General features: G+C 34.8%; 43 protein-coding genes, 2 pseudogenes and 1 riboswitch. Of the genes and pseudogenes, 24 read left to right on the top strand and 21 right to left on the bottom strand.

All coding sequences use genetic code 11. The features are described from left to right. Positions 1-13: 13 nt before the first annotated feature. Together BN1242_RS04480 and BN1242_RS04475 are read right to left on the bottom strand one after the other, a co-directional pair. Positions 14-9,115, bottom strand: a complete 9,102-nt coding sequence (locus tag BN1242_RS04480) for a carboxypeptidase regulatory-like domain-containing protein (RefSeq protein ID WP_062351932.1) — start codon at positions 9,113-9,115, stop codon at positions 14-16. A gap of 714 nt (positions 9,116-9,829) precedes the next feature. Beyond that, on the bottom strand, positions 9,830-10,765 hold the full coding sequence (locus BN1242_RS04475; RefSeq protein WP_062351929.1) for a manganese-dependent inorganic pyrophosphatase: 936 nt from the start codon (positions 10,763-10,765) through the stop codon (positions 9,830-9,832). A 309-nt stretch (positions 10,766-11,074) separates the two neighbouring features. Between BN1242_RS04475 and brnQ the strand changes: the two genes are divergently transcribed. Then, positions 11,075-12,418, top strand: a complete 1,344-nt coding sequence (gene brnQ, locus BN1242_RS04470) for a branched-chain amino acid transport system II carrier protein (RefSeq protein WP_062351926.1) — start codon at positions 11,075-11,077, stop codon at positions 12,416-12,418. Between the two features lie 21 nt (positions 12,419-12,439). Here brnQ and BN1242_RS04465 read toward each other — a convergent pair whose 3' ends face one another. From BN1242_RS04465 to BN1242_RS04450, 5 genes are all read right to left on the bottom strand, one after another. Then, positions 12,440-12,664, bottom strand: a complete 225-nt coding sequence (locus BN1242_RS04465; RefSeq protein WP_238985081.1) for a DUF3006 domain-containing protein — start codon at positions 12,662-12,664, stop codon at positions 12,440-12,442. Positions 12,665-12,743: 79 nt separating this feature from the next. Further along, complete coding sequence (locus BN1242_RS04460; RefSeq protein WP_062351920.1) at positions 12,744-14,309, bottom strand: MBL fold metallo-hydrolase; 1,566 nt, start codon at positions 14,307-14,309, stop codon at positions 12,744-12,746. A 270-nt stretch (positions 14,310-14,579) separates the two neighbouring features. Continuing rightward, entirely contained in the window at positions 14,580-15,146 is a 567-nt protein-coding gene (locus BN1242_RS04455) for a hypothetical protein (protein WP_062351918.1), read from the bottom strand. Between the two features lie 273 nt (positions 15,147-15,419). Beyond that, positions 15,420-15,596: a hypothetical protein gene (locus tag BN1242_RS13625; protein WP_158661046.1), complete on the bottom strand. Its 177-nt coding sequence runs from the start codon at positions 15,594-15,596 to the stop codon at positions 15,420-15,422. 187 nt (positions 15,597-15,783) lie between these two features. Next, a complete protein-coding gene (locus tag BN1242_RS04450) occupies positions 15,784-16,212 on the bottom strand; it encodes a hypothetical protein (protein WP_062351915.1) in 429 nt (142 codons plus the stop codon). A gap of 300 nt (positions 16,213-16,512) precedes the next feature. On the opposite strand from BN1242_RS04450, the gene BN1242_RS04445 reads away from it, so the two are divergent. The 3 genes from BN1242_RS04445 to BN1242_RS04435 all read left to right on the top strand — a co-directional run bounded on the left by BN1242_RS04445 (position 16,513) and on the right by BN1242_RS04435 (position 19,310). Then, entirely contained in the window at positions 16,513-17,550 is a 1,038-nt protein-coding gene (locus BN1242_RS04445) for a DUF4097 family beta strand repeat-containing protein (protein WP_062351912.1), read from the top strand. 191 nt (positions 17,551-17,741) lie between these two features. Then, entirely contained in the window at positions 17,742-18,599 is an 858-nt protein-coding gene (locus BN1242_RS04440) for an aldo/keto reductase (protein WP_420806004.1), read from the top strand. A gap of 243 nt (positions 18,600-18,842) precedes the next feature. After that, a complete protein-coding gene (locus tag BN1242_RS04435; RefSeq protein WP_062351906.1) occupies positions 18,843-19,310 on the top strand; it encodes an SRPBCC family protein in 468 nt (155 codons plus the stop codon). 120 nt (positions 19,311-19,430) lie between these two features. On the opposite strand, the gene BN1242_RS04430 is transcribed toward BN1242_RS04435, so the two are convergent. The 3 genes from BN1242_RS04430 to BN1242_RS04420 form a co-directional block, all read right to left on the bottom strand. Further along, a complete protein-coding gene (locus BN1242_RS04430; RefSeq protein WP_062351903.1) occupies positions 19,431-19,931 on the bottom strand; it encodes a nucleoside 2-deoxyribosyltransferase in 501 nt (166 codons plus the stop codon). Positions 19,932-20,148: 217 nt separating this feature from the next. After that, positions 20,149-21,354 carry an MFS transporter gene (locus BN1242_RS04425; RefSeq protein WP_062351901.1) on the bottom strand — a complete coding sequence of 402 codons (1,206 nt, stop codon included), beginning with the start codon at positions 21,352-21,354 and terminating at the stop codon, positions 20,149-20,151. Between the two features lie 202 nt (positions 21,355-21,556). Next, on the bottom strand, positions 21,557-22,105 hold the full coding sequence (locus BN1242_RS04420) for a hypothetical protein (RefSeq protein ID WP_062351897.1): 549 nt from the start codon (positions 22,103-22,105) through the stop codon (positions 21,557-21,559). Positions 22,106-22,318: 213 nt separating this feature from the next. Between BN1242_RS04420 and BN1242_RS04415 the strand changes: the two genes are divergently transcribed. Beyond that, positions 22,319-22,615: a DUF6509 family protein gene (locus BN1242_RS04415; RefSeq protein ID WP_062351894.1), complete on the top strand. Its 297-nt coding sequence runs from the start codon at positions 22,319-22,321 to the stop codon at positions 22,613-22,615. 103 nt (positions 22,616-22,718) lie between these two features. On the opposite strand, the gene BN1242_RS04410 is transcribed toward BN1242_RS04415, so the two are convergent. Beyond that, entirely contained in the window at positions 22,719-23,996 is a 1,278-nt protein-coding gene (locus tag BN1242_RS04410) for a DUF4085 family protein (RefSeq protein ID WP_062351890.1), read from the bottom strand. Positions 23,997-24,036: 40 nt separating this feature from the next. After that, positions 24,037-25,023, bottom strand: coding sequence for a D-alanyl-D-alanine carboxypeptidase family protein (locus BN1242_RS04405; protein ID WP_203226039.1), 987 nt, complete (start codon positions 25,021-25,023; stop codon positions 24,037-24,039). A 241-nt stretch (positions 25,024-25,264) separates the two neighbouring features. Here BN1242_RS04405 and BN1242_RS04400 point away from each other — a divergent pair, with 241 nt between their 5' ends. From BN1242_RS04400 to BN1242_RS04390, 4 genes and pseudogenes are all read left to right on the top strand, one after another. Continuing rightward, positions 25,265-26,284, top strand: a complete 1,020-nt coding sequence (locus BN1242_RS04400; protein ID WP_062351885.1) for an STAS domain-containing protein — start codon at positions 25,265-25,267, stop codon at positions 26,282-26,284. Between the two features lie 276 nt (positions 26,285-26,560). Beyond that, positions 26,561-26,645: riboswitch (cyclic di-GMP riboswitch) on the top strand. Between the two features lie 215 nt (positions 26,646-26,860). Beyond that, positions 26,861-27,889: pseudogene (locus BN1242_RS13895) on the top strand (HAMP domain-containing protein); the annotation flags it as partial. Next, on the top strand, positions 27,884-28,831 hold the full coding sequence (locus BN1242_RS13890; protein WP_420806003.1) for a methyl-accepting chemotaxis protein: 948 nt from the start codon (positions 27,884-27,886) through the stop codon (positions 28,829-28,831). The pseudogene BN1242_RS13895 and the gene BN1242_RS13890, both read left to right, overlap by 6 nt. A 132-nt stretch (positions 28,832-28,963) precedes the next feature. Continuing rightward, positions 28,964-29,713 carry an EAL domain-containing protein gene (locus tag BN1242_RS04390; RefSeq protein WP_062351879.1) on the top strand — a complete coding sequence of 250 codons (750 nt, stop codon included), beginning with the start codon at positions 28,964-28,966 and terminating at the stop codon, positions 29,711-29,713. A 106-nt stretch (positions 29,714-29,819) separates the two neighbouring features. On the opposite strand, the gene BN1242_RS04385 is transcribed toward BN1242_RS04390, so the two are convergent. Together BN1242_RS04385 and BN1242_RS04380 are read right to left on the bottom strand one after the other, a co-directional pair. After that, positions 29,820-31,244, bottom strand: a complete 1,425-nt coding sequence (locus tag BN1242_RS04385) for an amino acid permease (RefSeq protein WP_062351876.1) — start codon at positions 31,242-31,244, stop codon at positions 29,820-29,822. A 371-nt stretch (positions 31,245-31,615) separates the two neighbouring features. After that, on the bottom strand, positions 31,616-32,323 hold the full coding sequence (locus tag BN1242_RS04380) for an NAD-dependent protein deacylase (protein WP_062351866.1): 708 nt from the start codon (positions 32,321-32,323) through the stop codon (positions 31,616-31,618). Between the two features lie 395 nt (positions 32,324-32,718). Here BN1242_RS04380 and BN1242_RS04375 point away from each other — a divergent pair, with 395 nt between their 5' ends. The 3 genes from BN1242_RS04375 to BN1242_RS04365 all read left to right on the top strand — a co-directional run bounded on the left by BN1242_RS04375 (position 32,719) and on the right by BN1242_RS04365 (position 36,350). After that, complete coding sequence (locus tag BN1242_RS04375) at positions 32,719-34,047, top strand: hemolysin family protein (RefSeq protein ID WP_062351863.1); 1,329 nt, start codon at positions 32,719-32,721, stop codon at positions 34,045-34,047. A gap of 403 nt (positions 34,048-34,450) precedes the next feature. Beyond that, positions 34,451-35,038 carry a sigma-70 family RNA polymerase sigma factor gene (locus tag BN1242_RS04370; RefSeq protein WP_238985080.1) on the top strand — a complete coding sequence of 196 codons (588 nt, stop codon included), beginning with the start codon at positions 34,451-34,453 and terminating at the stop codon, positions 35,036-35,038. Positions 35,039-35,201: 163 nt separating this feature from the next. After that, positions 35,202-36,350 (top strand): hypothetical protein, encoded by a 1,149-nt coding sequence (locus tag BN1242_RS04365; protein ID WP_062351857.1) that lies wholly within the window; start codon positions 35,202-35,204, stop codon positions 36,348-36,350. Between the two features lie 243 nt (positions 36,351-36,593). Here BN1242_RS04365 and BN1242_RS04360 read toward each other — a convergent pair whose 3' ends face one another. Then, positions 36,594-38,132, bottom strand: coding sequence for a ClC family H(+)/Cl(-) exchange transporter (locus BN1242_RS04360; protein WP_062351854.1), 1,539 nt, complete (start codon positions 38,130-38,132; stop codon positions 36,594-36,596). Positions 38,133-38,478: 346 nt separating this feature from the next. Here BN1242_RS04360 and BN1242_RS04355 point away from each other — a divergent pair, with 346 nt between their 5' ends. The 8 genes and pseudogenes from BN1242_RS04355 to BN1242_RS04320 all read left to right on the top strand — a co-directional run bounded on the left by BN1242_RS04355 (position 38,479) and on the right by BN1242_RS04320 (position 47,732). Next, positions 38,479-39,045 carry a TetR/AcrR family transcriptional regulator gene (locus BN1242_RS04355; protein ID WP_062351851.1) on the top strand — a complete coding sequence of 189 codons (567 nt, stop codon included), beginning with the start codon at positions 38,479-38,481 and terminating at the stop codon, positions 39,043-39,045. Between the two features lie 253 nt (positions 39,046-39,298). Then, a complete protein-coding gene (locus tag BN1242_RS04350; protein WP_062351848.1) occupies positions 39,299-41,692 on the top strand; it encodes a YhgE/Pip domain-containing protein in 2,394 nt (797 codons plus the stop codon). Between the two features lie 416 nt (positions 41,693-42,108). Further along, on the top strand, positions 42,109-42,390 hold the full coding sequence (locus BN1242_RS04345) for a hypothetical protein (protein WP_062351845.1): 282 nt from the start codon (positions 42,109-42,111) through the stop codon (positions 42,388-42,390). Positions 42,391-42,998: 608 nt separating this feature from the next. Next, the gene (locus tag BN1242_RS04340) at positions 42,999-43,178 is read left to right on the top strand and encodes a hypothetical protein (RefSeq protein ID WP_062351842.1); all 180 of its coding nucleotides are present in this window, start codon (positions 42,999-43,001) and stop codon (positions 43,176-43,178) included. Between the two features lie 410 nt (positions 43,179-43,588). Then, positions 43,589-43,783: pseudogene (locus tag BN1242_RS04335) on the top strand (zinc ribbon domain-containing protein); the annotation flags it as partial. Between the two features lie 187 nt (positions 43,784-43,970). Continuing rightward, a complete protein-coding gene (locus tag BN1242_RS04330) occupies positions 43,971-44,312 on the top strand; it encodes a hypothetical protein (protein ID WP_062351836.1) in 342 nt (113 codons plus the stop codon). 94 nt (positions 44,313-44,406) lie between these two features. Continuing rightward, complete coding sequence (locus BN1242_RS04325) at positions 44,407-45,099, top strand: ABC transporter ATP-binding protein (RefSeq protein WP_062351833.1); 693 nt, start codon at positions 44,407-44,409, stop codon at positions 45,097-45,099. Beyond that, on the top strand, positions 45,096-47,732 hold the full coding sequence (locus tag BN1242_RS04320; protein ID WP_062351830.1) for an ABC transporter permease: 2,637 nt from the start codon (positions 45,096-45,098) through the stop codon (positions 47,730-47,732). Before BN1242_RS04325 ends, BN1242_RS04320 begins: the two co-directional genes overlap by 4 nt. A gap of 122 nt (positions 47,733-47,854) precedes the next feature. Here BN1242_RS04320 and BN1242_RS04315 read toward each other — a convergent pair whose 3' ends face one another. Both BN1242_RS04315 and BN1242_RS04310 read right to left on the bottom strand, forming a co-directional pair. Further along, complete coding sequence (locus tag BN1242_RS04315; protein ID WP_062351826.1) at positions 47,855-48,391, bottom strand: endolytic transglycosylase MltG; 537 nt, start codon at positions 48,389-48,391, stop codon at positions 47,855-47,857. Next, complete coding sequence (locus BN1242_RS04310) at positions 48,384-48,752, bottom strand: hypothetical protein (RefSeq protein WP_238985079.1); 369 nt, start codon at positions 48,750-48,752, stop codon at positions 48,384-48,386. Before BN1242_RS04310 ends, BN1242_RS04315 begins: the two co-directional genes overlap by 8 nt. A gap of 630 nt (positions 48,753-49,382) precedes the next feature. Between BN1242_RS04310 and BN1242_RS04305 the strand changes: the two genes are divergently transcribed. After that, on the top strand, positions 49,383-50,087 hold the full coding sequence (locus tag BN1242_RS04305) for a CPBP family intramembrane glutamic endopeptidase (RefSeq protein ID WP_062351822.1): 705 nt from the start codon (positions 49,383-49,385) through the stop codon (positions 50,085-50,087). A 179-nt stretch (positions 50,088-50,266) separates the two neighbouring features. Here BN1242_RS04305 and BN1242_RS04300 read toward each other — a convergent pair whose 3' ends face one another. The 4 genes from BN1242_RS04300 to BN1242_RS04285 form a co-directional block, all read right to left on the bottom strand. Beyond that, on the bottom strand, positions 50,267-51,055 hold the full coding sequence (locus BN1242_RS04300) for a PepSY domain-containing protein (RefSeq protein WP_062351819.1): 789 nt from the start codon (positions 51,053-51,055) through the stop codon (positions 50,267-50,269). 147 nt (positions 51,056-51,202) lie between these two features. Continuing rightward, entirely contained in the window at positions 51,203-51,949 is a 747-nt protein-coding gene (locus BN1242_RS04295) for a PepSY domain-containing protein (RefSeq protein ID WP_062351816.1), read from the bottom strand. A gap of 146 nt (positions 51,950-52,095) precedes the next feature. Further along, on the bottom strand, positions 52,096-53,451 hold the full coding sequence (locus BN1242_RS04290; RefSeq protein ID WP_062351813.1) for a sensor histidine kinase: 1,356 nt from the start codon (positions 53,449-53,451) through the stop codon (positions 52,096-52,098). Next, the gene (locus BN1242_RS04285) at positions 53,448-54,152 is read right to left on the bottom strand and encodes a response regulator transcription factor (protein WP_062351810.1); all 705 of its coding nucleotides are present in this window, start codon (positions 54,150-54,152) and stop codon (positions 53,448-53,450) included. The genes BN1242_RS04290 and BN1242_RS04285 overlap by 4 nt, the downstream gene beginning before the upstream one ends. Before the next feature lie 534 nt (positions 54,153-54,686). On the opposite strand from BN1242_RS04285, the gene BN1242_RS04280 reads away from it, so the two are divergent. The 3 genes from BN1242_RS04280 to BN1242_RS04270 all read left to right on the top strand — a co-directional run bounded on the left by BN1242_RS04280 (position 54,687) and on the right by BN1242_RS04270 (position 57,497). Continuing rightward, positions 54,687-55,499, top strand: a complete 813-nt coding sequence (locus BN1242_RS04280; protein WP_062351807.1) for a ZIP family metal transporter — start codon at positions 54,687-54,689, stop codon at positions 55,497-55,499. 293 nt (positions 55,500-55,792) lie between these two features. Next, a complete protein-coding gene (locus BN1242_RS04275; protein ID WP_062351804.1) occupies positions 55,793-56,668 on the top strand; it encodes a radical SAM/SPASM domain-containing protein in 876 nt (291 codons plus the stop codon). A 124-nt stretch (positions 56,669-56,792) separates the two neighbouring features. After that, the gene (locus tag BN1242_RS04270) at positions 56,793-57,497 is read left to right on the top strand and encodes a copper homeostasis protein CutC (protein ID WP_062351801.1); all 705 of its coding nucleotides are present in this window, start codon (positions 56,793-56,795) and stop codon (positions 57,495-57,497) included. The last annotated feature ends 174 nt before the right edge of the window (positions 57,498-57,671 follow it).

Raw genomic sequence — 57,671 nt, 5'->3', positions numbered from 1 at the left:
ATAAAAGTATTGTTTATTTTTTATTCGTCGGTTTTCCTTTTACGATAAGTTGCATAGGGCGACTTGGCTTTGACTTACCACGGTAATTTTTCGCCTCCGCGATTAAGCTATGATTCCCATTGGAGAATTCTAAATCAATAGAGAATTTCCCTTCCCCATTCGCCACAGCAGTACCAAGTTCTATCAGTTTATTTCCTTTAAGTTCATAAATACGAACTAGGTCACCAGCATTTGCCGTTCCGCTGATAGTGACAAAATTATCTTCTGTCATCATTCGCGCATTGTCCCAAACTGGTACTGATGGTGCTTCTTGTTCCACATTCATTGCAAACTGTAGAGCTTGAATAAAAAATGCTTTTCCTTCCTCCGTCCAGCCATAATCGGGTCCTATAATATTTGTGACTGCAAAGGAAGAAAGTAAAAGATGTATTGATTTATCAGATCTAAATTCATAAGCAACGCTAGCACCTTTATTCACCCCGTTCATTTCTACTTCCCCGATGACAACTCCTGGATAGTTTTTGAACGTGGAGTAAGGAGAGCCCTCACTATGAACTATGACATCTTCTGAAAAATTAGCGAACAGCGGATGGTCTTGATTACCTTTTAAGATAACAGGTCCTTCATTGTAGCCTTGATTATCAAGTTCAGGATAACCTATTGTTTCTTCCAATAACTGGATAGATCCTTCGCCGACACCCCAAGTGCCAAGAAATACGAGACTTACTTTTTGTCGATCTGTTTCGTGAATAAGACGACTGATTTGTTCTTTTGTTCCTTTATTCGTATTGACCACTATCAATTTATATTTATGGACATTGCCTAGTATTGACCAGTCAACGGTTTGTGCATTTAACCCATTTTGATTTAAGAATGTTACAAGATGGTCGTTATAATCTCCGAGAACAGCAATGTCAATAGGGCTTAACGTAATCTCTAGGTGAACAGGTTCTAATCCAACTGTTGTTGTTACTTCCATTGCGGCAAACCCTTCTGCATTAACAATGACTTTGTAATTACCTGGCAATAATTTAGTGAAAGTAAAGTTGCCATTATCATCTGACTGAACCGTATCGAGTACTGTCTCCTCTTCTTGAGAATATAAACTTACGGAAGCACCATTTACATGTGCATCATTAAGTTTGTTTTTAATGACTCCAGTAATGACCGTTCCTTCAATTTCTTCAAGAACAAAATTAACTTCCACTGTTTGCCCTTGTTCCGTTATTTCTATCGTTTGAACTTGTTCGTGATAGCCTTTCGCTGTTGCCTTTATTTCATACTGACCGGTGCCTGCCCCGAAACGGTATTCTCCATTGACGTTAGTGACGGTAGACATTCCTAAGGCTGGGATAAGGACATTTGCATTTTCAATCGGTTCGCCTTTTTCATTCGTAACCGTACCACGAATTTCCCCGAGACTTGCATTCATTGCCCAATCAATCGCATTACGGTAAAGTGCTTTCGCTTCTGGTGTCCAATTTTCATTTGGAATGGAATAGTTACCAATCTCAAATCCAGAAAGCAATAAATGAACACTATTAGCACTTCTGAAGGAAAATCCTATTCCATCTCCAATTACTCCACGAGTATCATGGGATATGGCACCAATTGTTGTGCCGCTATATCCTTCGTAAATTGCATATTGTTGACTATCCGTTTCACGTGGCTTTTGTAATACTTTAAACTCTTCACCTTGAATGCCGGCATAGATTGGATGTTCACCAAGTTTTTTAATATTAATATGGTTTGGAACGAAATTATATCTTACTGCTTCTGGATCACCAAAGATTTTTACAAGTTCTCCAATCGTACCACCACTATATTGGGAACTAAATATCATACTTACTTGTTGTTCATCCGCTTTTTGAACAAGTTCCCGAAATTGCTCTGCGGTTTGCGAAACGCGATTATTGTAAATGATAAGTGAGTATTGGCTCATATTATTAATTAAGTTTGATAAGTCTGAAGATGTGTAATAGTCAGCAATATATCCTTCACTATCTATGAAACTCCTAACTCTTGATTCGTTGTAGGAAGAAGTAATAACCGCAATTTTTTCCGCCTCTGCAAGTAAAAAGTCAGCGGTAATCGTTGCATCTTTCTCCATGCGAATGTTTTCTCTAATAGTTGCGGTAAATCCAGGTGCACTCGCTCGCACGTCATACTCACCGATTGGAACGCCAATTTCATAATAACCATTTTCATCTGCCGTTATTTTAATTGGTGTTCCTAATACTTCAATGGTTGCCCCGCTAATTGGTGTTTCTGAAGTAGCATTTTTTACTGTACCTGTAAGCTTGCCTAAATCATCGGCTTGTAATTCAAATAATTCTTCCATTACATCACCGTTATTTATATTAATCGTAAAATCTTTCGTTTCATGGCCAAACGCTTCGACTTGTAAAGTATAACTTCCTTCTTGTAAACCAATGTAGAAAGTACCATTTTCATCGGAAATGATTGTTTTTCCAGTTTCTAAAACGTTAATCGTACCTTGAACTGCCATTCCTTGATTGTTTTTAATTTGACCGTGGATTTCTCCAGTTAATTTTTCCTTTTGGTTAAGAGCCCATAGAATAGCATTATTTAAAATCTTTTCTCGCACAGGATCAAAATTTCCACTAGAACCTGGGTTAAAATGGTAGTTAACAGTCATCGTAGCTAATAATATTTCTACAGAATCTGTTGTTCGCCCTTTGTATGCGATCATACTGCCAATTTTACCCTCATCTGGATGTTCTAATTGTCCAATAGTAATGCCATCATAGCCGTCAAAGGCATAATAGTTGCCGAAGCCTGCTGGAACTGGGAATGGGACATTTAGCTCAACACCGTCAAAAATCGGATGATCTGTTAATGCTCTACCCATAACACCTTGCTTTGAACCAGTAATTTCAACAGCAGGATTTTTCTCGTATTGATGTAAAAATCTTATGGAGCCATTTCCACCTGTAAAACCAGTCCAAATAATGGATTTCCTTTCTTTGTCGAGTTCTTTTACAAATGCTTCAAATGTAGCTTTGTTCGGTATTTTACTGTTATCATAAGCGGAGTTTGCAATGATTAAATCAACGTGAGCAATTTTGTCTAAGTCGGTATAGAACATATCTAGCACGTAATAACCGCGCCCCTGTAAATATTCAGTTAAGGAATTGCCTGTCGAATTGTAATCTACAATTAATCCAATTGTAGGAGACGGCTTAAGCTTTACCGTAATATCGGTATTCGTATTAGCGCTAACAGTAACGTTAACTTCCTTTACTACATAGTTGTCTACGGAAAACTCTAGTGTGTATGTTCCAGGCATTAATTTGTCAATAGTAAAACGACCTTGGTTATTTGATTCAGTTGAACGTGGATAGTCTCTTACAGTTATTGCAACATTATTAATAGCGTTGCCGTCTTGTTCATTTTCAACAACTCCACTTATAGTACCAACAGTTGAGTCTACATCCATTTCGATCATGATCGGTTCACTCGTCATATTCGCCCGAACAGGAATTGTCTTCGTTTCATATCCGAAGGCAGAAACTTCTAACTCATAATCACCTTCTTTTATAGCAATGCTAAATTCTCCTGTATCATTCGCAACTGTGGCAAAATTTTCTCCTTTAACTTTTATATTCGCTTCAAGTGGATTTCCATTTTCATCAAGCACGGTACCGTTAATTTCAGGGAATTGAACAAATGCTGACCAAAGCACTGCATTGACCATTATTTCTTTCCCAGCAACTGTATAGTGATCCCCGTGATGACCTAAAGTAAATCCGTGACCACTCATTAATAATTCAATGCTGCCACCTGTCCGTGGCTTATAAGCAACACCATGACCATAAGGATCACTTCCGCGGTGAGCCAGACTAGCTATAGAGTAGCCACTATAGTCGTTAAAATAACTAACCCGACTTACAGAAGGGAGCATTAATTCGATAAAGTCATTTACTTCATAGTCATTAAAAATCGGATGTTCCTCTTCAACAATGTAGCCGGCTGGTGTTCCACTTCTTGTAACCACTATGCGCTCTTTCGGGTCTTGTCTATTTAATGCTAATTGATGGATCGGTGAATCGGTATAAGTGGAGTCACCAAATATTAAACTAGTACCCGCTTTATCCGCAGCTGCTAACATTTCATTGAATTTCGTTTTATTAAGAGTAGTGGAACCAATTTCATTGAAAAACACCACATCGAATTGACCAATTTGTTCAATAACATTGGCGGCTGTCAAATCTATAACAGGGATTCCATAATCTGCAAATAACTTTTTAAAGCTACGATTATAGGAATAATAATCTCCATATACCGCGACTTTTGGCATAGGATACAATTCGATATCCTTCGTGTTAACTCCGAATTCGATTGTTACAGCAGATTTATTAGTGACAAACCCATCCTTTGACACTACTAATTGATAGTTTCCTTCATCCACATTTAACAATTCATAGTGGCCGGTAGTCGATGCCGTAACTTCAGAAACAGTTTCTCCTTCCTTCTGTAAGCTAATATTAGCACCATCGACTGGTTGGCTTGTAACGATATTTGTGATAGTTCCTTGGAGATTACTACCTTCTGAATTATCTAATGTCACCGATATTTCAACAGGAATATTTTTATCCACTGTAATAGGTATTGTTTTTGTTTTATACCCTGATGCTCTAACGTTCAACGTATAGTCCCCAGAGTCATGGTAAAATTCAAAGTTGGCACCGTTTGGAATAGTGACACCTGTTTCAACAACTTCAATTACAGCCTCTATAGAATCGCCATCACTATTCATTACTGTTCCTTTTATCGTTCCGAAATTAGGATTTAATAAATAGTCGATACTATTGATAAAAATCGATTGCATATCTGGTAACCAATCATATAATGGTGAAACCCATGGTGATGCTGCATGACTAGCTAATAAGACATGGGCACTATTGTTAGAAACAGCTTTATATGCTACTCCTGTCCCGACATATCCAGTTGCATCAGAACTAATGGTTGCAATATTTCTCCCAGAGTAGTTGTTAAACCAAGCAAAATCACCTTGATATAAATTAAGATGCTGTCCTTTTTCAAATCCTGTAAAAATAGGGTGTTCCACATCTACACGCAGTTGTACTTTTTGATTACCGAATCGCTGTGAGTATTCTTTCGGGTCATTGTAATAGTTCACTAAATGTTCGATTGAACCGTAACTATTTCCCCAGGCGTCAGCGAAAATAATGCTCACATCCGCTTCTTTCGCTTTGTTAATTAAATTCTTTACATCACTTTCCGTCGGTTTCCATCCATCGCTTGTATATGCACCATTTAAATAAAGAATTTGATAACGGTGAAGATCATTCACAACATCCCAGCCGCGTTCCTCCGCAAAATACCCATTTAAATTTAACAGGGAAGTTATTTCACTTTCGAAGTCGTTTAACACTGCAATATCATATGGTTGCAAGGTAATAACCGTCTCATTATGCTGGTTATGTTCAATTGTAATAGATTCAATTGTTTCCGCATAGCCATTCAGTTTTAATTGAAGATTGTAAGTGCCTTCAAAAACATTGGCATAGGTAAAAGTACCATTGGCATCTGTTGATCCAGAAACCGGTGTATCTTCCAATGCAACTGCGACATTTTCTAGCGGTATATTTGTTCGTTTATCTTTCACGAGTATCGTCAGTTCACCAGTTTGACCATTCGTTAAAATAAAATCTTGATTATGTTTATAACCGGAAACGAGATTAATAGTCTCCATATGCTGCTTTTTTCCATAGCTAGATACTTTTAATGTAAACGTACCTGGTAAATGCTTCATGGAAAATTTTCCATTTTCATCTGCCACAGTCGTTTTACCTGTTTCGATAATAGTAATTTTCCCTTCCAGTGGATTGCCATTTTCATCTTTGATTGTTCCAATTATTTCTCCCATTGATCCATAACTTTGAATCCCACTTAAGTGTGGTACATAAAGGGATCCCGATACGACTGGGATACTCGAAGTGCTATAGCTAGGCAAAGTAAATTCCGTTAAAATTTCACCAGTATATACATCTATTGCATATAAGTGGCCGCGCAATCCAGTTAAAAAGAGAATGCCATTTGCTGTAATAGACCCAGTATTATAGATTTGACCTACTACTTTGTTACTCCATAGTTCGACACCACTATTTTTATCGAAAGCGCGAACAAGTGGTTTTGCAAATGAACTGGCAATGATAATGTCTTCAAAAATGATTGGTGATGCCATTTGTGGGTCGCCAATATCGTTAATGTGCAGTTTAATGGATCCATTTCTACCATCAAAAACATATAAGGACCCACTGCCATTATCAAAGTTTGACGTAAATGTATAAACGTCACCTTCATAGTAAACAATCCGCGATGCGAAACCTTCTCTAGGTATTTGCTGCTTCCAAATTTCTTCTCCCGTTTCTAAATTTAAAGCACGTAATGTGCGGTTATCGTAGGAACCAACGTATAGGTAATTGTCACCAATGGCACTACTGGAAAAGGATGACGCACCTAATGGTTTTGACCAAATAGTTGTACCATTTTTCGCATCTAGAGCAAAAACTTTCGCATTATCATTCAGTCCAGAGCTAACATAAAGGATATCGTTATGATAAAGGGCAGACTCATATATTGCAGGCTGACCGATATTTTTCACCCATTTAGTTCTTCCAGTTTCTAAATCTAGTGCGTAAATATTGCCATCCATCCCACCTGATACATAAATTGTTCCATTTTCAATTGTCGGAGTCGAACGGTTAGATTGTCCAAATCGAACACTCCATTGTTCTTTCCCTGTTTGTGCATCGAGGGATACGACCCATCCCCGGTCAGTAGTTAGGATTACTTGATTATTAGCTACAGCTGGTGTTGAAAATAAAATTTCTCCTCTACCCGGTGAGTGATATTCCCATTGTAATTCTAATTGTTCGACATCAATAGCATGATAGGAGACTGCATTTCTTTGATAATTATTGTTGGCCGTCTTCCAATCTCTGTTACTATTAATATTTGAAGGGGAGACATCTATCGTAGTTGTCATATTTTCTGTCACATTTAACTGAATTGATTTTCCTTGAATTCCCTCCCCAGTTACTAACATTTCATATGTTCCTACTGGAATTTGTTTCAGTTCAAAATTACCGTGTTCATCTGTTCTTACCGCTTTTAACGGTGTGTTTTTTAAACGGATAAATGCATAAGGGACTGGCTTATTATCTCCTTGTAACTTAACATTTCCGTTAATGGTATAAACTTCAGCGTCTGTTAATTTCCAATCAACTTCTGTAATAGCATCTTTTTTTATGGTGATTTTCGTTTCTAATGTCTTATACCCAAAACTGGAAATTTTTACATTATGAATACCTTCGCGGATTTTCCATTCAAATTCTCCGTTGTCCTTTATTGAAAAAGTTAAACTTTGTCTAGGAATTTCCAATGTTGCTGGAATTGGTTGTCCACTTGTGTTAGTCACTTTCCCTTTTAAAGTACCAGCAAAAGCTGCCTCTGTAACCGCTTGATAAATGTTAATGATTCCGGAACCATATAGGTCATTTGGAACAGTACCCATAAATGGTTCTACACGGGCAGTGTTTTTTAACAAGTTTTTAATGTCATTAATTGATAAGTTAGGATTAGCACTTAGTAGTAGAGCAATTGCACCAGCTACATGTGGTGTTGCCATCGAAGTACCGCTAATTGTATTATATTTTCCTTTGCTTAATTGTGTCGGCCATGCGGAATAAATATAATGCCCTGGTGCACTAATATCTGGTTTTATATGACGAATTAATTCACCATTTTCATTTTCCCAGAAAACAGGTCCACGACTAGAAAAATAAGCAATTTGATCATATTCATCAGTTGCACCTACTGCAAATGAATCAATGAAGCTTCCAGGAGCTCCTATAGTTTGGGATCCAGGACCATCGTTTCCTGCTGCAAATAGTGGAAAGATACCAGCGGCAATCCAAGCTTGGACAGGCTCATAAAACTCTGTGTTATATGTGTTGGAATTCCCCCAAGAATTATTAACGACATGTGGTGCTTTTGTCGGGTCGCCACCTGGAGCCATAAACCATTCAAAGGCTGCATGAATGGCAGAAGTTGTCGTTGAGCCACCATCTGAGAATATTTTCGCCGCAATCCATTCTGCTTCTGGTGCGACACCAATTGGTTCACCTTTACCGCCACCAACCGCAGTACCAGCTACATGAGTTCCATGACCATTTCCATCTTGTGGCGATTGGTAACCATGTCCAGACAAATCAATCCAAGAATACTGATGGTTCCCATCACGGCCGCGGTAGTTATGTTTTAACGCTTCGTGGTTGCCATCAACACCAGTATCCATAATTCCAACGACAATACCTTCACCTCTAATTCCGTACTCACCCCAAACTTTTGTCGCTTGAATTTTTTCAAGGCCCCATTCAGGTAAGCGCGGTGGACTATTTTCCACTTTCACTTCTGGAAGAGTGAGTACTTTATCTAAAGTTACTGTTTCAACATCGTCTCGTTTTTTTAGTTCTTCTATCGTATCGATATCAACAGTTGCGAGAATCATGTTTGAGATCCAGTATGATTTTTTCACTTTTGCCTTTCCATTTTTCTCATGAGCTGATAGCACTTGTTTGATTGCTTTTTGCGATGCATTAGCTTTCGATTTTAAACGATCTTGCACTAATTTTATTCGATCTTCGCGCTTTTTCGCTTGTTTTGCCATTGAATAAAGAGAAGCGATGTTTTCATTATTTTTTAGCTTAATCAGGACATCTACTTGTTTTGATTTTTCCAGTTTTTTATAAATGTTTTTATCAATTTTTTCTGTGTTGTTTGCTTTTTGTTGTGGCTGTTCGCCATCTAAAATTTTTGGTGAGTAACCTAAACCTGTTAAAATGTTATAAAATTCTGCTTCGGGATCAGTTTTGTCAGCGACTGAGGAGTTATCTTTGTTTTTAAATTGTTGCTCGCGTTCTTTTTCACTTATTTCTTGTTGTTGGGGATCTGGAAGGTTGTTCTTTGCTGACTGGGCATGTCCGATTTCAGGAAGGAAGCTAGAGAAAAGAATGAGCAAAGTAAAAAAGTAGGCAAGTAGTTTTTTAGTTTTCTTTTTATGCAATGAATTGCACCTCCAAAATATTAATTATAGGATAAGGCATTATTTGTTGTTAGTTAAAAATCACCCCCAGTGGATAATTGCTTCCTTAGAAAACAGTTTCAATAAAGCAGTTATGCAAAGTTTGCGCTATGATAGATTCGGTTGTAAAAACCTATGTCTGAATTTGACTAAGGAATTTTCGGAGTTCACCTCCAATTGGAATTTCTTATGGTAAAGTTTCCCTCAATACCCATAATTTTGTAGTTCTAATTATCTATCAAAGCTATAATAATATTATTCTATCTTGTTGAAATTTATCCTCTTTTCAGATAAATTTCAGGAGGAAAGTCTGATAAAATAATGAATACTGGAATTATTAGGAGGAAAATTAGGAATTTAATCTTATGTAATTAATGACAATTTACACGGACAATTTATGAAGTTATAGATGATCATATTTTCATAGTACATAGTGGTATTTAACTGAAGTTTTATCGTGTAGTTATATTTATTCTCGAGAAAAAATCATGCTAATTATATATTTGCTATGAAAGAGACTAATCATCTAGTAGGTGCTAATAAAGGGATGAAGCATTTATTTTACTACAGCAATTCTACCTAGCAAAAATCAAAATTAAAAAACTGCCCTAAAGCAACCCATCCACTAATTGGTGGTCAGATGATAGTTCTTTTTTTAGGGCAGTTTATTATAATAAACAAAAATAACTGAAAAATTTAAACCAATTTCTCAAACGCTTCTGTCAAGACAGGAATAATTTGTTTTTTCCGGGAAACGACACCTTCTAGAAGTGCTCGGGAATCGGTAAGTTGCACTTTATAAGCCTTTTCAACGATAGTAGCTTCACGTCCATAAGATAATCCAATGGAATTACTGTTTAAAATATCAGTAATTACGAATAGGAATAAATCAAGGTTTTTTACTTTAATTGTTGTTTCGATTGCTTGTTGTAGTTCTTCTTGTCTAGCTAAAAGTTCATTCGGGTCAACCGTATTAACTTGAGCTACGACTACTTGATATTTCCCAATACCGAATTGTTTTGCATCTAAGTTAATTAGTTGTTCTGCCGTTTTATCTGTAGTATTGGCACCAGCTTTTAACATTGCCATACCGTATGATTGTAAGTCTACTTCTGCAATGGCAGCTAGTTCTTCCGCTGCTTTTTTATCTTCCGCAGTGCAAGTAGGGGATTTAAATAAAAGTGAATCAGAAATAATTGCTGATAATAAAAGTCCAGCTATTTCTTTACGAATGTTGACCCCATTTTCTTTATATAGTTTGTTAATAATTGTTGCAGTGCAGCCAACTGGTTCAGCACGGTAATAAAGTGGATCCGCTGTTTCAAAATTTGCAATGCGATGATGATCGATTACTTCTAAAATATGAGCTTGGTCAATATCATCTGCACTTTGTTGGCGTTCGTTATGATCCACTAAAATAACATTTTTTGCTTCCTTCGTTACTTTTTCAACGAAACGAGGAGCCTCTATATTGAAATAATTTAAGGCATACTCTGTTTCACCATTAATTTCACCTAAACGAACTGCCTCTGTATTTAAGCCTAATTCTTTTTTCAAGTCTGCATATGCGACACTTGAACAAATGGAATCAGTATCTGGATTTTTATGACCAAAAACTAAAATTTTCTCCATTTTTCAACAACTCCTATATTCACGATAATTTTTACATAACAATATGTTACTCTAAATGAGAAATTTTAACAATAATTTGAGTGACAAATAATCATTAATCTTTAGGGTCAGGCACCTATAAATCCGAATTATTCATAATATTTGTAATCGTTGGGGACAGGCACCATCTAGAATTTTTTTGTGCAAAGGTGTATTATATTTAATGGTGTGTGTAGAAGATTACAAATGGTACCATGAGTGCATATGGATAATAGTAATTGGGATCAATGAAAGTTGATATTTTTGTTACGTAAGTATTTGGAGGGACTAATGCAAAAATCAAAAACTAGCTTTTCATTATATTTTTTTGTAGGAATTATGTTATTTGCTTTATTTTTCGGGGCAGGGAACTTAATTTTTCCAGCCACTTTAGGACAATTAGCTGGAGAAAGCCTGCCAAAAGCACTCGGGGGCTTTTTAATAACAGGGGTCGGGTTACCATTTTTAGGTATTATGGCAATAGGTTTATCAGGTAGCAGTAATTTACAAGAGTTGGCGAGTAAAGTACACCCAATTTATGGGATACTATTTACCGCACTACTATACTTAACGATAGGACCATTTTTTGCATTGCCTAGAACTAGTGCGGTAGCATATGAAATTGGCATAGCCCCTTTTATTTCTGGGAGTTCTGCATTATTCATTTTTTCATTACTCTTTTTTAGTGCTACATTGTTGATTTCCTTAAATCCAGTAAAATTAGTTGATACTGTCGGGAAAAAACTTTCACCAATCATCATTATCTTAATTTTCGCTCTAATTATCATGGCAATTATTAATCCGATGGGGAAATTTCAAGAACCTGTTCAATCATATATGAATGGGGCATTTCTTTCTGGATTTTTGGAAGGTTATAATACGATGGATGCTTTAGCATCTCTCGTCTTTGGAATTATTGTTATCAATGCAATTCGTTCCAAAGAAATTACTTCTAAAAAAAATATTTTAACATTAACGGCCAAGGCTAGTGTCATTGCAGCCATTTTACTAGGGCTTATTTATGTTGGAATTTCTTATTTAGGAGCGATTAGTACGGAAAAGCTTGGAATACTTGATACTGGAGGACAAGTGTTAAGTGAAGTTTCAATTTTTTATTTTGGAAAATTAGGAACGTTGTTGTTATCTGTTACAATTATTTTAGCCTGTTTAACGACTAGTATCGGTCTTGTAAATGCATGTAGTGAATATTTTCATATGTTAATTCCGAAAATCAGCTATAAAAAATTCGCTATCCTTTTTTCGCTTATATCGTTTATTATCGCAAACTTTGGGTTAGCAAACATTGTGAAGTATTCAGTGCCAATTTTAATGTTCTTATATCCATTAGCAATTGTTCTCATTTTAATTACCTTTATCGCTCCGTTTATCAAAACTAAGAAACTGCTTTACATTTTAACAGCAACTGTAACATTTTTTATAAGTATTGTTGACGGTCTGAAGGAGCTATATCGTTCTTTAAGCATTGACTATTTTCGTCTATTAGAAAGAATCATCGATTTATATAGTAGGTATTTACCACTTTACGATAAAGGGTTAGGTTGGTTAATGCCAGTAAGTATTGTTGTCGTTGTTATCTTAATATACAATGTAATTGGAAAAAATGGGCGGGCATAATAAATATACCCGCTCCACTTGTTAATCATCCCAAACACTATCCATTAGTTGTTTTATTTGCTTACTTCTTGCCCGTGTTTCTGCTTCATCTGTTCTCCATTGTTCATCCATTAAAATTACCACGTCATCCACTTTTACATGGGGATGGACTTTACTTTTTTCAATATTGTACGTTTTTCCATCGATTTCGATGATAACCCAATCACCTTCAAAACGATCAACAATTCCTTTTTTCAAACCTACCACCATCTTTTGTTTTTATTCAAGTTACTATCTATGTTACGTAAAAAGGTTATTGAAGCGAGACTAAACTATAGTTCCTATTTCATTGTGGTGTAAATTGCGTAGTTGTGTGAACTTTTTTGCCCTTATAAGAAACGGTTATATCCCCTTTGACAGTGAAACCCTTTGCCGCACGTCCAATTTTAAATGGTAAAATAGCTTTTCCATTTGCGTCAGTTATACCAGTATAAGTGGTTTCTTTTGATTTATAGTGCAATAAAAGTGTGACATCCGCTCCAGATACAGGTTTTCCATTTGCATCTTTAGCAACAACGGTCACCGTAACTTGTTGGTTGGAAGTTGGGTTTGGAATATCAATACTAGCAGTAGCCTTCACTGTTCCAATAATATTTGTACTCGACTTCGGTTGTTCTTGTTTTGGTTTTTCTGATTCTTTTTGACTAGTATCCTTTTTCTCCGTTGTCGCTTTATACACCCAAGCATTTTTATTCACTTTCATTTCTTTACCGTTCGTTGTAAAAACTATCGTACCATCTGTATCATTACGATAAATTTTCGAGCCAGATTGGTGAAGTCTTTGTAAAACTTCCTCTGTAGGATGGCCGTAACTATTTTTACCAACTTGGATTACACTATATTTCGGGCTTACTTTTTGAAGAAATGCTTTACTTGTCGAGTTAGAACTACCATGATGCCCGACAAGTAGTACTGTTGATGCGAGAGTTGTTCCAGAGTTAATCATTTTTTGTTCTGCAGGAATACCAGCGTCACCAGTAAATAAAAATGAATGATTACCATATTGCATTCTAATGACTGCGCTCATTTCGTTCGCATCAGAATCTGTTCCGATTGGAGCAATCATCTTCAATTGTACATTTTTGTCCAAATCTAAATCCAATCCTGCTCTAGCTGTAGTCACCTTTAAACCTTTTTTCTGAATCGACAGTAATACCGATTCGAACGTTTGCGTATTGCGCTGAACTTTCGGCATGTAAATTTTGCCAATAGCAAAACTATCAATCACTGCGTCAATTCCGCCAATATGATCAGCATCAGGGTGAGTACCAACTAATATGTCTACTTTTTTTATTCCTAAGTGTTTTAAGTATGCGACGATATCATCTTCATCATCGTTGTTTCCGCCATCGATTACCATCACTTTTTTATTTGGAGTAACGACTACTTGTGCCGCTCCTTGTCCAACATTAACGAAATGAACGGATAAATTCCCACTTACCTTAGTTGTTTCTGCTTGTTTTTGCTGCTCAGATGTTGCTAATTGTTTATCAGGTTCTTCTTTCGTTTCCTTTTTCGGTTTGTCTTCTTGTTCCGTATTCGATTTCTTTTCTGAATCCGCTTTGTCATCTTTTATAACATTATTCTCATTTTCCTTCACTTTTTCGGAAGAAGTTTTCTCTTCTGATTTTATTTTCTCATCTTTAATAGCTGGTTCTGCAGTATGCTCATTTGTCTCTGGTAGTAAGCTTCCAGCAATTGCAAATAAAACAATCATTGCTACGACAAAAATGCTACTCGCTTTTCTTGATTTTAATTTAAGAAATTTAACATTCCCTTTAATAATTCCTATTCCACCAAATAATATTCCAAAAAATGCAACAAGGGCTAAAAGAGTTGCAAAATTTTCCATATGTCCACTCCTAAATATTTTAAAGTTGTCCATAACAGTTATCGTATTCGCTCTGTTCCAATTCTATTCTAACAAAAATAACTCGGAAAGCGGATAGGAATTATATTGAAATACTATACTGCTATTATATTAAGATTTAGAACTCGATATCCAATATTTGTTAAAATTTCTGCGTTGTAATTAGACAAAAAAAGGCAACAGCTAATCGTATCCATTTACTGTCACCTTAAAATAATGAACTGTTAACATATAAATCCAATTGCAAACAGCCTATTCTTCTTCATTTATTCTAATTTCAATGATCTCCTTATCCATTGAATACATTCTGTTTGAAACTTTATTTCTAATTAGACGAAAATATTCGTTCTCAGGAATTTCCAGCTTTATTCCATCATGAAAAATAAATTCATATTTGGATTCATCCCCGCTCATATCACGATAGTGTGTTATGGTTTCAACTTCATTCCATTTATAAGAATTTTGTTCATATGGAAATAATGTTCGGTAGGTGATACCTTCATCAGAAAATATTTTATACGCTTGAGCAGCAAAATAAAAAGAAGTGAAAGCAAAAACTAATCCGATAATACCGGTAATGATAGATGATTTTTTTATATCAGCAATGGCGATTATAAAAAGTGCAATAATAATTAATAAGCAACCTATTCCATATACGAGATAACTATCACCAGGCAAAAATATATGCCAAACATGTTCATTCGTATAAATAATGTTGGCAACTGTTGAAGGAATTATTATTAATAGAATAGGTGTACTTAGTAGTACACAAATCGCAAGAGCCAAAAATACATGTTTAGGCTCATAATTTCGATTCACAAATTTCCCTCCTTTTTAATACAGAAATTTCTTAATTTCTGATTTTAAGTAAAATTATTGTAACAAAAAAGAAATATACAAGCAACAATAATAGTACCATTATATTAATAAAGTATATTCGAATAATTTCTTGATTAATAGAAACCATCGTACTCTCAAACATTACACGAACAGCACTAGCACTCTAGTAGAGATGAAGTCATTAGGCAAAGAAAAAACACCCGAACGAAAAGGAGATTCGGATGTTTAGTCTAGGAAATCTGCACGTGAAAATTATTTAATTACTTTTAAATGTGTTTTCTTTTCTTTACCAAGTTCAGTATAAATAGCTGCTAACATCGTTACAAATGTAATAGTAAATAACAGAAAAGCGAATCCATACGAATCTGTTAAACTGACAACATAAAATGCAAATAAAAAGACGAGAGAAGTAATAGAATAAAAGTTCATCACAAATCCTCCTTTATTATAGAAAAACGTTCACAAATTTGATATTAATTTGTCCGAAATGTGAATACTATTTGACTATATTATGGAACTGTTCGGAGTAATTGTAAAGTTTTATGCACTTTGAAATAATAGGTAAAACGATAATACTGCAATAAAATAAGGCTGGATGAAAGTTTACTAACAGCCTTTATTCTTCCAACTTATTCTCGTTATCCGGTGGTGGCAATAAGTGGTAATACTTTAAAAATTCTTCTAAACTTTTGTCCTCAGCACCAATTTGTTCCATCTTTTTCAATGTTCTTTTTAAGATGTGAAGTGTTTTTTTCGTTATTATTGGACAGTCGGGATTCGTTTTCATCCACGAATATTGCTTTCCTGTATATAAACTGCTGCTCCCATGGCAAAAGGGACATTGATCTTCTTTCGATGATGTGGCACTATATTTAGAAACAATCTCTTTCTGGTATTGTCTATGGAACTTCCCACATTTTTCACATTTATATAACGTATTGAAATGATCGATTTCAATTTGATTTTTTTGGTACTTATTCATTAACATGGTGGTAATGGAAAAGGCTGTAATTATGGAAGATAAACCGATAAACCATAATATCATATTCCTTCACTCCTATACTTTGTAAATCCTTTATTTTCATTTTATCATAAGCAATAAACGAGCTACTCAATTAAAGTAAGATGGGACCAAATCATATTTGCTTCAACTTTACGAATAATCTCAACACACCGCTTCTCCATAACGGTGTCAAGTTCTCCGATAGTATGTCCAAGCACGAAATCAACAAATAGTAAGAACAACTATCAGTCTTTAGACCGAGGGTAAATCATACAATAGCTTATTTCAAAAGTTAGACTAACTAGCTATACTAAAAGTATCAATAATAGGGGAGAGAGCGGTATGGGGAATTTTACAAAACTATTGGGAGGTTTGCTCCCAGGATTGCAATCGAAAAAGCAACTATTTCAACAGGAAACAGTGGATATTGGTGGTAGTCTTAGTAGTTTGTCAATTGACACAACTAGTACAGATGTAGAGATTGTCATTGACAAATCAGAACAACAGGTGAATATTTTGTTAGAAACATATGAAGATGGTCCGGAGTTTTCCGTAAATTATGAGAATGAATGCTTACAAATAAGGGTAGATGAACCGATGTATCCCGTCTCAAGATATGCAACTTTATTAAAAATTACCGTTCCTATTAGTATAATAGAGTTGAAAATTAAAACGGTCTCAGGAGATGTGAGCTTTGGAAAAACTGTACTCAATACAATTTCCGTCAATACTGCTTCAGGTGATTTAGCCATGAATGAAATAAAGGGAGAAAATATTAAGATTACCTCCCAATCTGGTGATGTGAAAATAAAGGACCTTTATTGCACCGTTTGTTCTATTAGTACATCCTCGGGTGATATAGAATTAGAAGGTATTTTCGGAAACGGACAATTACAAACAGCTTCTGGTGATATATCCATTATGGAATATTATGGAGAACATTTGAAAATTAACGCAGTTTCTGGTGATATAGACCTCGAACTTATGAAAGTAACAAATGTAATGATTAATACTGCCTCAGGAGATGTTACTTTAGGAGAACTAGAAGGGGAGAGTATGAAAGTTTCTACTAAGTCGGCAGATATAAAAATATCCTCCATAGATTTTAACCTTAATTGTCAAACAGTTTCTGGTGATATATTTATTTCAGACCTAATGGAAAATCATTTATCCGTTCAATCTGTTAGTGGAGATATTGCAGTTTTCACAAATGATATGAAGAATTCAACTGTTCAACTAAATACGGTTTCTGGTGATTTACAAATACATATTCCAATGCAAATAGAACAGCAATCAGCTCGCCAGTTGGGTGGGATAATAGGAGAGGGTAAAAATATAATGGAAATGAAAACTGTTTCAGGGGATATTCAACTTAGTTAGAGAGAACATCAATAATAATTTTAGGATTTTTCACTAATAATACAAAATGAAGTTAGTTAATTTAAAACGATTGCTTTTTAAAATAAAAAAAATGGTAAAATATAACTGTAGCTGAGAAAGGAGTGTATGGATTGAAACAATTAAAATTAGGTACAAGCGATTTGCAAGTCTCTAATATATCGCTCGGATGTATGCGAATGGAGGCACTTTCTGTAAATGAAGCAGAAAAGGTAGTGAACTATGCTTTAGAACTAGGAATTAATTTCTTTGATCATGCAGACATATATGGTGCTGGAAAATCAGAGGAGATATTTGCAAAAACATTGGATGGGAAACCGTCTATTAGAGAAAAACTGTACATACAAACGAAAACCGGAATTCGAAAAGGATTTTATGATTTTTCCAAAGAACATATTTTACAATCTGTAGATGGCAGCTTACAACGGTTAAAGACAGATTATGTGGATGTGTTATTATTACACCGACCAGATACGTTAATGGAGCCTGAAGAAGTAGCAGAAGCTTTTGCAATTTTAAAAGAAAGTGGTAAAGTTCGCCATTTCGGTGTTAGTAACCATAATCCATATCAAATAGAATTGTTGAAAAAATATGTAAAAGAAGACTTGATTGTTAACCAATTGCAATTCAGTGTTATGCATACGGGAATGATTGATGCGGGGATTAATGTGAATACGAAGTTTGAAGGTGCAATCGATCGGGATGGTGGAATTCTCGATTATAGTCGCTTAAATAATATGACAATCCAAGCTTGGTCTCCGTTTCAACACGGATTTTTTGAAGGAGTGTTTGTAGACAACGACAAATTCCCAGAACTTAACGAGAAATTAGCAGAAATTGGGTCAAACTATGGTTTAACAAATACTGGCGTAGCTATTGCATGGATTTTACGCCATCCGGCAAATATTCAGCCGATAGTTGGTACGATGAATACTAGTCGCCTATCAGAAATTGCTAAAGCTTCCGAGGTGCGATTAACGAGAGAAGAATGGTATGAAATTTATCGGGCTGCTGGAAACCAATTGCCTTAAAGCTAAACATAAGACGAATAAAATATAAAGGGAAAGTTTTACTACCTTGGCATGTACAAGGTAGTTTTTTTATGGAGTTTAAGATTTCTAAATATTGGAGTCGGTACAGGTGCCTGATTCGGCGAAAAACTGTCAAATCGGTTATATAGAGATTGACACAAGTTAAAAATCGACAAAATTCTCTTTTCTATGTATGATTATTTAGGAATTGATCATTACTGAGTGCCAAGGAGGACTGTGGCAATGGAAGAAATATTAGCTTATCGTTTTGAAGAATACATAGATGCTCCAATTGATGTTGTTTTTCAATATGTGGATGAAGATGAGAAAATTAAACTTTGGAATACGATGTTTGTTGAGAATATTTATGAAACGGAGACTGGAAAGCAAGAGTCTTACATCGGTGTTAAATTTAAGAGTATCCAAAAAATTGAAAAAAAGACGATTACTATTGATTGTGAAATAATGGAGTATGAGCCTCCATATAAAGTAGTAATTCATTCTCATACAAAAGAAGGAATGAATATTACTAGATACACATTATTACGAGAGCATCATGGTACTAAAATAGTTGTTGAGGCGAGTATCGTTCCAAGTAATCTTTTTTATAAAATAATGACTAAAATGTTTCGTTGGGCAGGGAAAATTATGTTCGAAGAGCAATTTAAAAACATGAAAACTTATATTGAAACTGAAGTCACCGATTATTAAAAGATTACGATAAAATTCCATCAGCTATACCCCAAATGAAATGGCCAATAATGAACATATGTTGGGGTATAGCAAATACAGGAATCCATTTTTTAGTTCTATTACTCAAGTTAACTTCGACTACATTTTAGCCTTTGCAAAAGATAAAATTGCTTCGTTTAAATCTTCTATACTGGAGTAAATGCCTCCAGATTTTTTTATTTTACCGACAACATAAAGGTTTCGATAGACGAACTGATTTTCCGTGGCATCTTCTATTAATGCATTTATTTTCTGCTGATTCTCTCTCCCTTGCTGTCTCGTATCTGTAAAAAGACCGAAAACTTTTTTCTGTAAAGTAGTGGCAACACCTACTTCACAGGCAACACCTGAATCAATTTCTACTCCATCGATGACAGCGATAACGAAGTCGGAATCTTCCAAGTACGCATCATCCCCAGCCGCAATCATTTCACTGTTAGCATAGCCATTTTTATCATTAATAGCTAAATTTTCTTGGGGTACGTACAAATCTAACGGGATATTATTTTCATGAAAAACAGAACGTAACTTTTCGGCAATCAGTGCATTTAACATTCGATCTCCTAATCCAAATAAACCATTTGCTAAATAACCTTTCAATGGAAAACCTCCAATCGCAAAACTTCTTGAATAATTATGTTAATCGCTTCCTTAGCCCTAACAAAACATGCAAAAAGGGAGTCAATAACCTTAATTTGCCGTTAAAATTGTCAGCTAGAATGGCGCGGTAACAATATCGGTCTCTATTATAGTATATATTTTTACATTCGGAAATAAGAGAGTTATTGATTAATAATTATTTAATAGCTAGAATTCATTAACTGCTATTTTTGGATGCTAAGTTTTTTTCATTAGGCAAGAACAAAGAAATACCCGCCCCGATTAGTGGGAAGAATGACAGTATCGTAAAAACTGTAGCAACCCCAAAAATATCGGAAATGCCGCCCATTAATACAGAACCGACACCGCCAGCCCCAACACCTAAGCCAATTGTAAGACCAGAAGCGAGAGCAATATTTTTCGGCATCAGACGTTGCATATAGACAACACTCACTGAAAAGGAAGAAAGCACACTAAAACCGAATAGTAGCAAAATGACTGCTGCCCAAATTCCGTGAAAATGTGGTAATAGTAAGGCAAGTGGTGTTGCAATCAACATTGATGCAGCAAGCAAAGGTTTCATGCCTATTTTATCCGACAATACCCCGCCAAAAAAAGTTCCAATTGCCCCAGCACCAACAAAAATAAAGTTTAAAATTTCTGTTTGAGAGAGTGTTAAGTGTTCAAAGTAAAATGGTAAATAAATGACCACTCCTACTTGGCACCAAGAACGCAAAATAATAAAGAATACTAACAATACAACCCCGACAGTATGATTTTTTTCAGACACTTGAATCGTTTGTCTAGATAGTTGATAATCTTGCACTTTTGCATGAAGCCAAGATAAGAGGGGAGCGGTTAGAAATAGAGATAAAAATGCGATAGGTAACAGCCAAATTAGCCCACCAATACCTGTATGAATAAGCAAAAGAGGAATCATTAAAGGCCCGAAAGCTTGCCCGGCATTTCCGCCAACTTGAAAAATGGCTTGTCCTAATGCCTTCTTATTTCCTGCCGCAAAATGAGTTCCTTTCGATGCTTCTGGGTGAAACATGCCAGAGCCTAATCCAGAAATAGCAATAAAAAACAATAGCCAGTACAAATTAGGGGCGATACCTGTTAAGGCGAGCCCAGCAATTGATAAAAAAATCCCAAGTGAAAACATCCAAACACGTGGTTTGCGATCACTGAATATACCAAATATTGGCTGCATCACGGATGATGTTAAATAAGAAACAAGTACGATAAGTGATGCTTCTGTGTAGGATAAATCAAAAGCTTGCTTATACATAATGACAAGTGCTGGTACCATTCCAGTTGTAACTAAATCGTTTAAAAAGTGGGCACTGCTGAACGTGTATAAACCCCTTTTGAAAAATAAATTTTGACTAGAGGTAGGAGCAGACAAAGCGTGTTGTTTCATTTACAAAACCTGCTTTCTCAAAAAGGCTGTATGAAAAATTGGATACAACAATTATTTTACTTAAACGGTGAGTAAATGGAAAGGATAAATGATCCCTGTACTGTATAAAGAAAAAAAGCCGTCCTAATTGGACAACCTTTATATATGAAATCCGCCTATTTTAACGAAAAAATGCATAGGAAAAATATGGAAATAAAAGAGACTACCGCACAAAGCTATATTTTTTCTGAGCATCATTTGTAATGAATATTTCAAGCCGATAATGATCACCGTGGTCCATTTTTTTCTTTAACTTCGCGAAAACATTAGCACTTAACTCTATTTTAGGTAATAATTCCTTAGTAAGTTTTTCTGGGATGACAGTGATAATTTCATATTGTTCATTAAATACGACGAGATTTTCTTTATTTTCATTCGTACTCCAAATAAATAGGGAATCATTTGCTTGTAAATTTTCAATGAAGTCCTTCGTGTCTGGCGATTTTTCCACTTCCAAAGAAAAGGTGGATAAGATATATGGTTGCGACAAGTTCCAACCACAACTACTACAAATATAAGATAATCGTTTTTTATCGATGTAATTTTTCTTTTTGCACCGTTCACATAATTTGTACGTTTTTTTCATTTCTTCAGTAGCAGAAACTTCCGTGTAGCCGTTAGTGGATTGCTTCTTTTTTTTGACGCGTATAAAAAGGAAGAAAATTATGGCAACCACCATAATGGTAACGCTTACAATAATAAAATCATGCATTGTCATCACCACTTTCCGATAATTTTTTAATCTATATTTATCTTAAATTAAGAAAGTCAGTTAAAAATAAATAGGTAATCGCTTTCATAATTATTTTAGCATATTTTCATATTGATTTTGCAAGAGAATTTGTAGTATTATCAACAAAATGTTTATGCTATAATAAATAATCCTTAATATGAAATCATGAAAAATAGAAGGGATCACGCTAAGATGAATATTACTAGTTATTCAATTGAAAAGCTCGAAGACCCAACTGGAATTTTAGAAGGAAATCGTTATGAAATAATAACATACATGCAGGTGGATGAAGAAGATGAATTGTATTCTGAAAATGGCTTGTATGTAAAAATAATATTTGCCGCCATAGAAAATAACTCTCGAATTGCACAATACAATATTTATGAAGATGTTACCCATAAATATTTAGACTTTGAATTAGAAGAAGACGAATTATTGTATTTAGAACAATTTTGTAAAAAAGCAGTGATCGATTTAGGGGCGGAATGAACTAAAATAATAAAAGGGACTGGCTTTTCCATAACAGAATGACTGTGTGAAAAGTCCAGCCCTATGAATGTGTTGCCTGTAGGAATTGAAATGATCTTGTCTGTTATCGCTTTAGAATGTCCTCCGAAATAATCCCAAGTTCATGAAACTGTTCGCCAAAAATTTCTCCCATTTGTTGAAATTGCTCATCTTCATGATGCAAAAAATAAGGTAGAGCCTTATTAATTAATGTAACATAATTTTCTGGGTTGTTATAAATAGTATTCCATGCCCTGACAACTAATGTTAAGTCATTACTAAATAAAGCTGTTTCTATCTCTTCATCAGCGATAGGAATAGAATAAATGGCGGTTTCATCAAGAAACTCGGTTGAATAAAGATTTTCTATCCACTCGTCGTAGTCTGTGGCGAGTATTTGTATTTCATTTTTATCCGACATAAAAACGATCGAATGGTTGTCTTCGTGTAATCCAATATTTCCATTTACACAACTAGCAAAAATAATTAAATTATCTTTAATCTTTAGCTCCTCTAATGGTAAAAATCGAACAATCTCAATCGTGTTACTATTTGTCAGAAAATAAGGGTGATTGATTTTGCCTCCGTTTTGTTGGTGCATTAAGCTAATATAGCTTTTTGGAAAATGATTTAGCAAAGAAGGATTATCCGCAATTGGCGATATTCCACTATCTACAACATTATCCTCTTGCCACCCAAAATCATTTTGATAAAATTGCGTCATGTGGAAATGACGGGCAATAATAGTCCATTCTGTCAACGGTTGGTCAAACAGAACACTTAAGCTATAATCGTCATCCACAATGTCAGCTTCTTCATAAAGCCACCACATATTGCGTTCAAGTGGCAAATCGGAAGTAATTTCTTTTATATGGGAGAACTCTAGGACGATAACATTTCCGCTCGCAAAACTTCCATCCCCATTTAAAGTAAGCCGGAAATAGTCTTTTTCTTGGTGAATTGCTTTTATGCTCGCATCATGCAATCCGGCTTCTGTAATCTCTATTAACGCTTCTGGTAACGAGTCTTTTATGTTTAAATAGTAGGTTCTAGCTTTATCTGATATATTTTCAACTTCCTTTTGTTTTTCATGAAGCCAGTTCAATAAATCTTCACTTACTTTTTTAGGTAAGGTATGTTTGTTAATCGTACCATTTAAAATATATGGGTGGAATTTTTCAGGTAATAATTGCAACAGTTGATCTTTCATATTTGCTAGATCATTTTCTAAATAAGTATCGATATTTTCCCCTTCCTCTGCAAAGCTATCAATAAAATCTTGCCACTCTTCTTCTGACTCCGGAATGACTAATAAATGGGCATTTTGCATCTGTTCGTACCACTGTTTTGTAAAAAATTTCATAAAAATACTCCTCCCCTAATGGAAAAACAAGAACTTTTGCTTAAAATAATTGTTTTTCCAGTTCTTTATATACGGTTAAAGCGTCTAAAATATGGAACGGTTCAGTCTGACTATCGCCTTTAGCACCTGTTGTAATTAAAATGTATTGTTCGTCATGAATGACTGCCAAGCTCGCTAAACATAAGCCTGCACTGTACGTAAAACCAGTTTTTCCACCAAGCAACTCCCCGTTGTTGAATGAAGGATTATCCATTTTGCTAAACATTGTACTGTAAAAGGTAATACCATCCGCGTGCATGTTTGTCGGTTTTGTAGAATGACGGCTGCTTGTAAAAATATGGAAAAATATATCATTTTTTAATGCGTACTGTAAAAGAGTTGCGATATCTTGTGTAGTAGAATAATGATTATCATGATGTAATCCAGTAACATTAGTAAAATGTGTATGCTTCAATCCGAGTTGTTTCGCCTTTTCATTCATTAATGTAACAAATTGTGCTTCAGATCCTGCAATGTACTCCGCAATTCCTACCGAGGCTTCCGCACCAGAAGGTAACAAAATCCCGTATAATAAATCTAATGCCCTCACTTTTTCATTTGGTAAAAATCCAGCTAATGCTGCATCGGCCTCATATAAATAATGGAACATTTTTTCCGAAAGCGGGACGAATGTTTCCAAATCGGAAAGCTGTTCAATAGCAACAATGGCAGTCATTATTTTCGTAAGTGAAGCTGGATACATTAGCTCGCTGCTATTTTGATCGAGTAAAACTTGTCCATCACTTAATCGGATGAGATAGGCATTTTTACTATACAATTTGGAAAATTGAAGCTGATTTTGCCCCATTATGTTTTGCTGGGCCTTTTCACTATGTAAAAAGGGAGTTTTCGCGTCTGATTGATTTTGTTTTTGTGGATTTGTCATAACAAACTTGTCCATTCCTTTTTGGTAATCTTGGAAAAAAATGAAGATTATACCGAAAATAATAAACGTAATAACCATTAGTAATGTCTTTTTATGTTTCACCAAATTTCTCCTCCTCACAATCCTATTTAACCATAATACCTATATTTTGAAAAATTAATACGTGATATATATAGTAAAAGTACATATAATAATTAATTAGCTCCTGATAAATGAAATTTAGTGTTTTGCAAGGTTATTACTTGCAGAGAGGAATTGATTATCCGTATTATATTATTAAGCAAGACTAATAACTTGAATAATTTCAGGTAACTTTTTCGTTAATAAGGGGAGGAATTGATAATTGGTTGTAAAAAATAATATAAATGTAGAGGGCATTGATTTTGGTTGGGATATTGAAAAAGGAGCACTATATTTTGAATCAGATGATGTAGTTCTTTTTTGGATATCCAACGTAATGAAAGTCTTTTTCGATACAATTGAAGAAATTTCTGGAGAAGATGCCTCCAATATCGTTTTTGAGACAACTGGTTTTCGTCAAGGACTAATCGTTGGTGAATTCTTTGAAAAAATAAAAGGGTTGGAAATAGCGGAAGCAACAAAGTATATTACAAAAATTTACGCTGTAGCAGGATGGGGTAAGATTACTGTCAAAGATTTAAATTTTGACACGAAAAAAGTGACCATTATTTTAAAAGACACGTGGGAATATAAAATTAATGTTGCCCAAGGGAAAAAACAACGGACCAACTTTTTACCAGCCCATTTTGCGGGATTATTTACAAAATTATTTGGAACAAATATATGGTACAAAACGATACAGCAACAATTAGCTGGAAATGAATATAGTATTATTGAGTATTTTCCATCAGATGTGACAGTTAGTCATAATATCCATGAATTAGCACGGAAAAAAGAATCGGAAATTATTAGCAGACTCGAAACATTAGTAGCAGAAAAAACGTTTGAACTAAAAGAGTTAGTAAAAAAACTATCATCCCCAGTTATTCCAGTGTTAGATGGAATTGTCGTTGTTCCTTTAATTGGTAAGTATGATAAAGAACGCTCGGAAGAACTATTATATAAAACATTAAACGAAATACCAACTTATCAAGCAGATTATTTGATTTTAGATTTAACCGGTATAGATAAAGATATTGATGAACATACCGCGATTTTTATTGATCGGATAGTATCAGCATCAGCACTTATCGGAACAAAAACGGTATTAGTTGGTATTTCTGCAGAGTTAAGCATGAAAATTTCCCGTTCGAAAATTGACTTATCCCATTTTGATTGTTTTCAAACACTGCAGCATGGCATTTATTATGCTTTAGCACAGCAAGGAAGAGAAATAGTTTAATATGATTGTAGGCAAGCACTTCTATAGAGTATGAGCTATAGTGGTGCTTTTTTTTTGTTGTTACTGTTGGTGGTAGCTTGTTCTTAGGTGGTAGCACATCATATGGTGACTCAGTTGGTTCGGGTGGTAATGGTAAATATAGCAAACATAGTGATGGAGGCTATTAAGCAATTCGGTTTCCTAATCTGTCATGCAAATTGGCTGTCATTGGAAAAAATTACCTTTCCTTTTTTGTAAAAATATAGTATTATGGCCTTTATGTGATAAAACAAACTTAATAATTTTCGGCAAACTGTTTGAAAAAATAGGACGCAAAGCTATAGGGGCTAAATCTGTTCGGATATGCCAGCCAGTTGCACTCTAATTAGTAAAATGGATGAGTTATTATCAACGGCGAGTGGGTTTATTTCGTCGTTTTTTTTTTTTTTTTTGAAATTTGCCTTCTTATTTGATTCACATTTTTTACCATTAAACTAAGAATGGATGGAAACGATAAATATAGTAGAATCCTTTAGCGAAAGTCCTTGTAAGGTTTCTTTCACATCTAAGAATAAACATCATTAGGAGGTATAAGCCATGAATTGGTTGAAAAGTTTGAGAAAAGCAAGTTTAAGGAGAAAACTAACCATTGCTTTTTTAGCGGTATTAATCATTCCAAGTATCCTTATAGGATATTTGTCATTTCAAACCGCAAAAAAAGAGATAAGAAGTATGTTAATGGGAACAGCGGAAGAAAATATCATATTAGTTGAATATTTTCTAGATAGAACCATTCAACCACGTATGGCTGATGCTGATTATTTTGCAAAGCATTTTACAAAGAGCAGTTTGGCTGCCGAAAATAAAGCAGACATTTTGAAACAACTTAATCAATATACAGCGTTACATGGAGATGTAGTAGAAATATTTGTCGGAACTAGTGAAGGAAAAATGATTGCTGATACAGATTATGATTCTTCATATGATCCACGTAATCGCCCATGGTATTTAGAAGCAAGTCAAAATAAGGAAACTATTATAACAGAACCATATATTTCTGCATCGACAAACGAAGTCTTAGTTACAGTCGCAAAACAATTAGAAGATGGCTCTGGTGTTATTGGAATTGATATTCAATTAAGTGGAATTCAAAATTTAATAAACCAAGGGAAAATTGGCAAAAAAGGGTATGCATTTTTGGTGGATCGGAACAAAAAGTTTATTGCCCATCCTACTTTTGACGCAGGTTCAGATGCGCAAGATAACTTCTATAATAAATTATATGAAAGTGACAATGGCGACTTTTCCTATGTTTTAGATGGCATTGATAAAGAAATGCTCTTTACTACGAATTTATTAACAGGTTGGAAAATAGCAGGAACGATGGATTTATCAGAAGTAGACAGTGCGGCTAGACAAATGCTAATTAATACTGCAGTTATATTAGCAATTTCGATTATTACTGGCTTAATTATTGTTATCTTCATTATCCGTTCCATTATTAAGCCTATTAATCTTCTAAAACAGCGTGCAAAAGCAATTAGTGAGGGAGACTTAACCGCGACGATAAATATAAAAACAAAAGATGAAATAGGTGAACTAGCGATTTCCTTCAATGAAATGACCGAATCATTAAAACGTGTGGTCACCCAAACAACGACAAATGCCGATCACGTTGCTGCATCAGCAGAACAACTAATGGCAAGCTCAGAACAGACGACGAAGGCAACAGAACAAGTTGCGGCAGCTATTGAACAAATCGCTGAAGGGGCGGAAACACAAACAAATGGTGTGCAAAATACTGCGAAATCGTTAGAAGAAATTGCCAAAGGTATGGAAACTATTGCTCAACATTCGATTACAGTGAGTGACTTAACGAGAGATACGAATAAATCTGCTGATGCCGGATTGTTAAAGGTGGAAAGAACTGTAAAACAAATGAATTCCATATTTGACTCAGTAGGAAAATCCAATGAGACCATTTTAACACTTAATGAGCGTTCCAAAGAAATTGGTGTTATTTTAGAAGTTATTTCAGGCATATCAGACCAAACTAATCTATTAGCACTAAACGCAGCGATAGAAGCAGCGAGGGCTGGTGAACATGGAAAAGGATTTGCGGTAGTAGCTGATGAAGTTCGGAAACTGGCAGAACAATCTCAACAAGCAGCGAAACAAGTCGCAGAATTAATAAAGGAAACGCAAAATGATGCAACAGCATCAGTGGAAATGATGAAAAATGTGACAAGTGATGTGGAACAAGGGTTAACAATTACGAATGAAACGATGATTACTTTCAGCGAAATTGTAGAGAAAATGCAAAATATAGCACCACAAATTGAAGATATATCTGCCATTGCGCAACAAGTTTCTGCAGGTGTACAAGAAATCACGTCTGCAACTAATGAACTGGCTAATGTGGCAGAAGAAAATGCTGCAACAAGTGAAGAAGTTGCCGCATCTAGTGAAGAACAACTTGCATCGATGGAAGAAATTCGTGCTTCCTCGAAAAACTTAGCTGAAATGGCGGAAGAATTAAAAGAGCTAGTCAAAATCTTTACTGTATAATTTTAAATGTTCATTAATGAACAAGAAAAAATGGAACCAGCTGCAATAGGAGCGGCTGGTTTATCGCCAAATAATAAGAGGATGAGTCACTATCATTACTCAGAGAAGACTGATATAAGGGAATGATAAGATATGGGAGATATCATCATTGAGATGATCAAACAACAAAAATTCACCAATGTTTTTCAACCAGTTTTTCAAGTAAATGTTCATTTAAAGAAAATAATGGGTTATGAGAGTTTAATTCGCACCCCATATTTTAAAAACTTGGATACTTTATTTAATTTGGCACATATTTCTAATCATGTATTTGAACTTGATACTGCATCGATTAAAAATTCTCTACGTATTTTCAATCAATTTTTTACAAATAATGACCAGCCATATATATTAATTAACATTTTTCCTTCGACAATCGTTAATCCATGCTTTTTATCCTTTTTGGAAAAAATGGAGAAGGTTTATCCAGAGATTACGAAGAAACTCGTTTTTGAAATAAATGAAGCAGAAAATACGGAAGATATAGCATTATTGAAAAATACGACCGAGTATTTACAGAAACGTGGCTATTTAATAGCGTTGGATGATATCGGAAAGGGCTATTCTTCCTTAAAAATGGTCGTTGAAATAGAACCAGATATTATGAAAATAGATAAGTTTTTTGCCAATGGTTTGCATAAAGAACGCAATAAACAAAAACTATTAGAAGCAATTGTTCAATATGTAGACAACCAAAAGAAGATAATACTAGAAGGAATTGAATATGAAGAAGATTTACAAGTAGCGAATGAAATAGGGATTGATTTAGTTCAAGGATTTTTACTAGGAAAACCGAAACCTTTATTAGAAGAAGAGAAGCAACGGATTCTCTTAATGAAATAGAACGATGGCTGTCCGAAAAAAAGCCACGTTTCCCAAACAAAACAAGTATGCATTACTTAACATTTGGAAACCTAGTTTATCGGATAGCCATCTTTTTATTTAACAGTTATTCAATTTCTTCTACAATCGAATATTTTTTCCTATGAGACAGAGGGAGATATTTTATGAATAATAAACCACTTGCTAATAATAACATGCCGAACATAAATGTTTTAATGTCTGCTGTGCCAGCAAAAATTACCCATATGGAATAAATGGTGGCGATAGTTGCAATTATTCCGTCTGTAATTTGTTGCTTTTTAAAGACATATGTGTCACCTGTAAAGACTAGTTTTAGTTGGAAAATAGAGGCAATGAAATAAGGAATTAAATATGACAAGGTAGCTATATAAATGACAAAATCAAATGCTTGTGAAATAGAATTGGAAATGGTTGACAAAATAAACAACTGGCCAATTCCATTAGTAATGATCATAGAAAAAATGGGTATCCCTTGCTTATTTTCTTTTTGAAAAGCTGGAATAAAAATCCCTTGTTTTGCTGCTTGATACGGAACTTCTGCACTAAGCATTACCCAGCCAATCGCCGACCCTACTAAACTAATTAAGCCGAGCCCTGCTAACAATTTTCCACCAATTGGTCCTAGCACCGTTTCAATTGCATCAATTAATGGTTTATCTGATTGAATTAATTGTGTTTGGGTTAACATCCCCATAACGAGTGTGCTTATCGCAATATATAAAATTAAAGCGATTAATAATCCGAAAATGGTTGCCCGTTTCACATCTTGCTGTTTTTTTGCACGTGAAGCGAAAACGACAGCAGACTCCATTCCGATAAATGCCCAAAGTGTCGTAAGCGCAGCGCGATTAATTTGCCCGAATAAACTTAACGATTCTCCGCTTGCACCTATTCTCGGCTCGTTGAATGGGAGGATATTCGCTTTTTGAAAGGCAAAAATTCCGATGATGATAAAAACAACAAAGCCAACCACTTTTGCAACAGTGGCAGCTAAATTTAACTTGCCAGCTTGATCCACTCCATGTAAAAGTATCCAATGAATTCCCCATAATAATAGGCTGGAAATAAGAAATGTTAAACCATTGCCAACTTTTATTGTTAAGGTTCCAATCGTGAACCATTCTGTTTGATTTGTTAAAATGGGAAAGAATGTTGATAAATAACTTGTAAAAGTAGTAATGATCGCGATATTGCCAGCTAAATTCCCAATCCAATAACCCCATGATGCCATGAAGCCTGTTATAACAGAGGCATTCGTATTAGGTGGGAATAGTTCTTTTGCGTATATTTGCGGTCCACCTGTTAAATGCGGTTTCCGAATCGCTAAATTTCCGAACACTAAAGCAGTCATTAACACTCCAAAGCCAGTAAGAATCCAAGCACCTATAACACCCGCTGGACTGGCAGCTTCTGCTAAAGAACGTGGTAACATGAAAATACCCGAACCAACCATATTCCCAACAACTAATGAGGTTAGTACCCATAAACCTAATTTATGATTTTTTGTCAAAGAAAGTCCTCCTTAAAATCCAAAAAAACAAAAAAGAATAAATGGATTTTCCATTTATTTGTATAATAAATATGACTCATATCTATATAGAAGTTTTCTAACTGGCAAACATTGTTATTCTAATGAAGTAAAATAAACCATAATAATTGTAACAAACATTATTAGATTAAGATTAATGAGAGAGAAAGTCAATGGTAAAATTATATCAATATAATGTTTGATGAGGAAAATAGCAAAGGGTGAAAATCATGCAAACAGTGGAGACTAACTCCTTTCGAACAGAAGTGGAAAGCATCCATTAGAGTTGAAGATAATGGAAACGGTGGAGTTTTTTTCTCCACCGTTAATAAAAGTAGGATAATCTTGTTTCTTTAAACAAATACATTTAATTCTTCTAAAAGTTCGCCAATTGGTTTGTTATGAATGACTTCGTCGGCATAGTAATCGAAGTCAGTCGGCTCCATATTAACGATGACGAGTTTTGCCCCGTTTTGTTTCGCGATTAATGGAAATTGATTTGCTGGTGTTACTGTTAAGGAGGAGCCGAGAACAAGAAATAAATCCGCTTTATTAGTTTCTTCTAATGCTAATTGAAAGGCAAGCTCTGGAAGTAATTCACCAAATAATACAATGGAAGGTCGTAATACTCCGCCACATTCACAATAGTATGATTGATTTACATATTCTTCACTACTGTATTCCTTTCCACATTGTTGGCAATGTAATTTTTGTAAAGTACCGTGAAGTTCTGCCACCTTTTTACTACCAGCATTTTGATGGAAGCCATCCACGTTTTGAGTGATTATCGATTTTAAAATCCCCCGTTTTTCCCAATCCGCTAAAATATAGTGGCCTTTATGGGGTTTGTATTCCTTCACACCGAGTACTCTTTCTCGATAAAATTCTATAAATTCTTGGACGTTTTCATTTAATGCAGCCGTAGAAGCAATTTTACTAGGGTCTTTTTTCTTCCACAATCCTTTGTTAGAACGGAAGTCTGGCAAGCCACTTTCTGTAGACATTCCAGCACCAGTGAAGACGACGGTGTACTTCGATTCAAGTAACCAATCCTTTAACAATTAAATCCCCTCCATACTTGATTACCTTAGTTTATCTTTATTATTATTGTATCAAAGAAATTTGAAAAAGCATTTATATGTGTAGAGCGAATGTGCAAATATTAACAAATGTATTTGAAATTGATAGAAATTTTTAATATGATTATAACAATAGGATTTTTGTGACATTAGCGAGATGAATTTGTTAAATGAAAACGAGTTGGCTGGAAAAATGGCTAAGTTAAAGGTTAGTGTTGATTTTTTACGGTACGTACGAACTAGAGTAAGAACTAGGAGAAAATAGAGCGAAGAATAAGTGAAATAAGACTCTGTCGGAAGCTTTTCTTATGAAAAATTAAGTAACGGATATCAACATTTATGTTTAACAAAGCCGAAAAATATAGGAGGTTCGTACTGTGGCAGTCGCTATTATTACTTTAGTTATACTTATATTGTTAAATGCATTTTTTGCTGCATCAGAGATAGCACTTGTTGGATTGAATGATAATAAAATTAAAAAAATGGCAGATAATGGTGATAAAAAAGCAAAGCAGCTATACAATTTAATTTCGAAACCAAGTAGATTTTTAAGTACGATCCAAATTGGCATTACGCTAGCGGGGTTTTTAGCAAGTGCGTTTGCCGCAGATTTTTTTGCAGGTCCGTTAGCAAACTTTCTCCATAATATTGGTGTTCCATTAGCTATTAATGTATTAAATACTCTCTCTCTTATAACCGTAACATTGCTTCTATCTTATTTTACTTTAGTGTTTGGGGAACTAGTGCCGAAACAATTAGCCTTGCATAGAACGGAACAAATCGCCAATATTGCAGCTACCCCACTTACCTTGTTGTTTAAAATTTTTTATCCAGTAGTTAAATTTTTAACATTTTCTACCAATATGACCGTCCGTCTTTTTGGAGTTGATCCAAACGCCCAAAGTGAAGAAGCGACAGAGGAAGAAATTCGAATTTTAGTCGATGTCGGTGGAGAACGGGGGACGATTCAAGTATCGGAAAAACTAATGATCAACAATATTTTTGAGTTTAATGATAAAACTGCTTCAGATATATCCACACACCGGACGGAAATGTCTGTCATTCCAATTGATGCGAGTTTAGCAGATGTAGTTAGATTTGTTAATATTGATTTATTTACTCGTTATCCAGTATTTAAAGGCGATATTGATAATATTGTGGGAATTTTACATGTGAAAGATTTGTTAAAATTTCTAGATAGCGATACGAAAGAACCGTTTGATTTAAGAAAATTAATTAGAAAGCCATATTTTGTACTTGAAGCAAAAAAATTAGATGTATTATTTACAGAAATGCAACAAAATAATGTACATATCGCCATAGTGGTGGATGAGTATGGTGGAACAGAAGGGTTAGTGACCATTGAAGATGTCATTGAGGAAATCGTTGGTGAAATAACGAGTGAACTTGCTGGACCAGAGGAAGAAGAAATTAAGGAGATAGCGCCAAATCAATATATAGTCGATGGAATTAGCCATCTATATAAGTTAGAAGACTTTTTACATGTTCAGTTGCCTTCGGATGATTTTGACACATTGAACGGATTCTTGATTAATCAGTTAGGATATATTCCATCAAGCAATGAGCGACCAGTAGTTAATTATAAAAATTTACAGTTTGAAGTAATGGAAGTCGATGAAAACCGAATTGAAAAAGTCCTCGTAACGGTTATAGATAATGAAAAAAAAGCTAGTAATGAGGAGTAGAAGAAGGAAAGGAATCGATAGGAAATTAATATTTAGGCTATGTTATTGGATTATGATTTTTAGGCAGTTGTTGATTGTAGTGTAAGGCGGCGACTCCGGCGGGAACAGCATTAGCAAGAAATAACGAGACGGCGTAGCGTTGAAGCGGCTGAGGCCGTGCCCGCGGAAAGCGTCCGCTTAAAACGGAAATCAACACTTATCTTTTACATAGCCATATTTTGGCTGTTCCAAAAGTTAATTGGGACAGCCTATTTTTTTGTCTTTTTAAAAAAAGCATAGTTTTAATTTCTGTTGTTCTTTTTGAAACATTTCCGTGAATCGTATCGTCTTACTCATGAATCTTCCAAATGGATGGAACATTTCCGTTAGAAAATTGGAGATAAGCATGAAAGGGGGTAGTGGGTTGCCATTCTCTGATGTAATTAATCCAACAATAGCTAATGTTGAACAAGATATTTTGCAAATGGAAAAAATGGAAGCAATTGAAATGATTATGGATTTATACGGGGATGAAGTAAAGCGATTTGTTTTTACGTATGTAAAAAATATTGCTGATACGGAAGATGTCACCCAAGAAGTTTTAATTTTAGTTTATGAAAAGCTTCATACATTTAAAGGCAATTCAAAATTACGTAGTTGGCTTTTTGCGATTGCTGCTAACAAATGTAAAGATTATTTACGAAGTTGGCAAGGGAGAAACAAAAAGTTAACAGAAAAAATAAAAAACGCCTTTTCCTATCATGATAAATCAATGGAAACTCCAGAATCAGTGACATTGCGACATCAAGAAAATCAACAAGTATTTCAGAAAGTTTTACAACTGCCAGTAAAATATCGGGAAATTATTATTTTATATTATTTCCACGATTTAACGTTACTGGAGATTAGCAACTCGTTACAAATAAAACCAGGAACGGTACGAACGAGATTAGCACGTGGTCGGGAAAAGTTAAAGCAATGGTTAGCTGAAATTGAAGCAAGAGATGGATAAGAATTTGCTCACGATGAAAATAAGCAAGAAATTTTTATGAGGTAACCTTTCAAAAAAGTAAATGAAATCGAGTAACAATATTTGAAGTTTGTCCTGTTATCAATTGTAAAAGATGGAACGAATTGTCATATGATTCATTTGCATTAACAAAGGAGGGAGAAATTTGGAAAATCGATTGCAACAAACAAAAATGGATTATAAACAACAACCCGTTTTACATTTTTCTAGTCGCGAAAAGCAAAAGGTGTTAAGGAAAATTGAATATAACGACACAAGTGTGCGGAAAAAACATCTATTGCCAAGAGTAATGACAGTATCACTCATGTTCGTAATTACAATAATTGGGTTTACTTATTTAAATGAAAACTATTGGCATATGGCAATATTTAACCAAGGCAACAATGGAACATTGCCCCATGTGATAGATAAGAAAACTGAAAAGGAAAATTATTTTACCGTTATTCAAGAAAGTGAGGGTGAGTTTGTTACATTTGATCATGCAAATGTAAAATTTGGAGATAAAATTGGCGATTTTACTGTTACTAATACTCAAAAAGTTGGTCAACAAACAGTGATACAATTAGAAGGATTTGCTTCAATCCGTGGTGATTTATTTACCGATTATCAAAAGGTTTGGTATAAGCCTGCATCAATAGGTACGTTACCTATTGCGGAAGCAGATTTTGGGCGACCAATATTTTTTCAATTCGATGAAAGGTCAGTAAAGTCGTTGGCAAACAGTTTGCATTTCCAACTACTAGATATGAATAATGAACGTAGTGATGGAAATGTCAACACGGAATCATTTAAGGATTACTCGATTCGAATTAATAAAATTCAATATAAAATCTCAGAAAAAGGCTCAGAAATACAGTTTAGTATTTTAGATAAATTGGTAATCAATGATACGATTGAATTATCAGGACGATTACAATCCGTGTATAAAGAATATGCTAATACGTTGGATGAAACATTGTTAGCTGGTCTGCAGCCGTTTGAAGTATTTCAACTTTACATGCATAATATTTCTATAGGGGATCTGGAAACAGAATATGGCCTTTTATACAAAGAACATTACCCAGATAAAGAAACATATTTTTCCGATCCTCAGTGGAAACCGACAGAAACGATGATTGAAAATGGCCGACAGCTTTATCTCGAAATGAAAGAATTGGATCATTTTGTTATTCAACAGCTCGACGATGATGAAGTAGTAATATATTTTACAATGAATGGGGAAGAACGGCATTTTCGATTACTAAAAGATCAAACAACCGGAGTTTGGAAAATTCCGCTAGTCCCAATGCAATAGTAGCTGGCCGTCTATACCAAATCAAAAAGTCTTTAAAGGGTGCTTAGCCTGGATATCCAGGTTATAGCCCCTTTTTACTTGTAAGCAATAGCCATTTTAATAGTTTACACCTCGGTAACGGAAGCGTTGAAAAAGATAATTCGGATGAGGTAGAGCTAAATAGTCTTTATGAAATTATGGAGTTGACGAACAAGTTGTTAAGTGGAAACTTCTCTGAATATGGAATTCCCTAAAAAATTCATTCTATTTAGGAAGTGATAGTTTTTTCCGAATTGTACTTTCTAAGCCAGCATCTGCTGAAATATATAAAAAGTCTCCAGCTTGTATGATCGTATCACCATGAGGCGCGATTTCTTGCTCACCTTTCCTAACTAGAACTAATAAGGAATTGTTTGGCCAAGAAATATCTTTCACTTTCTTACCAACTAATGTCGAATTGGTCACTTTCACAGGATAGACAAAGGTTGTTAAATAGCTGCTCTTCTTATGTGTTGTTCTTCCTAAAAGGTTGTCTAATAATCCATCATATACCGGGATGGCTCCCATAAAATCAGCGGTAATGTAGGCGACAAGTGAAACGATGGCAATTGGCATTAATACATCTAAACTCCCTACCATTTCTGACACTAAAATAATACCGGTTAATGGTGCTTTACAAATGGCAGTGAAGTAACCAGCCATTGCATAGACGATAAAACAATTGACTAAATTAGAGTCAACTCTTAAGTAAGTAGTTAAAAAATTACCATAGATAGATCCTATACAAGCACCGAGAGTTAATAATGGTAAAAATATTCCACCAGGCAAGCCACTCCCATAAGAAATCATCGAAAAGCTAAAGCGAATGAGAAAAATAATGACTAACCACTGTAAGAGAAGCTGACTATTATTTAATATCGAAATAACTTCCGCTCCACCACCGAGTAAATCGGGGGAGAAAAAACCAAGGGGAATAACAAGTAGCAACGGAATCATTCCATATAAATGGCTTGGTAAAAATTGAATTTTCGCATACCATTTTGGCAATTGAAAAAGTATTTTTTGATAAAGTACACCAAAAACAGCAAGAATTACTCCTAAAATAATTAGCCATAAATAATTATTTAATGGGAACTTAGGTATATTCCCCAAATATAAGACAGGCGTCATACCAAAAATATTTAAGGAAACAAAATTTGACGTAATCGATGCAACAAAACAAGTTACTAATAAAGTGGAACTAAAATGATGATGAATTTCTTCTAAACCGAACAGTAGTCCGGCAACAGGGGCATTAAAGGCAGCAGATAAACCAGCGCCAGCACCACTTGTAATTAATATTTTTTCATCTGTAGAATCACCACCAGTACCTTGATTGACCGCTTGACCAACAGTAGCACCTAGTTGAATAGAAGGTCCTTCTCTGCCAAGAAAGGCCCCAGAACCAATAGATAAAACCCCACCTATAAATTTTCTCCACAACACGGACCACCAATGAAGCTCCATATCTCCTTGAATTTGTCCTTTTACTTGCGGAATCCCACTGCCTTTAATATTTTTTTCTCCATTGATAAGCCAACCTATAAATAAAGAACCAACAATGGTAAAAATTATCGCATACAGTAAGAAGACTGGATGTTCTTGTGTAAATGTGTAAAACAACTTCATTCCCGTTAACATTTTTTGGATGAGGAGCCGAAAAAGACTGACAACAAGTCCAGCAACGATTCCAACGAGTATTCCTTTGATTATGAAACTAATTCGTCGTCTTGGTGCTTTCCAAGAATATTGTTTTTTAAGCATAAACTCCAACTCCTGTAAAAACAATCTTATTTTCTTATCTATAGTATAACTTTCAAGATTCCTTGTGAAGTACTTCTCAATTATCACAGAGAAAAATTATCGAGACCATTCGTAACTAGATAACTTAACTGTTAAAAGGATATCCAACTAATCAAAAGTGAAAGTGGTACAGTTGAAATATCGATACTTAGACGAGTCTATTGCTCCCGCTAAACTCATTTTTCATCAAAGACTTATTTTTAAGAAAAAAACCATTTCTCCTTGACAATCATTTTTTTAAGTGTTAATGTAAATAACATACTAAATGACTAATTTGTTCAATTGGTCAAAAAGAGGTGGTGAGAAAATGGTGGTTGATAGAAAGACGCAAATTGTCGAAGCTGCAGAGAAATCATTTTCCATGTTTGGCTATAAAGCAACGACAATGGATCAAATTGCAAAACTTGCCAATGTAGGTAAAGGAACAATATACACTTTTTTTAAAAATAAAGAAGAACTGCTCCGTTTTATTATGACCAATTTAATTAAAGAGATGAAAGTAGCGGCAGAAGAGACTTTTGATGCAAAGCTTTCGTTTCATGAAAATGTTCATCGTGCCATTTATAAAATGTTAGAGTACCGTCTACAACACAAGTTAGCAATAAAGTTATTTGAAGAGGAAAAATTTGGAACACCAGAAGTTGTCGATGCACTAAAAGAGTTTGAAAATGCGATTGTCGGATTTATTAGAAAAATACTGGAAGAGGCGATTGCAAAAGGACATATTGTAAATTGTGATACGAAAATTACTGCATTCATTATTGTAAAAATATATGTGGCTCTTATTTTTGAATGGGAAAAAAATAATCCATCTCTTACGAAAGAGGAATTAGCCAATCTTCTAGATTTGTATATTTTTAAAGGGCTGTCATAAATAATCCAACAACTTTACTGTTTATTCATTTTAGTGGGATTGTCAAAAACTTGATAGTCCTATTATTTCACTACTAAATGACTAATTGACTAAAATGGTCAATATTCCACAAAGCTTCACACAAAAATTAAAGGGATAGTTGCTACTATATTATATGGACGCACTTTGACTGTTACATTGGCCGAAGAAAAAGGAAAGTCCATATTCATGGACTATTAAAAATTAAAATAGTTAGAAATAGGAGGAACAGAAGATGAATGGATTGAAATTGTTTGGCCAAGAAATTAGTCATATTTGGAAAGATAAAAAAATACTTATTCCAATTATCGCCATATTATTTATTCCACTAATATATTCAGGAATGTTTTTATGGTCATTTAAAGACCCTTATGCCAAAATGGATGAACTACCAGTTGCAGTTGTAAATAGTGATGAAGGGGCAATGATGGATGGTAAAATATTAACGATAGGGAAGAATTTAGTAGAAGATTTAAAGGAAAATAAGGCATTTGACTTTCGATTTGTTTCTGAAAAAAAAGCAAAACGTGGGTTAGAAGATTTAACGTATTATATGATAATTAAAATTCCAAATGATTTTTCCGAAAATGCGACTACTCTGTTAAAGGAACAGCCGAGTAAATTAACTTTAGAATATATTCCGAATGACAGTTACAACTTTTTAGCTAGTCAAATTGGGGAAACAGTGGTAAATAAAATTCAAGCATCTGTGCAAGCAGGAGTTTCCAAAGTTTATGCAGAAACGATGTTTAATACAGCAGTAGAAATGGCAGATGGCTTTCAAAGTTCAAGTACAGGTGCTAAAAAAATAAATAATGGGGCAAAAAAATTAACTGACGGTTCAGCGGAGTTGAAAACAAATTTAGAAATATTAGCTTCTAAAGCTGTTGAATTTGAAAAAGTGATACAAACAGCAAAAAGTGGAACAACTGATGTTGCCGATGGGGCAAAACAATTAGCAGTTAGTTTAGGACAACTAAATGAAGCAGGCAATCAGTTGAATAATGCCTCACAGTTTGTCCAAAAAGGTGTAGAAAATCTTACTGACGGAATTTCTACTACGCGAAATGGGATTGATAAGTTGAACAAAAACGCACCGCAACTTGTTGGCGGGATAGAACAACTTCAAAAAGGATTAACAGAATTTCAAACTCAATTACCGATGGAAATGGGACAAACAATTGGTGCGGGATTAGAAAAAAGTGCGGTTAAAATGAATGAAGGGTTAGATACCTTACAACAAAGCATTGTGGACGGTATCGAAAAGCAACTTGCACCAACCGTCATCAATGAACTGACAAAAACACAACAAGATATGTACAAGTTGCTAATGAATGAAAAACTATCCTCTGAACAAAAAATAGCTATGTTAAAATCACAACTGGAAAGCAGTAGTAGCAATCTCGAGAATATTAATACAGGCTTTAAACAAGTTATTAACAGTATTAATGCCGGCTTTGAAACATATCAATCAGAAGTTAATAAACAGATAACAAGTTCCACTGCTCATTTAACGGAAATGATTAAAAATGGAGTTGAACCGACATTTAACGAATTATATCAAGGTGTAACCAAAATTTACTTAGGACAAGTAGATTTACAGGATGGCATTAAACAATTGGCTGACGGATCTACAAAACTTGTGAATGGTGCCAATCAATTAATATCCGGACAGCAACAATATGTCGATAATATGAATGTTTTTACTGAAAAATTAAATGAGGCAAAAATTGGTGCAGAGCGTTTAATGGGAGGAAGTAGCGCGTTAGTTGGTGGAATGGACCAATTCGCCAATGCAACTACTCAATTAACTATGGGGACTGAAAAATTAGCGGTTGGTGCCGAGGAGTTAACTAATGGAATGAACGAACTTCAGGATGGTACAAATGAATTGAGTACGAAATTGAAAGAAGCGGCTGATGAGACTTATTCACTTCATCCTAATGAACAAACGTATGAAATGATGGCAAGTCCAGTTGAAATGCAGACTACCCATGTCAACGAAGTGCCAAATTACGGAACGGGATTTGCACCATACTTCATTTCGCTCGGTTTATTTGTTGGAGCATTGTTGCTTACAATCATATTCCCATTGGAAAAATCTGCCGGAAATCCGAAAAACGGACTTAGCTGGTTTTCAAGCAAATTTGCAGTTATGGCATTTGTTGGTGTTATTCAAGCAATCTTCACTGCATTAATCGTATTATACGCCATTAACATATCAGTCAAAAATGTTCCGTTATTCATTTTATTTACTATTATTACAAGCATAACGTTTATTGCGTTAATCCAGTTTCTCGTTACTTTTGGAAAAAATCCTGGTCGCTTCATAGCAATCTTGATCTTGATTTTACAATTAACAAGCAGTGCTGGTACATTCCCTTTAGAAGTAATACCAAAATTTATCCAATGGTTCAATCCAATATTGCCAATGACGTACAGTGTGCGCGGCTTGAAAGCAGTAATTTCTAGCGGAGACTACAGTTATATGTGGCAAAACGCAGGAATTCTCTTCATCTATCTAGGCATATCAATGGTGCTAACTTTGGGCTATTTTATGTTGAAATTTGAAACAGAACATAAATCGTCATACAGTGCAAATCAACAAAGAACCGCAGAAATAAATTAACGGATTTTCCAGAAAATTAATCTCTATTATATAAACAGTCTAGTAGAGGCTATTATATTATGTATTGCTGACTTTGATGCAATACGTGTCTCTGTCAACTATGCCTATTTGTTTCTTTAACAAATACGTCGTCATCGTGGTAAAAATATACAAGTCAGGAAAAAACTCTTCTAGTGTTATATAGCACGAATGATGCTTGCCATGATTGGACGTAATTCGCATTAGCCGAATCAAAAGAATGTCTAATTTGCAGCCAACAATAAAAAAGATGACGAAGGAGGTCTTTATAAATTTAATTAATGAAAAATGGGTCCTTACCTATTCATTTTTCAAAACTATGCATAAATTGCTATTGAGAATTTCGGATGAATGTCTATTTACACGAGATTCAATAGGAAAATGAGGAGGAAGTAGGAATGGATTATAATTTGAATTATGCCCAAACTTACGGAGGAGATGAGCGATTAATTGGCCGTCCATTCGGTTTTGGCTTCGGCAGACCATGGGGATTCGGGTTCGGCAGACCATGGGGATTCGGCTTCGGCAGGCCTTGGGGATTTGGTTTCGGCAGACCATGGGGATTCGGCTTCGGCGGCCCATTTGTCGGCGGAGTTTTAGGAGGATTATTAGGTAGCACGCTTGTTGCGCCTTTTGGTTACGGAGGGTTCCCTTATTACGGCAATCCGTACTTTTTCTAAAGTGAACTAAATCTTATCAATATTATTTTTTAATTTGATTATTTATTACTAGGAAAGACTGGACTATATCAACAATAAAAGAGTGAAATCGTGTTAAAGGTTTCACTCTTTTATTATCTTCAGCACTGTCTAACATATTCAGTTCCCTATTTAAAATAACATAGACAGGTAATACTTTACAAAAAAACACATAATTTTATGTTTAATATATTTATTCGTTTCGCTAAAATAATGGGATGATTTAATGTTGAATTTAGTAAAAGGGCGCATATAGGAATCAAATTATTAAAAATACATTTAGTGTTTTCAAATGCTAGATGTATTTTTTATTTGGGGCAACAATTGTTTGCTAGCACAATTTCGAAGCGAGCGATGGGGAAGACGTGCTTCTTGAATTTTCGACTTAAATCAACCAAAAAATACAACACCTAGCAGATAGATTAAATGTTATTTGCAAATATCAGGTTAAAGGACAACTAATTGTTTATGTTTCTTTTTTTGATAAATTATTAACTAGGTAGTTTTATTTCAATAATATTCCATCCATTTATTTGTGATGCTTGCAAAAGATAAAGGTGTAAGAAACAAGCTTATAGGAGGGATGTTTGATGGCGAAGCGCAAAGCAGAAGTGAATGCGGTGGAAAAGTATAGTAAGACTCCACATAAAAATGTGCAACAACAAGATTTTTCTGCAGAATTTGCAAATGAAGAAAATCCAATGAAAGGATTCAATCGCAATTCGAAGCAAGGAAAATCAAATAAGCATAATCAAAGACCATTAGAGTAAAGAGAAAAATTCTTTACAAGTGCCGGCTTCCTGTGGCGTTCCGCAATTCAACGTGATAATAGTATAACCAATGGGCTACACTAGCCGGCACTTATCGGTAGCTTTTGTGTAATATTATGGACCCCGTATACCGCTTCTGAAGAACCAACTTAATGACTCCAGCCCACTTGTTCAAAAAAATCCAACTCAATTTTTCCAAATAATAATTAGAAGGAACAAAATAATTTTGTGAATAGAATCACATAATTATTGTCAAACCATTTTATATTAAACAGATGTCAGACTAGAACATTTTTAAAAATTAGTGATTCATTAATTCGACATAATCGTCTAAATATATGAGAGGTTTTTAACGGATTTCCGAAAGAAGTCTCCCATCCTCAAGGAATGTGAAGGGCGATAACCCAATGGAACAAGGGAAACAACTTGTGAAAATAGATAAGTGGTTCCCCTCCACAAAGAAATGTTCCTGTTGTGGTGCAGAAAAACCGATGAAACTATTTGAACGCACCTATGAATGTTCTTGCGGTTACGTTGCAGATCGTGACTATAATTCAGCCATCAATATCAAAAATGAGGGATTACGCTTATTAGCGTTATCATAAGTAACAAAACTCTTGGAACAAGAGGGTTAGCTCGGTCAGTTTTCGTTGGCTAGTAAAAGCAACGATAAGTCGAGAAGCCCCACTTCAAGTAGACCGTAAGGTTAACTAAGTGGTGGGTAGTTCACTCTATGGGCGCATGCTGTTTCCAACAGCGATAATATTTTATAGATAGAAAGGTGGTGTAAGGATGAGGAAGGCAATGCAAATTTTGTTGCTAATGATGGCAGCAATTATTCTTACTTTTAGTTTGTCTGTAAGCAACACATCGGCTGCGACAATTACAGAATCTTCTAATAGTAGTATTCAAGCAACATCAAAATTTGTGGCAGTAACGGTCCAATATTCTATTAATACTACTCCGAAAAAAACATATTATTATAGTGATTCCCAAGGTTACAAAGGATATATACCACTGGACTATACGATTCAAGATCATAAAAATGGCATAACGATTGCCGTCTATGCTGGTAATGTATATTGTTCTAGTAATTGTCCTATTTTTAATGGAGATATCAATGATTATCAATGATCATTGAATAATAAAAAACTGAAAAATTAACCTCATAACTACCTAATTAATGTTATGAGGTTTTCCTTTAAATTACAATGAAGGAGGGGTGTGCATGATTTCTACTATTAAATGTCAAAATGTGACAAAACAATATGTAGGCGATGGAGTTATTACGAATGCAGTACAAAATATTTCAGTAGAATTTACTAAAGGTGAATTAACGGCAATTATCGGGCCTTCAGGTTCTGGTAAATCGACTTTATTAAGTCTTCTCGGCACATTAGATAGGCCAACAACTGGTAAAATTTTATATGATGGAGAAGAAATCGTTACAAAAAGGAAAAAGATGATTGCTGATTTTCGCTTTAATGAAATCGGCTTTATTTTCCAGCAATTTCATTTGCTACCGACATTAACCGCATTAGAAAATGTGCTTACTCCGGTATTTGCGAGAAAAGTAACATACGATAAAGAAAAACGGGCAAAGGAAGTACTACAACAGGTCGGTTTAGCGGATAAAATGAATGCTCTTCCTTCCCAACTATCAGGTGGACAACAACAACGGGTGGCAATCGCACGGGCAATTATTCATAAGCCAAGCTGGCTACTAGCAGATGAACCTACCGGAAACTTAGATACGGCAACAGGAGAAGTAATCTTTGACTTGTTAAGAGAATTAAATCGTGAAGAAGGATGTGGGATATTAATCGTAACCCATGATTCCAAACTAGCAGAAAAAGCAGACCACATCATTACTATGCGTGATGGACAAATTATGGAAGATACTAAAGGTGATGTTTCATGATCCGTTTTATTTGGAAAAACTGGTGGAGACGAAAAACAAAATTATTCATCCTTTTAATTGGAGTACTTATAATAAGTAGTGGTTTGTCATATTTGCTCGGGATTTCCAATATGAACAAACAGCAGGTGGAAAATGAGTTACAAAAACGGTGGAGGACTTCTTATGATATAGTTGTCCGTCCGGATGGAACCCGTAGTACCCCTGAAAAAGACGGACTATTGGATCCGAATTTTTTGAGCGGTATTGCAGGCGGAATTAGTTTGGAGCAGTATGAGCAAATTAAAGCGATTAATGATATTGAAGTAGCTGCCCCTATTTCTATGATTGGTTATGTGCTGTATTCCATTAATTTGGAACAGTTGCAACTGGATGAAGGAATTTATCGAATGGTTAAGGAGGAAGTTTCGAATAATGGAGTTCATGAACATGTAATATCGGAAACAAGTTATCATCCATCCGGTAATAAAGAAATTATGATGGATAAATTTCGAGAAAATCCAGAGTATTTTATCGGCTTTCCGTATGAACATGTAACTGCCTATCGCACTGTTTTACTGGCAGCAATTGATCCAGAACAGGAGGCAAAATTAGTTGGGCTAGATCAGGCGATAATTCCACAAGGTGAGGGACGCTATTTTAGTCAAGATGATTACAGTGAAAACATCCTTCTTTCCGATGAATCTGTAGAGCCGAAAGTGTTTTTGTCAACTTTTCCGATTATATTAAGCAATCATTCCTACACAGATCAGCAGGTGAATTATATTTTTGAAAAGTTAGATTTGCCTTTCGAACAAGATCAAGCGAGTGAAACGTTGCAAATGGTGGAAGAAAAAGGTGGCGAGAAATATTTAAACACATTGAAGGGCACTGTAGTGAAAAAATTTTCTTTTTCCGATAAACAAATTCATTCAGCATTGATAAATAGTATCGCTGGATATAATGTTGAAACGGGAGAACCGAATACTAGCAACCATTTAGAACGACTGGAAAATCGACTTTTTAGTCAGCCACAAGTTATCCGTTATCAGGAGCGACTAAGCCCTTTTCCAGAAAGATGGCCAAATGCGTATGAAGTTAAAACTTTTCCAATTGAAGGTACTTCACTTCATACGTTTCGAGTCAATAGTGATGAGAATCGGAAATATGTTTCAGAAAATATTAGACCATACTGGATTGGATTTTATGATCCAAGTAAATTGGCGATACAAAAGGATCCAAATAATGAGCTACCGTTAGAAACATATAGACCAGCAGAAGCAGCATTAGTGTTAGATAAAGAAAATCGCCCGGTGAATCCACAAAAAATGTTGCAACCAACGAATATAAATGACTCATTTATTTCGACTCCACCGAGCATGTTAACTACGTTGGAGGCAGCAGAAATGCTACTCGGAGACAAACCTATTTCAGCTATACGTGTGAAAGTCTTAGGAGTAGACAAAATGAGTGAAGCAAATCAACAAAAGTTGGAAAAAATTGCTGCAGAAATTGAAGAAAAGACGGGTCTCATTACGGATATTACTTTAGGTACATCTCCACAAGATACACTTATTCATGTTCCGGCAATTAATAATGAAGAAGCATTAGGCTGGATTCAGCAACCATGGATTAAAATTGGTTCATCAATTGCTCTATTGCAAGAAACACAAGTAGGTTTTGGCGGCTTAGTTATCAGTGTAATAATTGTCGCATTACTATATGTTTCTGCTACTAGTCTCGTAAGTTTACTAGCGAGACGAAAAGAATTTGCCGTGTTATTAGCAATAGGTTGGAGACCTAAGCAAATTAGCAAACTACTATTAATGGAATCTATGCTTTTAGGATTTTTAGCTATGCTCATCTCTTGGGCAATCTTAAGTTACATTCATATTGTTAATAAACAGAATATTCATTTTTTTGAAGTTTTAATTGTTGGTTTCATCGCTTTTATCATTTACTTTATTGGTGCAATTGTTCCTGCAATATTAGTTCGTAACATTTCACCACATGAAACAATGCGGAAGGGAGAAATTTCAAAGTTAGGTAGAAGGTTTGTCCGGACAAGAAGCGTAATATCTATGGCTTTTAATCATTTTCTTGGAAAATGGAGAAGGGGTTTGCTATCAGTTATAACAATTGCATTACCTACCAGTTTATTAGCAATATTTTTATACATTACGTTTCGAATGCAAGGGGTAATGTTTACGACGAGACTTGGTCAATATGTTGCTTTAGAAGTTGGGCCCGTACATTATACGGCGATAGGAGTTGCACTAGTAATGGCAATTTTAACGACAGCGCAAATCCTGTGGCAAAATATTGTGGAGCGAGAACAAGAAATTTCCTTATTGAAAGCATTAGGCTGGAAAAATAGTTCAGTTCGATCATTAATTTGGACAGAAGGAATGATTACTGGAATTTTTTCTGCAGCAGTCTCTGTTACAATTTCCTACGTTATCTTACAGTCTGGGGTTTTTGGCGAAATTCCAATGGAAGAAATGCGTTACGTGTTTGCAACAGGAATTATCCCAATTATTATTAGCCTTTTAGGTACGATATTACCAGGCGAAAAGGCAGTGAAAATTGCCCCTATCGCAGGTCTAAATGGGTTAAGTTTTGTGAAGACAATAAACACGAAAAGTGAAGGGTTATAAATAAATAGGAGTACAGTTATTTTTTAGAGATTTTTAATGTTCGTATTCAGTTTAGAAGTACGATATAAACAAAAAAATCGCGAATATCCCGTTTATTTAAGGATTTTCGCGATTTTTTCAACTTATTTTTCAAAGATTGTTTGAATAATTTCATTATAGCTCATAGTGCTATCCACTGTATATTTACCTAATTGTAAAGTTTTATCTAAACCACGCTTTTCAATCTCTTTAGAGAATTCAAAGGGGGTTTGTTTTATTAGTTTTTTATCATTGAGAATCTTTCCGATATCGTAACTAGTCATCCCACTTTTTACGGTAATGGTAACTTTCGTAACTTTATCCTCTTTCTCATCTTTTTCTACTACTTCCTCTTTCTTGTTACTCGTTTTATCTTCTTTAGTCACTGTTGCGACTTCCGCTTTTGCCTTAGCTAAATTTTGTTGGTATTCATCCTGTGTAAGTACAACATACCCTTTATTAAGAAGCTGATCTTTCATTTCCGTTTCTGATAAAGATTGTTTTTGCGCTTCTGTGCTGTTATAATTCGCGGCATTTGCGGTATTTGTATCATCATTATTAGATAAATAGACTATCCCAAAAATACTGGAAGATAAAAGTAATCCTGCTGCAAAGACAGTTAATTTGTCCATTTTAAACATTGGGCGAACTCCCTTCATTAATAAAAGGGGCTAAAAAGTTCTCAATTTCTTGCAAAGAAACTTCTTTTGCTTCCGCAATATTCTCGATAGAATAACCGCGTCTATATAAATCTAAAACATCCCGTTTTAATAGTTTCTCTTCGTTAGAAAGTTGTACTCCAGCTTCATTAATAATGATTTCATAATCCAATTCTAAGTTTTGAATGGATTGTTTCAATTGTTTTATTTCTTCTAGTAGAGAAATATGCGCGAGGTCAATTCTCTCTTCTGCTGCTTTTGATGTATATTGTGTTCTAATGACGGAGACTATTAATAATATTGCCGAAATGATAATTAAACTGCCAATAGTCCATTCTATCAAACTAAATTCCTCCTCTTATTTAAGAATAGACCCCCTATTACTTTTTAATTATACATGGTTTGGAAAATTAGTTAAGAGGTAAATGTAGTAAATAAGCCAAAAGTCATATAGTTTTAATCCAAAAATAATATATCGAAATGGTTTTGTAAAAGAGTGGAATAGGAGGAAAGAGGGAGATTTGTTTTACATTTTTTTCTGAATTATAGTGCCAAAGATATGTTGGAAATTAATTTCTTGAATAATTGTAAGTTACTGTCCAAAAAAGAAAAAATCACCAACGTTGATATATCAACGTTTTTAAATGTGAATAGGGCCAGCCAAAAGTCAATTGTAAACAGAGGAACACCTATTGCCCGAAGTAACAATACAATAGTAGAGAGTTAAGAACCTTATAATAAAAAATTATTGAAGTTTGAAACATAACAAAAAGTAATTCGTAGATTTATGTAATAATTTCTCTTTTTGGAAGAGGGAGTTTTTGTTAAAAACAACCACACCAAAAGAACACTGCGATATTTCTATCAAGATTTTTCCTGTTTTATTAATGCAATTCGGTGAAGATATGTGATCGTAGTTTATCCAATAACAGAAGAGAAACAGAGTCTAATATTATAAATAAGGAGAAGCACTATGATTATATTAAACTTAACTATACTATGTGCATTAATAATTGGAATAGATATTGTATTAAGGAAGTTATTCTATAGATATAAAAATCGAGAATCAATCATTCAATGGCTTGTTTACTTCTTCTTATTGGGATTTTTACTTGTGAGTGTATTATGGTTAGAGCGGGAGTTCTTTGGGATAGTTGTTCCTATTCCAATTAGCTTCAATTGGACGGGTTTCTTGCAAGCTGTCCTAATTATACTTTCCATTACCTTAATCTTGTTGGCTGTTATATTTGTAGAGCTATATGTCAGAAAGAAAAAGAATACACCACTGCCTGAAATGGAGTTTTCTAAACCAGAGGACGAGATGTTCAAAGGTAACTTAAAATATGTCGGTGCCTTTATTATTTCAGCTTGTGCAGGGATAGTTGAAGAGTTGGTTTTCCGCTACTATGTTTTAGGGAGAATCGAGTATGTAACTGATTCCACTTTTTTGGCGATTTGGGTTTCCTCCCTTTTTTTTGGTTTCATTCATATCCTTGATGGAGGCTGGAAGAGTGTTATTAGCACTGGGCTATTTGGTATCTTCTTTGGAGTAGTCTATGTAATTACAGGTAATCTGCTAATAGTAATAGTAATTCATGCATTATGGAATTTCATTAGTTTTACATTTCCATTTGGCAAAATGATAAATTTTATTAATAAAGTAGTGAATTATATATGACGAAATATTTCACGTTTCTTCCATTTCTATACACCTACATTGTAGAGCAAAATAAAAAATCTAAACTGGTAAGCAGAAGCGATACGCTTTTCTACTTACACAGTTTAGATTCCACTTTCTTTTATTTTTAGTAATTGTTCCACATTAAAGGTTTTTTGCTTAAATGGAGGGGAGCTTTATTAATCATCCCACTCATCGTCATCAGCATCATCCATGTCGAATTTAAGGATCTTTCCTGTTGTAGCATCCATCGTTATTTCGATTTCTTGTCCTTTAGCATTTACTAATTCCATATCATATTCGTATCGACCGTCATCCCATTCTTTTTCAATAGATTTCACTTTAGCCCCAGTTTTTGCTTCAGCGATATTTCTTGCTTCTTGAATCGAGATGTGTTTGGAAGTTTTTACATTGGAGACTAATTTTTCATCGTTATCATCATACTCTAATTCACTAATTTTACCTGTACGAGCATTTATTGTCATTTCAATTTCTTGACCTTTTTCATTCATTAACTCAATTTCGTATTCAATTTTGCCATCATCATAATCTTTTTCAATAGATTTCACTTTAGCCCCAGTTTTCTTTTCGGCTATTTTGATTGCTTGTTCTACAGAAATGATGCTAGATGATTTGTTGTTAGTCGTTACTATATCATCATCTATTTCTTTTTTTATTATTTCTCCAGATTTCGCATCAATTTTCATTTCTATTTCCTTATCCGACGTATTCACTTCTACTTCATATACTTGTTTATACATTTCATCGTCCAATTCCACACTATCAATTGTCCCTTGGACTTCATCCAATGCGATCTCTTTTGCCATTTCCGAGGAAATGATTGGTTGGGAGTTAACATTTTGTATAAATTCGCTTGTCTTTGGATTGTTTGAGCTTGCACCAACAACTAAAGCACCTCCTAGCACTGCAGCAGCAGTAATGATTCCAATGATAGTTTTTTTGCTCATTATAAAATTCCTCCTGTCATGTATTTTCAATGATAATCTTACATATGGAAAATGAGAGGATAGGGAGGAGAAGATTAAAAATTGATGAGAAAATAATAAAAAGAAGCCTAAAATAATAAATTGTATTATTCTAAGCTTCTGTGCAAATTAATCATCATCCCAAGTAACAGAGAGGATTTCTCCTGTCAAAGCATGAATTTGGATAATCACTTCTCGTTCGTCCAGTGTTTCCAGTTCTACTAAGTAGTATGATTTATTATTGTCTTTTTCTAAATCAATATCATCAATTTCCCCATTAATATAGTTCAAAGCGATGTTTGCTGCTTGCTTTTCTGTGATAATTTTACTTGGCTTATCTCTTTCTGTAAATTGGTCAATTATGTTCCCAGTTATTGCATCAATGGTAAATTTCGATACTCCATCTTTTTCCAGAACAATAATGAGATAATAAGGTGTGTTGTTGTTTTGTTTGAATATAATTGATTTAATTTTTCCGTTAGACATGCCTTTAACAATTTTTTCTACCGCATTTTTCGTTAAAATAGTAGGTTCATTCTCTTCATTTGTTTCCTGTTGAGTGGGAGTATTATTAGCTTGTTGGTCTTCTTTTTCCAGCAGTTCCATTTGTTTGATGGAGACAATTTCATTCGTATTTGTGTTTAAAATAACTTCGTATATCCCGCTATCCCTTTCTAATTCGATAATAAATTGGTCACTTTCAATATTAGAAGCTAACACTTCGCCACCGTATAGTTTCATAACACTATTAATCGCTGCTTCTTCAGAAAAAATGCTTTTTTCATCTGAAGGATCTAGCCATTGGAATACTAGAAAAATGATAATGACAGCAGCAATCAGTGTTGCAATTATTGGAATAGAGACAAATTTTTTCACCGTTACACCTCCAAGGCTTCATACATAGTCGTTCACCGCTTTTTCTAATTTTGGCATATAAAAATTAAAATACGATGAGAAAGTACATTTTTTTATAGAACAGTTAGGAGTCTAAAGAGTCGCGGCTGCTACTGTTCGAATTCTTTTTATAAGGCAGGAGTGTGTAAAAGTACCGTGATATTTGTTCCGATTCCGACCGTACTTTCTACTTGTATGTCTGCATTGATGGCGACAGCAATTTCTTTAGCTAGTGACAGTCCTAGTCCAGTGCCACCAGTTTTTCTCGTCCTAGCTTCGTCTACCCGATAAAACCGATCAAATATTTTTGGAATATCTTCTTTAGGGATTCCTACACCGCGGTCCATAATCGATATATACGGTTGATGATTTTTTAGTCCGACCTCTATATTAATTTTTTCTTGGCTATATTTAATAGCGTTTTCCATTAAAATGTACAATAATTGTTTGAATTTCTGTTCATCTGTTTCCACTTCAATATTTTCTAATATATTTAGTTGTATTTCTCGACGATACGAATTTTGGAGTGTATGTACAGTTTTGTGCAATACATCTGTTAAGGAAATAATCGTTAGTTCGATTTTCCAATTTTCATTGGCTTTTGCTAGCATGAGCAATTGTTCTGTCATCTCCCTCATACGGATAGCTTCCGAATGGATGGCTTCGACAGATTCTTGGAAAATAGCTTGGTCAGTGCTACCGCGCCGTTTTAAGAGACTTGCATAGCTCTCAATAACGGTTAATGGTGTTTTCAATTCATGGGATGCATTCCCGATAAATTGTTCCTGCTTTTTAAAATTCGCCTCTAACAAATCAATCATATGATTAAAAGTATCACCCATTTGATAAAGTTCTTGACTAGAATTCTTTTCTAATGAAATACGTTTGAATTTCCCGCTTTCTGTTATCTCTGACATCGTTTTTGTTAGGGAAGTTATTGGCTTTGTTATAATCGTACTTAATATCCTGCTTGATATAAATATCGGAATCATGATAATCAATGTTACAGAAAATAAAATTACCCTTAGCACTTTAATTTGCTCATATGGGGTTTGAATGCTTTTCATTACTTGCAAACTTGCCAAGTTTCCATCTTGTTGGATAATCGGAATGGAAAAGAAGTAATAATTTTCTTTGTCTACAATCATCGGCTCTTTTATTTCTTTATTGTAAAATACTTCTTTCACATTACGTAAAAAGTCTTTGTCAGCGGCTGTAACTGTAGTATCCGATTTATTCGTTGGCACAACTATTCGAATCATCCCGTCAACTGGGACGTAAGCTCTTAATAATTCATTGGAAGGAATTTCACCAAGAGATTCTGCCACTCCTGTAGCGATACTCATCATTTCCTGTTCCGTAGTAGCAATTTCTGATTGAACCATCAAATTTTTAAATAAAAAATAAATGGAGATGTTTATTAAAATAACGAGACTGATAAAGAAAACGGATGTATATAAGTTTATTTTATTTTTTAGTTTCATTTCGTCTCCTTTATGACGTAACCTACCCCACGGACAGTGTGAATTAGGGAAGGATGATTACTAGTATCGAGTTTTTTTCGTAAATATCGAATATAGACATCAACAACATTCGTATCACCGTAAAAATCAAAACCCCAAACAGCATCTAATATTTGTTCTCTCGTTAATACTTGTTGTTTATTTTTCAGTAAGTATAATAATAGATCAAATTCTCTTCGTGTTAAGTCAATGGATTGGTTATGAAGAAATACTTCGCGAGATTTTTCATTCATTTTTAAATTGGCCATCATTAACCAGTCTTCGTCTATTTCATTCTTTTCACTTGGAGAAATAGCATGAAGACGAAGATTGGCGCGAATTCTAGCTAGTAGTTCTTCAATTACAAACGGTTTTGTAATATAGTCATTTGCCCCAAGATCGAGTCCAGAAACTTTGTCTTCTACTGAGCTTTTTGCAGTAAGGAGAATGATTGGCGTGTATGGATCGTTAGAACGAATTCTTCTTAAAAGTTCAATGCCACTAATTCCTGGAAGCATGACATCTAGTAAAATTAAGTCCCATTGCTTGTTGCGATAAGCTTCAAGGGCCTCAATTCCATCCGCCGCTTTTCCTACTATATATCCTTCATATTCTAACTCTAGCTCCAGCAACCGTAATATTTTTTCTTCATCTTCTACAACTAAGATTGAATGTTTAGTCATTTTGTTCCCCCAAATGTGCGAATTTTTAAAAGTAAAATTACCGTTTGAAAAAACTATAGGAATGCAAATCCTATTAATAAAGTTATCAATTTACGTATCAATTTTGAATTGACTAACTCTGTTCCCCTAAGAATTGGAAAAGTAATCCCATTGATTTCTCCCTGATTCTGTAAAATCAGTGCTCCGTTGCTTCATTTATATTCATTATAAAGAGAAAGATTGGATTTTGCATTATCGCAAACTTCTTTAACTTATGTCAGCTAAAGTTTAGAGTGGGTGAATATTGATTGTTGGCCAATTGTAAGGATTCGCTTGGTAAAAACTAACTTGAAATATCTCTTATATGTTATAAGAAACATTTTGTTGAGAAAATCCCAATATAATGTTGCTGCTAAAAAGTGTTGTAAGAGACATTACGGAGAAATTGACATGGAATGGTGAATGATTTCCAATAAAAAGCAAACACTAGACGAAATGAAGAGAAAGTAATATCGTGTATATAGGAAGGTATTTTCCAAAAAAAGGGTGAGATGAATGGAATTTTTTAATAGCTTAAATCCGATTGTACAAGCATTAATTGCTTGTCTTTTTACTTATGTTATGACTGCGGCAGGGGCAGCTGTCGTATTTACAACGAAGAAAGTGAACCAAAGATTTTTAGATAGTATGCTAGGTTTTGCTGGTGGAGTAATGATTGCAGCAAGTTTTTGGTCATTATTGCAACCATCTATTGAAATGGCAGAAGAAACATCCACTCCGAGTTGGATACCAGCAGCGGTTGGCTTTTTACTCGGAGGATTTTTTCTTTGGGCTACCGATAAAGTATTGCCGCATCTGCATCCTAGTTTGCCGATAGAAGAAGCAGAAGGAATCCATCCACAAAAGAAAAAGCGGAGTACATTGTTAGTGCTTGCCATCACTTTACATAATATTCCTGAGGGATTAGCGGTAGGGGTTGCTTTTGGAGCTGTGGCATCCGGTTCACCTTCCGCATCATTGGCTGGTGCCATTGCACTGGCGCTTGGTATTGGCCTTCAAAATTTTCCTGAAGGGATCGCTGTGTCGTTACCGCTTCGTAGAGATGGGATGTCAGTAGGAAAAAGTTTTTTTTACGGTCAAATCTCAGGATTAGTGGAACCATTTGCAGCAATTGTGGGAGCGCTAGCGGTTACGTTTATAGAGCCAATTTTACCGTATGCGTTAAGTTTTGCAGCAGGTGCGATGATTTTTGTTGTTGCTGAAGAAGTTATTCCCGGATCACAAGAAAATGGCAATAAAGATCTAGCATCCATTAGTGTGATGATTGGGTTTGTAATTATGATGGTTCTAGATGTTGCTCTTGGTTAGGACGGTTAATTTCAATTTTTTCCTCTATTATTTGATTGATTACTTTGACGTATTATGTTCCTTAATAGAGTATTTAAGAGATGGGACTTAATTAAATAGTCAGGTGCCCTTTTCCCATTTCTATAGTAAGATGAAGTTCCTGTCGATTCGCTTAGTCACAAATAAATTTGAAACGGAAATCAACAGCAATATTTAACTTAGCCTTAATAAAAGCAACTATAATCTGCGCATATATAGGAGTAAAATGAGGATAAGAATGGGGTAAAGTTGCGTAAGACAAGGATGATGAATGATTGAAAAAGTTTAAAAAAGTATATGTAGAAATAACAAGTGTTTGTAATCTTTCTTGTAGTTTTTGTCCGCCAACAGAGCGAAAAGCAAGATTGATGAAAGTGGAAGAGTTTAGTCATATATTAGATCAAATTAAACCGCATACGAATTATATTTATCTTCATGTGAAAGGAGAGCCCTTGCTCCATCCAAAAATGGATGAGTTTCTTAAAATTAGCGAAGAAAAAGGCTTTAAAGTCAATATAACTACAAATGGAACATTAATAAATAAACGGGCTAATAAATTGCTAGATAAACAAGCGTTACGACAAATAAATTTTTCCTTGCATAGTTTTGATGGCAATGAAACGATGGAAAATCGGGATGAATATTTAACAAATATTATAAGTTTTGTTCGTGAAATTGAGGCAAGTGGAGTTATTGTTTCATTTCGACTATGGAATTTAGATAAAAATAATTTATCAAATGCAGAAAAACAACGAAATCGCAAAACATTGGAAATAATTGAAAGGGAATTCAACTTACCTTACCGAATGGAAGAAAAGGTTGTTCCAGGCGATGGAATAAAAATTGCGGATAATATTTACATTAATATGGATCATGAATTTGAATGGCCGAGTTTGTCTGCTCCAGAAGATGATGGAAAAGGCTTTTGTTATGGACTACGCAGTCAAGCTGGAGTATTAGTGGATGGGACGGTTATTCCTTGTTGCTTGGATGGTGAAGGAGTAATTAATTTAGGTAATATATATGAAAAGGAATTTTCCGAAATAGTAGAAGGAGAACGGGCAACGAATTTATATAATGGTTTTTCCCGAAGAGAGGCAGTGGAAGAATTGTGTAGAAAGTGCGGATTTCGGAAAAAGTTTGGTACGTAATGTTTTGTGTGTGGAATTAATAGAATTAAAAGTTTGGATGAAAATGATAATAATTTAACATGCTTAAGTTAGAAAAAGTATTCTGTTGATAAAAGGATTGTTTTTAAAAGGAGCGGATTAGACAATGCTACTAGAAGTAATTGCAACAAATGTCGAGGATGCGATTTTTGCCGAGAAGGGCGGGGCAGATCGTCTTGAATTATGTTCGGCATTGACAGAAGGCGGGTTAACTCCTAGCTTAGGATTAGTGGAAGCAGTCACGGATGCAGTAAAGATACCTGTTAATGTAATGGTTCGACCACATAGTCGCTCCTTCTGTTATTCTGATGATGATATAAAAGTAATGGTCAAAGATATCGAATACATTAGGAAAACAAAGGAAAACGGCATTGTTATAGGACCATTAACTAGTACTGGATTGATAGACGAAGAGAATTTAAAACGACTAATTCACGCAGCTGCAGGAATGGACATTACTTTCCACCGAGCATTTGATGAAGTATCTAATCAACTGGACGCACTCGGAACATTAATGAAATATCGTGATGTGAAACGCATTTTAACTGCAGGTGGGCAAAAGCCTGCACCTGAATCCGCTTCTCAATTAAAAAAACTAGTCAATTTTGCCGAAGCGTCTTCAGTAAAAATTTTAGCTGGATACGGAATTACGAAGGAAAGTTTGGCATCCTTCATCCCAGAAACTGGAGTGGAAGAAATCCATATCGGTTCAGCAGTTCGTTTTAACAATAGTTTCCAAGAACAATTAGATTGGCTAAAGGTACGGGAAATAAAGGATGAAATGGTAAAACATTCGATTGTAAGCAATTAATTTCTAGAAATATATTAGTTTTGACCTTGGTACATTATGTATGACTTTTTTTATCGGATTTCCGACAGAAGACTCCCACTTCAAGGAACGAGAAGGGCGTAGCCCAGTGAGTAAGTGGGAGATGAATGTCGGTAGGCGTTAGCCTAAGCTTGCTTTTTAAGATATTCTGCTACT

It is taken from the genome of Bacillus kwashiorkori (assembly GCF_001375515.1).
GTDB classification, from domain to species: domain Bacteria; phylum Bacillota; class Bacilli; order Bacillales; family Caldibacillaceae; genus Bacillus_BK; species Bacillus_BK kwashiorkori.
Note: the sequence above shows the minus strand (reverse complement) of the source record. Positions and strands in the feature narration are given on the sequence as shown.

Bases quoted from the DNA above. Each gene is read 5' to 3' on its own strand.
- BN1242_RS04315 (WP_062351826.1), bottom strand. From the start codon at position 48,391: ATGTTTAAAATGGACAAATTAACTGTCTTTGCAGCAGGATTACTTTTA.
- BN1242_RS13625 (WP_158661046.1), bottom strand. From the start codon at position 15,596: ATGAACTTTTATTCTATTACTTCTCTCGTCTTTTTATTTGCATTTTAT.
- BN1242_RS04420 (WP_062351897.1), bottom strand. From the start codon at position 22,105: ATGCATGATTTTATTATTGTAAGCGTTACCATTATGGTGGTTGCCATA.
- BN1242_RS04445 (WP_062351912.1), top strand. From the start codon at position 16,513: ATGGGGAATTTTACAAAACTATTGGGAGGTTTGCTCCCAGGATTGCAA.
- BN1242_RS04435 (WP_062351906.1), top strand. From the start codon at position 18,843: ATGGAAGAAATATTAGCTTATCGTTTTGAAGAATACATAGATGCTCCA.
- BN1242_RS04320 (WP_062351830.1), top strand. From the start codon at position 45,096: ATGATCCGTTTTATTTGGAAAAACTGGTGGAGACGAAAAACAAAATTA.
- BN1242_RS04350 (WP_062351848.1), top strand. From the start codon at position 39,299: ATGAATGGATTGAAATTGTTTGGCCAAGAAATTAGTCATATTTGGAAA.
- BN1242_RS04285 (WP_062351810.1), bottom strand. From the start codon at position 54,152: ATGACTAAACATTCAATCTTAGTTGTAGAAGATGAAGAAAAAATATTA.
- BN1242_RS04460 (WP_062351920.1), bottom strand. From the start codon at position 14,309: ATGGAAAATTTTGCAACTCTTTTAGCCCTTGTTGCATTTTTTGGAATA.
- BN1242_RS04325 (WP_062351833.1), top strand. From the start codon at position 44,407: ATGATTTCTACTATTAAATGTCAAAATGTGACAAAACAATATGTAGGC.
- BN1242_RS04300 (WP_062351819.1), bottom strand. From the start codon at position 51,055: ATGAGCAAAAAAACTATCATTGGAATCATTACTGCTGCTGCAGTGCTA.
- BN1242_RS04425 (WP_062351901.1), bottom strand. From the start codon at position 21,354: ATGAAACAACACGCTTTGTCTGCTCCTACCTCTAGTCAAAATTTATTT.
- BN1242_RS04345 (WP_062351845.1), top strand. From the start codon at position 42,109: ATGGATTATAATTTGAATTATGCCCAAACTTACGGAGGAGATGAGCGA.
- BN1242_RS04305 (WP_062351822.1), top strand. From the start codon at position 49,383: ATGATTATATTAAACTTAACTATACTATGTGCATTAATAATTGGAATA.
- brnQ (WP_062351926.1), top strand. From the start codon at position 11,075: ATGCAAAAATCAAAAACTAGCTTTTCATTATATTTTTTTGTAGGAATT.
- BN1242_RS04440 (WP_420806004.1), top strand. From the start codon at position 17,742: ATGCGAATGGAGGCACTTTCTGTAAATGAAGCAGAAAAGGTAGTGAAC.
- BN1242_RS04450 (WP_062351915.1), bottom strand. From the start codon at position 16,212: ATGATATTATGGTTTATCGGTTTATCTTCCATAATTACAGCCTTTTCC.
- BN1242_RS04475 (WP_062351929.1), bottom strand. From the start codon at position 10,765: ATGGAGAAAATTTTAGTTTTTGGTCATAAAAATCCAGATACTGATTCC.
- BN1242_RS04355 (WP_062351851.1), top strand. From the start codon at position 38,479: ATGGTGGTTGATAGAAAGACGCAAATTGTCGAAGCTGCAGAGAAATCA.
- BN1242_RS04360 (WP_062351854.1), bottom strand. From the start codon at position 38,132: ATGCTTAAAAAACAATATTCTTGGAAAGCACCAAGACGACGAATTAGT.
- BN1242_RS13890 (WP_420806003.1), top strand. From the start codon at position 27,884: ATGACCGAATCATTAAAACGTGTGGTCACCCAAACAACGACAAATGCC.
- BN1242_RS04290 (WP_062351813.1), bottom strand. From the start codon at position 53,451: ATGAAACTAAAAAATAAAATAAACTTATATACATCCGTTTTCTTTATC.
- BN1242_RS04410 (WP_062351890.1), bottom strand. From the start codon at position 23,996: ATGAAATTTTTTACAAAACAGTGGTACGAACAGATGCAAAATGCCCAT.
- BN1242_RS04330 (WP_062351836.1), top strand. From the start codon at position 43,971: ATGAGGAAGGCAATGCAAATTTTGTTGCTAATGATGGCAGCAATTATT.
- BN1242_RS04280 (WP_062351807.1), top strand. From the start codon at position 54,687: ATGGAATTTTTTAATAGCTTAAATCCGATTGTACAAGCATTAATTGCT.
- BN1242_RS04340 (WP_062351842.1), top strand. From the start codon at position 42,999: ATGGCGAAGCGCAAAGCAGAAGTGAATGCGGTGGAAAAGTATAGTAAG.
- BN1242_RS04390 (WP_062351879.1), top strand. From the start codon at position 28,964: ATGGGAGATATCATCATTGAGATGATCAAACAACAAAAATTCACCAAT.
- BN1242_RS04415 (WP_062351894.1), top strand. From the start codon at position 22,319: ATGAATATTACTAGTTATTCAATTGAAAAGCTCGAAGACCCAACTGGA.
- BN1242_RS04270 (WP_062351801.1), top strand. From the start codon at position 56,793: ATGCTACTAGAAGTAATTGCAACAAATGTCGAGGATGCGATTTTTGCC.